The sequence below is a fragment of the Bradyrhizobium sp. in8p8 genome (genome assembly GCF_000426845.1).
Lineage (GTDB): Bacteria > Pseudomonadota > Alphaproteobacteria > Rhizobiales > Xanthobacteraceae > Bradyrhizobium > Bradyrhizobium japonicum_C.
In genome coordinates, this window is sequence record NZ_AUGD01000007.1 from 284720 (window position 1) to 342390 (window position 57671).

General features: G+C 63.9%; 53 protein-coding genes (1 of these 53 cut by a window edge). 34 read left to right on the forward strand and 19 right to left on the reverse strand.

The window, feature by feature from the left end; all coding sequences use genetic code 11:
* Positions 1-156 precede the first annotated feature (156 nt).
* The gene (locus K408_RS0119725; RefSeq protein WP_024340095.1) at positions 157-1125 is read right to left on the reverse strand and encodes an SMP-30/gluconolactonase/LRE family protein; all 969 of its coding nucleotides are present in this window, start codon (positions 1123-1125) and stop codon (positions 157-159) included.
* Between the two features lie 91 nt (positions 1126-1216).
* Here K408_RS0119725 and K408_RS0119730 point away from each other — a divergent pair, with 91 nt between their 5' ends.
* Positions 1217-2041, forward strand: a complete 825-nt coding sequence (locus K408_RS0119730) for an NAD-dependent epimerase/dehydratase family protein (protein ID WP_024340094.1) — start codon at positions 1217-1219, stop codon at positions 2039-2041.
* Between the two features lie 6 nt (positions 2042-2047).
* On the opposite strand, the gene K408_RS0119735 is transcribed toward K408_RS0119730, so the two are convergent.
* From K408_RS0119735 to K408_RS0119755, 5 genes are read right to left on the reverse strand one after another with little or no spacing between them, the layout of a single operon-like run.
* Positions 2048-2458: a cupin domain-containing protein gene (locus K408_RS0119735; RefSeq protein WP_024340093.1), complete on the reverse strand. Its 411-nt coding sequence runs from the start codon at positions 2456-2458 to the stop codon at positions 2048-2050.
* A 44-nt stretch (positions 2459-2502) separates the two neighbouring features.
* The gene (locus tag K408_RS0119740) at positions 2503-2955 is read right to left on the reverse strand and encodes a carboxymuconolactone decarboxylase family protein (protein ID WP_024340092.1); all 453 of its coding nucleotides are present in this window, start codon (positions 2953-2955) and stop codon (positions 2503-2505) included.
* Positions 2948-3394, reverse strand: coding sequence for a cupin domain-containing protein (locus K408_RS0119745; RefSeq protein ID WP_024340091.1), 447 nt, complete (start codon positions 3392-3394; stop codon positions 2948-2950). Before K408_RS0119745 ends, K408_RS0119740 begins: the two co-directional genes overlap by 8 nt.
* Positions 3395-3443: 49 nt before the next feature.
* The gene (locus K408_RS38270; protein WP_024340090.1) at positions 3444-3974 is read right to left on the reverse strand and encodes a YkgB family protein; all 531 of its coding nucleotides are present in this window, start codon (positions 3972-3974) and stop codon (positions 3444-3446) included.
* A gap of 30 nt (positions 3975-4004) precedes the next feature.
* Positions 4005-4817, reverse strand: a complete 813-nt coding sequence (locus tag K408_RS0119755) for an SDR family NAD(P)-dependent oxidoreductase (RefSeq protein WP_024340089.1) — start codon at positions 4815-4817, stop codon at positions 4005-4007.
* Between the two features lie 105 nt (positions 4818-4922).
* On the opposite strand from K408_RS0119755, the gene K408_RS38275 reads away from it, so the two are divergent.
* Positions 4923-5855 (forward strand): LysR family transcriptional regulator, encoded by a 933-nt coding sequence (locus K408_RS38275; RefSeq protein WP_024340088.1) that lies wholly within the window; start codon positions 4923-4925, stop codon positions 5853-5855.
* 18 nt (positions 5856-5873) lie between these two features.
* Here K408_RS38275 and K408_RS0119765 read toward each other — a convergent pair whose 3' ends face one another.
* Complete coding sequence (locus K408_RS0119765) at positions 5874-6809, reverse strand: DUF6662 family protein (protein ID WP_024340087.1); 936 nt, start codon at positions 6807-6809, stop codon at positions 5874-5876.
* A 488-nt stretch (positions 6810-7297) separates the two neighbouring features.
* Between K408_RS0119765 and K408_RS0119770 the strand changes: the two genes are divergently transcribed.
* Positions 7298-9016, forward strand: coding sequence for an IlvD/Edd family dehydratase (locus tag K408_RS0119770; RefSeq protein ID WP_024340086.1), 1719 nt, complete (start codon positions 7298-7300; stop codon positions 9014-9016).
* 12 nt (positions 9017-9028) lie between these two features.
* Here the strand turns inward: K408_RS0119770 and K408_RS0119775 are convergent, their stop codons facing one another.
* Entirely contained in the window at positions 9029-9823 is a 795-nt protein-coding gene (locus K408_RS0119775; RefSeq protein ID WP_024340085.1) for an enoyl-CoA hydratase/isomerase family protein, read from the reverse strand.
* Between the two features lie 228 nt (positions 9824-10051).
* Between K408_RS0119775 and K408_RS0119780 the strand changes: the two genes are divergently transcribed.
* Positions 10052-11272 carry an NAD(P)/FAD-dependent oxidoreductase gene (locus K408_RS0119780; RefSeq protein ID WP_024340084.1) on the forward strand — a complete coding sequence of 407 codons (1221 nt, stop codon included), beginning with the start codon at positions 10052-10054 and terminating at the stop codon, positions 11270-11272.
* 3 nt (positions 11273-11275) lie between these two features.
* Here the strand turns inward: K408_RS0119780 and rbsK are convergent, their stop codons facing one another.
* Together rbsK and K408_RS0119790 are read right to left on the reverse strand one after the other, a co-directional pair.
* Positions 11276-12184 (reverse strand): ribokinase, encoded by a 909-nt coding sequence (rbsK, locus tag K408_RS0119785; RefSeq protein ID WP_024340083.1) that lies wholly within the window; start codon positions 12182-12184, stop codon positions 11276-11278.
* 12 nt (positions 12185-12196) lie between these two features.
* Entirely contained in the window at positions 12197-13090 is an 894-nt protein-coding gene (locus K408_RS0119790; RefSeq protein WP_024340082.1) for a sugar kinase, read from the reverse strand.
* Positions 13091-13302: 212 nt separating this feature from the next.
* Here K408_RS0119790 and K408_RS0119795 point away from each other — a divergent pair, with 212 nt between their 5' ends.
* The 9 genes from K408_RS0119795 to K408_RS0119835 all read left to right on the forward strand — a co-directional run bounded on the left by K408_RS0119795 (position 13303) and on the right by K408_RS0119835 (position 22958).
* Positions 13303-14151, forward strand: a complete 849-nt coding sequence (locus K408_RS0119795; protein WP_024340081.1) for a VOC family protein — start codon at positions 13303-13305, stop codon at positions 14149-14151.
* A 160-nt stretch (positions 14152-14311) separates the two neighbouring features.
* Complete coding sequence (locus K408_RS0119800; protein ID WP_196232382.1) at positions 14312-15019, forward strand: TetR/AcrR family transcriptional regulator; 708 nt, start codon at positions 14312-14314, stop codon at positions 15017-15019.
* 315 nt (positions 15020-15334) lie between these two features.
* Complete coding sequence (locus K408_RS0119805) at positions 15335-16144, forward strand: ABC transporter permease (RefSeq protein ID WP_024340079.1); 810 nt, start codon at positions 15335-15337, stop codon at positions 16142-16144.
* 113 nt (positions 16145-16257) lie between these two features.
* Positions 16258-17250: an ABC transporter substrate-binding protein gene (locus K408_RS0119810; protein WP_024340078.1), complete on the forward strand. Its 993-nt coding sequence runs from the start codon at positions 16258-16260 to the stop codon at positions 17248-17250.
* The gene (locus K408_RS0119815) at positions 17247-18095 is read left to right on the forward strand and encodes an ABC transporter ATP-binding protein (RefSeq protein WP_024340077.1); all 849 of its coding nucleotides are present in this window, start codon (positions 17247-17249) and stop codon (positions 18093-18095) included. The genes K408_RS0119810 and K408_RS0119815 overlap by 4 nt, the downstream gene beginning before the upstream one ends.
* Positions 18096-18225: 130 nt before the next feature.
* A complete protein-coding gene (locus tag K408_RS0119820; RefSeq protein ID WP_024340076.1) occupies positions 18226-19623 on the forward strand; it encodes an enolase-like domain-containing protein in 1398 nt (465 codons plus the stop codon).
* Positions 19620-20771, forward strand: a complete 1152-nt coding sequence (locus K408_RS0119825; RefSeq protein ID WP_024340075.1) for a Gfo/Idh/MocA family protein — start codon at positions 19620-19622, stop codon at positions 20769-20771. The genes K408_RS0119820 and K408_RS0119825 overlap by 4 nt, the downstream gene beginning before the upstream one ends.
* Before the next feature lie 133 nt (positions 20772-20904).
* Entirely contained in the window at positions 20905-22095 is a 1191-nt protein-coding gene (locus tag K408_RS0119830; protein ID WP_024340074.1) for a dihydrodipicolinate synthase family protein, read from the forward strand.
* Positions 22095-22958: a sugar phosphate isomerase/epimerase family protein gene (locus K408_RS0119835; protein WP_024340073.1), complete on the forward strand. Its 864-nt coding sequence runs from the start codon at positions 22095-22097 to the stop codon at positions 22956-22958. The genes K408_RS0119830 and K408_RS0119835 overlap by 1 nt, the downstream gene beginning before the upstream one ends.
* A 122-nt stretch (positions 22959-23080) precedes the next feature.
* Here K408_RS0119835 and K408_RS0119840 read toward each other — a convergent pair whose 3' ends face one another.
* On the reverse strand, positions 23081-24313 hold the full coding sequence (locus tag K408_RS0119840; RefSeq protein WP_024340072.1) for a cytochrome P450: 1233 nt from the start codon (positions 24311-24313) through the stop codon (positions 23081-23083).
* Positions 24314-24418: 105 nt separating this feature from the next.
* Between K408_RS0119840 and K408_RS0119845 the strand changes: the two genes are divergently transcribed.
* From K408_RS0119845 to cnbZ, 9 genes are all read left to right on the forward strand, one after another.
* Complete coding sequence (locus K408_RS0119845) at positions 24419-24961, forward strand: phosphonopyruvate decarboxylase (RefSeq protein ID WP_024340071.1); 543 nt, start codon at positions 24419-24421, stop codon at positions 24959-24961.
* Entirely contained in the window at positions 24958-25548 is a 591-nt protein-coding gene (locus K408_RS0119850) for a thiamine pyrophosphate-dependent enzyme (protein WP_024340070.1), read from the forward strand. Before K408_RS0119845 ends, K408_RS0119850 begins: the two co-directional genes overlap by 4 nt.
* A 114-nt stretch (positions 25549-25662) precedes the next feature.
* The gene (locus K408_RS0119855; RefSeq protein ID WP_063828469.1) at positions 25663-26364 is read left to right on the forward strand and encodes a TetR/AcrR family transcriptional regulator; all 702 of its coding nucleotides are present in this window, start codon (positions 25663-25665) and stop codon (positions 26362-26364) included.
* A gap of 1 nt (position 26365) precedes the next feature.
* The gene (locus K408_RS0119860) at positions 26366-27559 is read left to right on the forward strand and encodes an efflux RND transporter periplasmic adaptor subunit (protein WP_024340068.1); all 1194 of its coding nucleotides are present in this window, start codon (positions 26366-26368) and stop codon (positions 27557-27559) included.
* 70 nt (positions 27560-27629) lie between these two features.
* Entirely contained in the window at positions 27630-30725 is a 3096-nt protein-coding gene (locus tag K408_RS0119865; protein ID WP_024340067.1) for a MexW/MexI family multidrug efflux RND transporter permease subunit, read from the forward strand.
* Positions 30726-30852: 127 nt separating this feature from the next.
* Positions 30853-32907 (forward strand): sensor histidine kinase, encoded by a 2055-nt coding sequence (locus K408_RS0119870; RefSeq protein WP_024340066.1) that lies wholly within the window; start codon positions 30853-30855, stop codon positions 32905-32907.
* Positions 32904-33293 (forward strand): response regulator, encoded by a 390-nt coding sequence (locus tag K408_RS0119875; RefSeq protein ID WP_024340065.1) that lies wholly within the window; start codon positions 32904-32906, stop codon positions 33291-33293. The genes K408_RS0119870 and K408_RS0119875 overlap by 4 nt, the downstream gene beginning before the upstream one ends.
* Positions 33290-34540 (forward strand): adenylate/guanylate cyclase domain-containing protein, encoded by a 1251-nt coding sequence (locus tag K408_RS0119880; protein WP_024340064.1) that lies wholly within the window; start codon positions 33290-33292, stop codon positions 34538-34540. Before K408_RS0119875 ends, K408_RS0119880 begins: the two co-directional genes overlap by 4 nt.
* A gap of 9 nt (positions 34541-34549) precedes the next feature.
* The gene (cnbZ, locus tag K408_RS0119885; RefSeq protein ID WP_024340063.1) at positions 34550-35296 is read left to right on the forward strand and encodes a 2-amino-5-chloromuconate deaminase CnbZ; all 747 of its coding nucleotides are present in this window, start codon (positions 34550-34552) and stop codon (positions 35294-35296) included.
* 52 nt (positions 35297-35348) lie between these two features.
* Here the strand turns inward: cnbZ and K408_RS0119890 are convergent, their stop codons facing one another.
* The 7 genes from K408_RS0119890 to K408_RS0119920 all read right to left on the reverse strand — a co-directional run bounded on the left by K408_RS0119890 (position 35349) and on the right by K408_RS0119920 (position 43613).
* Positions 35349-36059 (reverse strand): DUF1028 domain-containing protein, encoded by a 711-nt coding sequence (locus K408_RS0119890; RefSeq protein WP_024340062.1) that lies wholly within the window; start codon positions 36057-36059, stop codon positions 35349-35351.
* A gap of 10 nt (positions 36060-36069) precedes the next feature.
* Positions 36070-37875: a gamma-glutamyltransferase family protein gene (locus K408_RS0119895; RefSeq protein ID WP_024340061.1), complete on the reverse strand. Its 1806-nt coding sequence runs from the start codon at positions 37873-37875 to the stop codon at positions 36070-36072.
* A gap of 86 nt (positions 37876-37961) precedes the next feature.
* Positions 37962-38951: an ABC transporter ATP-binding protein gene (locus tag K408_RS0119900; RefSeq protein WP_024340060.1), complete on the reverse strand. Its 990-nt coding sequence runs from the start codon at positions 38949-38951 to the stop codon at positions 37962-37964.
* Positions 38948-39934, reverse strand: coding sequence for an ABC transporter ATP-binding protein (locus tag K408_RS0119905; protein WP_024340059.1), 987 nt, complete (start codon positions 39932-39934; stop codon positions 38948-38950). The genes K408_RS0119900 and K408_RS0119905 overlap by 4 nt, the downstream gene beginning before the upstream one ends.
* A gap of 13 nt (positions 39935-39947) precedes the next feature.
* Positions 39948-40916, reverse strand: coding sequence for an ABC transporter permease (locus K408_RS0119910; RefSeq protein WP_024340058.1), 969 nt, complete (start codon positions 40914-40916; stop codon positions 39948-39950).
* 11 nt (positions 40917-40927) lie between these two features.
* Positions 40928-41908, reverse strand: a complete 981-nt coding sequence (locus K408_RS0119915) for an ABC transporter permease (protein ID WP_024340057.1) — start codon at positions 41906-41908, stop codon at positions 40928-40930.
* Between the two features lie 106 nt (positions 41909-42014).
* Entirely contained in the window at positions 42015-43613 is a 1599-nt protein-coding gene (locus K408_RS0119920; protein WP_024340056.1) for an ABC transporter substrate-binding protein, read from the reverse strand.
* 302 nt (positions 43614-43915) lie between these two features.
* Between K408_RS0119920 and K408_RS0119925 the strand changes: the two genes are divergently transcribed.
* The 6 genes from K408_RS0119925 (at position 43916) to K408_RS0119950 (ending at position 51735) form a co-directional block, all read left to right on the forward strand.
* Positions 43916-44173, forward strand: coding sequence for a DUF6489 family protein (locus tag K408_RS0119925; protein ID WP_024340055.1), 258 nt, complete (start codon positions 43916-43918; stop codon positions 44171-44173).
* The gene (locus K408_RS0119930) at positions 44173-44973 is read left to right on the forward strand and encodes an esterase/lipase family protein (protein WP_024340054.1); all 801 of its coding nucleotides are present in this window, start codon (positions 44173-44175) and stop codon (positions 44971-44973) included. Before K408_RS0119925 ends, K408_RS0119930 begins: the two co-directional genes overlap by 1 nt.
* A 48-nt stretch (positions 44974-45021) precedes the next feature.
* Positions 45022-46572: a WS/DGAT/MGAT family O-acyltransferase gene (locus K408_RS0119935; RefSeq protein WP_024340053.1), complete on the forward strand. Its 1551-nt coding sequence runs from the start codon at positions 45022-45024 to the stop codon at positions 46570-46572.
* Between the two features lie 10 nt (positions 46573-46582).
* On the forward strand, positions 46583-47578 hold the full coding sequence (locus K408_RS0119940; RefSeq protein WP_024340052.1) for an alpha/beta fold hydrolase: 996 nt from the start codon (positions 46583-46585) through the stop codon (positions 47576-47578).
* A 120-nt stretch (positions 47579-47698) separates the two neighbouring features.
* The gene (locus K408_RS0119945; RefSeq protein ID WP_024340051.1) at positions 47699-50935 is read left to right on the forward strand and encodes a bifunctional cytochrome P450/NADPH--P450 reductase; all 3237 of its coding nucleotides are present in this window, start codon (positions 47699-47701) and stop codon (positions 50933-50935) included.
* 125 nt (positions 50936-51060) lie between these two features.
* Positions 51061-51735 carry a spermine/spermidine synthase domain-containing protein gene (locus K408_RS0119950; protein ID WP_024340050.1) on the forward strand — a complete coding sequence of 225 codons (675 nt, stop codon included), beginning with the start codon at positions 51061-51063 and terminating at the stop codon, positions 51733-51735.
* Here the strand turns inward: K408_RS0119950 and K408_RS0119955 are convergent.
* The gene (locus K408_RS0119955; RefSeq protein WP_024340049.1) at positions 51732-52646 is read right to left on the reverse strand and encodes an alpha/beta fold hydrolase; all 915 of its coding nucleotides are present in this window, start codon (positions 52644-52646) and stop codon (positions 51732-51734) included. The genes K408_RS0119950 and K408_RS0119955 overlap by 4 nt on opposite strands.
* 160 nt (positions 52647-52806) lie before the next feature.
* On the opposite strand from K408_RS0119955, the gene K408_RS0119960 reads away from it, so the two are divergent.
* The 6 genes from K408_RS0119960 to K408_RS0119985 all read left to right on the forward strand — a co-directional run.
* On the forward strand, positions 52807-53187 hold the full coding sequence (locus K408_RS0119960) for a hypothetical protein (RefSeq protein ID WP_024340048.1): 381 nt from the start codon (positions 52807-52809) through the stop codon (positions 53185-53187).
* Entirely contained in the window at positions 53184-54266 is a 1083-nt protein-coding gene (locus K408_RS0119965) for a PHA/PHB synthase family protein (protein WP_024340047.1), read from the forward strand. Before K408_RS0119960 ends, K408_RS0119965 begins: the two co-directional genes overlap by 4 nt.
* A complete protein-coding gene (locus tag K408_RS0119970) occupies positions 54263-54856 on the forward strand; it encodes a GNAT family N-acetyltransferase (protein WP_024340046.1) in 594 nt (197 codons plus the stop codon). The genes K408_RS0119965 and K408_RS0119970 overlap by 4 nt, the downstream gene beginning before the upstream one ends.
* A gap of 239 nt (positions 54857-55095) precedes the next feature.
* A complete protein-coding gene (locus tag K408_RS0119975) occupies positions 55096-55551 on the forward strand; it encodes a phasin (RefSeq protein ID WP_024340045.1) in 456 nt (151 codons plus the stop codon).
* A 164-nt stretch (positions 55552-55715) separates the two neighbouring features.
* On the forward strand, positions 55716-57002 hold the full coding sequence (locus tag K408_RS0119980) for a DUF445 domain-containing protein (protein ID WP_024340044.1): 1287 nt from the start codon (positions 55716-55718) through the stop codon (positions 57000-57002).
* A gap of 200 nt (positions 57003-57202) precedes the next feature.
* On the forward strand, positions 57203-57671 hold the 5' portion of the coding sequence (locus K408_RS0119985; RefSeq protein ID WP_024340043.1) for an esterase/lipase family protein. It continues 302 nt past the right edge of the window; 469 of the gene's 771 nt are visible here — the first part of the coding sequence; its start codon is at positions 57203-57205; its stop codon lies off the right edge, out of view.

Here is a 57671-nt window from a genome sequence, read left to right on the forward strand (position 1 = left end):
CCGCTCCGGCGTTTCGTCATTGCGAGCCATCGGGTCCGGACGAAGCCCGGCCCGATGACAGGCTCCGCGAAGCAATCCAGAATCTCTCAGCGGAGGCAGTCCGGAATGCTTTGTCGCAAGTGCTCCTCGCAATGACGGAGAAGAGCGCCGCGGCGCCTATCCCCCCAGCGCGCCCTGCGTGTTCACATAGAGCGCGTAGATCGACTGGCTTGCCGCCATGAACAGGCGGTTGCGCTTGAGCCCGCCGAAGCAGACGTTGGCGCAGCGCTCGGGCAGTGCGATGCGGCCGATCATGACGCCGTCGGGCGCGAACACCACGACACCGTCGAGCTCGGGATCGCCCATGCCCCAGCCGCACCAGAGATTGCCGTCGATGTCGCAGCGCATTCCGTCGGGCGTGCCTGGACCTGCGTCGATGTGAACGCGCTTGTTCGAGATCGCAGTGCCGTCGGCCGAGACGTCATAGGCGAGGATCTTGCGGTTCGGCACCCCGCGCGATTCCACGACGTACAGGATCTTCTCGTCCGGCGAGAAGCACAGGCCGTTCGGGCCGAGCACGCCCTCGGCGACGATGGTCGCCTTGCCACTTACGGGATCGAGCCGGTAGACATTCGCGTCGATCTCCGACTCCGCCTTGTAACCCTCGTAATTGCCGAGCAGGCCGAAGGTCGGATCGGTGAACCAGATCGAGCCGTCGGACTTCACCACGACATCGTTCGGCGAGTTCAGCCGCTTGCCGTCGAACGAGTCCATCAGCACGGTGATGCTGCCATCATATTCGGTGCGAACAACGCGTCGCCCGCCATGTTCGCAGGTGATGAGCCGTCCCTGGCGGTCGCGGGTGTTGCCATTGGCGAAATTCGAGGGCTTGCGGAACACGCTGACGGCGCCGGTCTCTTCCTCCCATTTGAGGATGCGCTGGTTCGGAATGTCGCTGCAGAGCAGATAACGCCCGTCGCCGAACCACACCGGACCTTCGGCCCAGCGCAGGCCGGTCGTCAGCCGCTCCACCGCAGAAAGCTTCAGCCAGTACTTTTCGAAGCGAGGATCGAGCGCTTCGATCGCAGGGTCAGGGTAATGGGTCGCCGGCCGCCAGCCCTCGTGATGGGACGATGCATCCTTCATGTGCGGTTCTCGTTGTTGCGTTCCCTCTGTCCAAGTCTGCTAGCATCAGATATCCATGGCCGCAAATCGGTTGCCACGGACGAGGTCAGACATGCCGCGCATCTTGATGACGGGAGCTTCGGGCGGAATCGGAACGCGACTGCGGCAGCTCTTGCCGCCGATCTATCCGGACCTGCTGCTCTCCGACATCACGCCGCCGGCGGATCTCGGCGCGAATGAGAGATTCAAGATGGCGGACCTTGCCGATCTCGCCCAGTGCGAGGCAATGTGCGAGGGCGTCGACGGCATTCTCCATTTCGGCGGCTATTCGGTCGAAGGCACCTGGGACCAGATTCACCAGGCCAACATCGTCGGTTGCTACAATCTGTTCGAGGCCGCCTATCGCAAGGGCGTCAAACGCGTCGTGTTCGCCTCGTCCAATCATGCCGTCGGCTTCTATCCGCGCCACCACAAGATCGGCACCGACGTCACCGCGCGGCCCGACAGTCGCTACGGCGTCAGCAAGGTGTTCGGCGAAGCCGTCGGCGCGCTCTACGCCGACAAGCATGGCCTGAAGGTCACTTGCCTGCGCATCGGCAATTTCGGCGACATGCCGCTCGACCAGCGTCGCCTCTCGATCTGGCTCAAGCCCGACGACCTCGTGCAGCTCTGCCGCATCGGGCTTGAGCATCCCGACATTCATTTCGAGGTCTTCTACGGCGCGTCCTTCAACGAGCGCGCCTGGTGGGACAATCACCGGGCCTACGAATTCGGCTATCGCCCGACCGGCCGCGCCGAAGATTTCTGCGAACACGCGATGGCCGAGCAGGCCAAGTTGAAGCCGGATCCCGTCGGCGATTATTTTCAGGGCGGCACGTTCTGCAGCATGGAGTTCGATGCCGACCCGAGTCGCGTGATCGACTGGAATAAGCGGTAGGATTGTTCACCGGCCGAGCGTCAACAGCGGCTTGCCGGTCTCGACAATGTAGGTCGCAAGCTCCGCGGCGTTGCCGCTGCCGACATTCTTCACCGCGTGATGCACTCCGTGAGGAATGAGCAGCACGTCTCCGGCCTTCAGGATCATCGGAGGCCTGCCGTCGAGCTGATATTCCAGCTCGCCTTCGATGAGATAGACGAGCTCTTCGCCCGGATGACTGTGCCGGACGGCGGCGACACCCGGAGGAAAATCGACGCGCACCTGGATGACCTCGCGCCCGGGTGCGCTCAGAGCTTCCTTCATGAGATGTGTGCGCTTGATGTCTCCCAGTCGTGGCTCCTCGGATCGTGCCGAGAGCGAAGCCAGGCTGGTTGCGGCGATCAGCGCCGCCGCAACCATGATCCTACGTTTCGTCATGTGAATGTCCTTCTTGAATTGTGAGGGGGTTGGTGGGGAGCGCATCAGCCGGCGGCAGCCGCCGGCGTTGCGCGAAAGCTGATGGCCATGCGGTTGTAGGCATTCATCAGGCTGATCGCGATCGTGAGGTCCACGAGCTCACGCTCTTCGAACGCGGCGCGTGCGGCCTGGTATGCCTCGTCGGGCACGCCGGTCTCGGCAACCCGTGTCACCGTCTCCGCCCAGGCCAGGGCAGCCCGTTCGCGTTCGTCGAAGAGATTGCCGGCCTCGCGCCATGCCTGCAGCAACGCGATCTTCTCGACCTTTTCTCCCTTCTTGAGCAGGTCGCGCGTGTGCATGTCGAGGCAGTAGGCGCAATTGTTGATCTGAGAGATCCGCAGATAGACCAGCTCGATCAGCGTGGCGGAAAGGCGGCTCTGCAGGAGGTAGCCGTAGACGCCACCGAGCGCCTTGATGCCTGCCGGCGCGATCTGGTTGTAGTCGAGACGCTTACTCATGTTTCTCTCCCTGATGCTGATTCTGCCGGACGGTACTGGTCAGATCCTTCTCGCTGCTGTCGACGACGAACACTGCGAGCAGGCTTGCGGGCTTGGACCGGCTCGCATTGCGGCTGACGGGATGACGGGAGCCCGGCGGCTCATAGAAGCTCTCGCCGGCGCGGTAGACCCGTCTGGGTCCGTCGTTCACCTGAGACTCGATTGCGCCTGACAGCACGTAGCCGAAGATGAAAGCCGACTTGGCATGGACGTGCGAAGGCGACGCTCCACCAGGTGCGTAGTTCACAACCAGGGCCACGACTGACTTGCCCGGGATATTGGGGATCGATTGCTCGAAATGCGGCGTGACCGTTTCGCCGATGCCATGGGCGGCGCTGGGCGTCGCACCCGCAATGGCAATGGCAGCGAAAGCCGCCCCGAAGATGAATGGCACTTTCATGGAGGTCTCCTGTTTCGGATTCGTGTCTGTTACGCTGCGGAGTGAGTTCTCACCTGCGGATGACGGCCTTCAGCGAGTCCGTGAACACCCAGAAGGAAGCGGCGAGCAGGCCGACGTCCTTGAGCAGGAACTGTCCCGGAGCGACCGTGATCGCGGGTGCCCCGAGCTCCGGCACGACGACGCCGGGCGTCGAGACCATGAAGCTCAGCGTCGTCACGAACAGTCCGGCCGACAGAAGGCCGCCGGCTGCGGAATAGGTCGGGCTCGACAGCCGGAGCGCGATCAGGAGCCCGATGCTCAGTTCGACGAAACCGAGAAAGGTCGAGAAGCCGCGGACCGAAAACAGCGTGTAGAACCATCGCAGCAGCGGGCTGTTCTCGACCAGGGGCACCAGCCCCTGCGCTTCGTAATCGGTGAATTTCATGCCGCCGAACCAGGCGTAGATGAGTGCGAGCGACGCGTAGAGACCGATCCGGCTGATGGGTTCGGCGTAGGCGAGCAGGCGTTCAGACTGTTCGCGCCAGCTGATCGTGCGCAGGGCGATGGATGAGGTGGACGAATGGCTGATGATGCGTGACATGGTGATCTCCGTTTGATGCTGGTTGTTCGCTCACGCATTCACGTGCGTGTGCAGGTTGTAGCGAGGGGCGGGAATGGCGCTCGAGAGCCTGTTCGTCATGGCAAGCCGCGCGCTCTCGTGGCGATCCCACTCCGACTTGTCGGCCAACGCCGGGATTGTCACGACTTCGCCTAGGTCGAGACCTGCGAGCGCGGCGTCGACCAGATCGTCGGCCGACATGACGATCTCTGCCGGGAGCTGGTGAACCGGCGTGCCCGCGACGTCCCAGAACTCCGTCGCAGTGGCGCCCGGCAGCACGGCTTGCACGCGGATGCCCTTGCCGGCGAGCTCGTGAACGAGTGACTGGGTGAATGCGAGCACGAAGGCTTTCGAGCCGCCGTAGACGCCGTTGAGCAGCTCCGGCGCGATCGCGACGATGGAAGCGATGTTGATGATCGTGCCATGGCGGCGCGCAACAAATCCGGGCACCGCTGCGTAGGTCAGGCGCGTCAGTGCACTGACGTTGAGACGGATCATGTCCTCCATCTTGTCGATGTCGGATTCGATCAGCGGGGCCGAGGCGCCGACGCCGGCGTTGTTGACCAGCACCGAGATGTCGCCGTTGGTTCCGACGAGTTGCTCGACGCGGCGCAGGCCGGCAGGGGATGTGAGATCGGCTTCCACCGTCTCCACCTTGCGGCCGCTTTCGTTGCTCAGCCTGCGCGCGAGCGATGCAAGCCGCTGCCTGTTGCGTGCAACGAGGATGAGGTCGTGGCCGCGCTTCGCCAGTCGGTCGGCGTAGATCGCGCCGATCCCGGTCGAAGCACCGGTGATGAGGGCAGTGCCTTTTCGGGGCTGGGTCATTTTCGTCTCTCCTTCGGTTTCGGTGCTGAGAGGAATAGGCACTTCCGGAAATGATGGGTATCTGGCAAAATCGGGATCTATCCTTCCAGAATATGGAAGTGTCCGATGGATCGTCTCGAAAGCATGTCGGTGGTCTTGGCGGTGGCGGAGGCGGGCAGCCTATCGGCCGCCGCGCGCCGTCAGAAAATGCCGTTGGCAACGGTGAGCCGGAAGGTGTCGGAGCTCGAGGAGCATCTCCAGACCAAGCTGTTTCATCGATCGAGCCGCGTGCTCGTCCCAACGGACGCCGGGCGCTCCTACATCGCTGCAGCCAAGCGAATTCTCGCCGATCTCACCGAAGCCGAGCGCGTTGCCGCCGGCGAATACACCACGCCGCGTGGTGATCTGAGTATCACGACGCTGGTCGCGCTCGGTCGCCTTTGCTTGCAGCCGATCCTGGCCGAGTTCCTCGCGGCGTTTCCGGAAGTGGACGTTCAGCTGATCTTGCAGGACCGGACGCTCAATCTCCTGGACGAGCACATCGACGTCGCGCTTCGCGTCGGCGACCTCGCCGACAGTGGCCTTATCGCCGTCCGCGTCGGGGAAATTCACCGCGTCGCCTGCGCCAGCCCGGCCTATCTGAAGTTGCGGGGAATGCCGAAGTCTCCGGATGATCTCTGCGCCCACGACTGCATCAGCTATCCTCCGCTTCAATCGCCGAGCACGTGGAGATTCAAGCGAGGGCAGACCGAGTATGCAGTGCCCGTGCGGTCGCGCTTCATTGCGAGCAACCTGGAATCGGCCGTCGATGCCGCACGCGCCGGCATCGGGATCACCGTCGCGTTCTCTTACCTGGCGTCGGATGCGCTCAAATCTGGAGCGCTCGTTGCGCTCCTGCAGGACTTTCAACCGCCCCCGCAACCGGTCAGCTTCGTCTATTCGCCCAGCCGGTTCATGCCCGCGAAGCTGCGAGCGTTCCTCGATTTCGCCGTGCCGCGCCTGAAGACGCGCCTGGCCGACATGCCCGGAAACGTTGCGCTGCGGAGGCCGCGGACGTAACTGCGTCGGGCGCGCACATCAGAAATGCAGGTTGAGACGCAATAGCGCCTGGTGCCGCTCGAACTGCTCCAGGTTGAGGCTTCGGTTGTCTCCGACTGCCCCGCCTGCAACCTGCATCTGCCAGGTGCCGGAGATGCCGACTTCCTTCGAGATGGTGTAGGAGAAGGTCGGGCCGGCGAAGACCGCGTCGCCTATGAAGCGGTTGAGTGCGCCGCCGTCGTAGGCCCGCGCGTAGCGAATGCCGAGGCCGAGCAGCAGTTCGGGCTGCACTGCGTATGAGATTGCTGTCTGGAGCTGCATCTCGGAATCGTGCCGCCAGAGATTGGTTGAGATCTCTCGCGTTCCGCCGGTCCCGTACCAGACGTTGAATGCCGCAAACAACCTGTCCTTGATCAGTTCGCGATCGAACAGCGCGGCAAACTCTGCGCCATACTGCGCGATATGCACGCCGCTGGCGTCGTCGATCCGGCTCCAGCCGGGCTGTGCATGAAGCGTCAGTCCGAAGGGCGCGACGGCACGATCGACGAGCTTGTAGCGCAGTTCGAGCGCTGCGCCGCTGAAGGCAAGGTCGCGATGATCGGTAAGCCCGGGAACGCCATTGATGTGCTGTCCGCTCAGTGCAAATCCGGGTGCGATCCGGAAATTGTCCGAGACCGTGTACTTGACCTGATTGAGATTGGCCCAGGCTGCGTAAGTGCCGGAGCGCTTGCCGAACGCGCCGACATTCTCGAACTCGACCTCGATTTCGCCGGGCTTGCCGATATCGGACCCCATGCTGAAGCCGAAGATGTGCTCGGTGTCGATCTCCGCATGGGCCGACGGCAATCCTCCCGTCAGCTTGTCGACGCCGGCGGCGAGCGAGGGGGGGGCATTTGCGAGGCCGCGTGCGCCCTCGTCAGCTGAGGCGGAGACGCAACTCGCCAGATGACCGGCGACGATCGTTGCCGCCGACATGGCGCCCCTGAAGCTCGATTTTCTCAGCACGACATCCACCAACCCGCGCGAACCAAGGGCACTGATCGACGCAGGGAGCTCGGGTTCACGCGCAGCCTCCCTGCGATTGCAAGTCATTCGCAACAAAGATTCCACAGAATGGTCGGGCATGCAACTACTTGCTAATCATTCTTAGTAGCGTTCGACGAAATTTCTGGTCAGGGACAGGCGGCCTTGATGTGGCGCACCTGCCCTTGTGAGAATTGGAGTGGCGCCGGGTTCCACCAATTTACGCCGGACACTGCAACCGGAGCACGCCGCGCGCATTTGGGAGCCGGAGACGGGCGAACCCGATGCGGGATCATCTTCGGGAGGTGACCCTGCGACGCGCAGCGCCGTGAGATGCTCGCTTGAGTGGTCCCGCTACAAAGCGTCAGGCCTGCAGCCCGGCTTGTTGACAATCAGGGGACTGGCCTTACCACCACGACAAAGCTGAAGGGAGCGATCTGATGACGAGTGGCTTGCGCAAGGGTTTGACCAGCTATGGCGATGCCGGCTTCTCGTTGTTCCTGCGCAAGGCGTTCATCAAGGCCATGGGCTATTCCGATGATGCATTGGAGCGCCCGATCGTCGGCATCACCAATACCTATAGCGACTACAATCCCTGCCACGGCAACGTCCCGCAGATCATCGAAGCCGCCAAGCGCGGCGTGATGCTCTCCGGCGCGATGCCGTTCGTGTTCCCGACCATTTCGATCGCGGAGAGCTTTGCGCATCCGACCTCGATGTACCTGCGCAATCTGATGGCGATGGACACCGAGGAGATGATCCGCGCCCAGCCGATGGATGCGGCGATCGTGATCGGCGGCTGCGACAAGACGCTGCCGGCGCAGGTGATGGCAGCGATCAGCGCCGATCTGCCGACGGTGGTCATTCCCGTTGGTCCCATGGTGGTCGGCCATCACAAGGGCGAGGTGCTGGGGGCCTGCACCGATTGCCGCCGTCTCTGGGCGAAATATCGCGCCGGCGAAATGGACGATGCCGAGATCGAGGCGGTGAACGGGCGTCTGGCGCCGTCGGTCGGCACCTGCATGGTGATGGGCACGGCCTCGACCATGGCCTGCATGATCGAGGCCATGGGCCTGTCGCTGCCGATGAGCGCGACCATTCCGGCGCCGCATGCCGAGCGCTTCCGTCTCGCCGAGGCCAGCGGCAAGGTTGCCGCCGCCATGGCCAAGGCCAAGGGACCGAAGCCGAGCGAATTGCTGACGCCCTCGTCATTCAAGAACGCGCAAGTCGTGCTCCAGGCCATCGGCGGCTCGACCAACGGCCTGATCCATCTCACGGCTATGGCCCATCGCTCGCCGCACCGGATCGATCTCGAAGTGTTCGACCAGATCGGCCGCGAGGTGCCGGTGCTGGTCGACCTCAAGCCCTCCGGCGAGCATTACATGGAGCATTTCCATCACGCCGGCGGCGTGCCGAAATTGCTGGCGCAGCTCGGCGATCTCGTTGATCTCGATGCCAAGACGATCACCGGCCAGACGCTGCGCGACGTCGCGGCGAATGCGGAGGACGTGCCCGGTCAGGACGCGATCCGCCCGCGCGACAACCCGATCAAGAAGGAAGGCGGCCTCGCCGTCCTGCACGGCAATCTCGCCCCGCGCGGCGCCGTCATCAAGCAATCGGCCGCCACCCCGAAGCTGTTGCAGCATACGGGGCGTGCCGTCGTGTTCGAATCCGTCGAGGACATGACCTTGCGGGTTGACGATCCCGATCTCGACGTCACTGCCGACGACGTGCTGGTGCTGCGCAATGCCGGCCCGAAAGGCGCGCCGGGCATGCCGGAAGCCGGCTATCTGCCGATCCCGAAGAAGCTGGCGCGGAACGGTACCAAGGACATGGTGCGCATCTCGGACGCGCGCATGAGCGGCACCGCGTTCGGCACGATCGTGCTGCACATCACGCCGGAATCCGCCGTCGGCGGCCCGCTGGCGCTGGTTGAGAACGGCGACATGATCCGCCTCGATGTCGCAAGGCGCAGCATCGAGCTGCTGGTTGATGCCGTCGAGTTGGAACGCCGTCGCGCCGCCTTGATGCCGGCCGCCGCACCCGAGGAGGCGCGGCGCGGCTACGCCTGGCTGTTCAACGAGACCATCCTGCAGGCCGACGAGGGCTGCGATTTCGATTTCATGCAGAGGGCCGGGCCCGGCGCCGCGAAGCGCTGAGCGAGCGCGGCGCTATTTGCCCTTGCTGGTGAACTTCTTCACGGCGGCGCGAAACGGGTCCGTGTTCATCGCCATGATGATCTTGTGCTCCTCGGCATCGAGCTGCTGCTTCACCGGCGTGGTCGCGGCCTGGTAGACCAGCTGCTTGGTGCCGGCGATCGCCGCGGGCGGGTTCTGCGCCAGCCGCTCGGCGAATTGCCGCGTTGCCGCTTTCAGATCGGCGGCCGGAACGGTCTTGGCGACGAGGCCCCATTCGTAGGCCTGCTGCGCGGTGAAATTGTCCTCGGCCAGGAAGATCTGCAGCGCCCGGCGAGAGCCGACCGTGCCGACGATCCCGACCGTCGAGCCGCCGTCCGGCGACACCCCGATCTTGGCATAGGCCGGCGTGAACTTGGCGTCATCGGCGGCGATGCAGAGATCGGTGACGAAGGCGAGCCCCATGCCGGCGCCGGCGGCCGAGCCGTGCACGCTCGACAGCGACAGCTTCGGCATGCGCCTGACGATCTCGATGAAGGCGTGATAGTGCTTCAAGAGCTCGCCGACGACGGGCGTCACCGTGCCGGCCTCGGCGGCGGCCCCGATCGTCTGCAGATCGCCGCCGGCCGAGAAGGCGCGGCCTTCGCCTTCGAGCACCACGACGCGGATGCTGTCGTCGCCCTCGATATAGGCCGCGAGCTGCTCGAGCTTCTGCGCGATGGCGAGGTTGATCGCGTTGTACGCGGCAGGGCGGTTGAGCGTGATGGTCGCGATCGGGCCGTCGATCCGCAGCAGGGCGGGATCGTCGGGCTTCGAGACGGGAGCTGGCATATCGAAATCCCCGGCATGAGATGATTGCTGCAACTAAATCGCAGAAGGCGAGCGGAGACAATCCCCGGCCGCCGCTCTTGCGCCCGGCGGAGCGATAGGCTCAAATAGGTGCGCCTTTGCCAAGGAACGGACACGAGCGCCGGCTCCTCCTGAGGTCAGCAAACCAAAATCAGCGTGAGAGGGAGACGACATGGGTCACGCTCGTGTCTCCGGAAGTGGGCTGCTCCAATGACGGGCGGTCCGGTGATCATCGTCGGCGCCGGCCACGGCGGCTACCAGGTCGCGGCATCGCTGCGCCAGGCAGGCTTCTCCGCGCGCATCTGCCTCATCAACGACGAGTCGCATCTGCCCTATCAGCGGCCGCCGCTGTCGAAGGCCTACATCAAGGGCTCGGCCGGGCCGGAGAGCCTGATGTTCCGGCCGGAGAAATTTTACCAGGACCAGAACATCGAGCTGATCGCGGGCCGCGCGGTGTCGATCGACCGGGCCGGGCGCAGGGTGCATCTCGCATCCGGCGACACGCTGCCATACGGGCACCTCGTCCTGGCAACCGGCGCGCGCAATCGCCTGCTCGACCTGCCCAATGCCAACCTGCCCGACGTGAAATATCTGCGCATCCTCGACGACAGCGAGGCACTGCGACAGATCATGCCCACGAAGAAGCGCGCCGTGATCATCGGCGCCGGCTTCATCGGTCTTGAATTCGCCTCCACTGCGAGAATCAAAGGGCTCGAGGTCGACGTGCTCGAGCTCGCCCCGCGCGTCATGGCGCGCGCGGTCACGGCTGAGGTCTCGGAGTATTTCCAGGAGCGCCATCGCGAGGCCGGCATCCGCATCCATCTCGGCGTGCAGGCCACCGCGATCGAGGCCGAGGGCGGCAAGGTCACCGGCGTTTCCTTGAGCGACGGACGGCATCTGCCCGCCGACCTCGTCTTGGTCGGCGTCGGCGTGCTGCCGAACATCGAGCTTGCCGCGGAGGCGGGGCTCCCCGTCGCCGCCGGCATCATCGTCGACGAATATCTCTCCACCGCCGATCCCGATATCTCCGCGATCGGCGATTGCGCGCTGTTCGCAAGCCCGCGCTTCGGCGGCTCGCTACGGCTGGAATCGGTGCAGAACGCCACCGATCACGCCCGCTGCCTCGCGGCGCGGCTGACCGGCGACAGGAAGCCGTACGACAGCCATCCCTGGTTCTGGAGCGACCAGGGCGACGACAAGCTCCAGATCGCCGGGCTGACCACCGGCTATGATCGCGTCGTGCTGCGCGGCAACCCCGCCAACAAGGCGTTCTCCGCGTTCTGCTACAAGGGCGACAAGCTGCTCGGCATCGAATCGATCAATCGCGCCGGCGATCACATGTTCGGCCGCCGCCTGCAGGCCATGGACCGCTCCATCACGCCGGAGCAGGCCGCGGACGAGAGCTTCGACCTGAAGAGCGCGCTGGCATAGGGGCTACAAGACGGCTGCTACTTCCTCCGCCGTCGGCATCGACGGCCCTGCGCCCATCCGCTGCACGCTGATCGAAGCGGCCGCGTTGGCGAACGTGAGGGCGGCGCGCAGGGGCACGTCGTCGGCCAGTTGCGCGGCCAGGGCACCGACGAAGCAATCGCCGGCGCCCGTGGTGTCGAGCGCCTTCACCGCGCGGCCGGGCACGGCAATCTCCTCGCGCCCGGCGAGGGCGAGCACGCCGCGCTTGCCGAGCGTGACGCAGATGGTCTGGTCCTTGCGCGCCTGAAGTTTCCGCGCGACCTCGATGATCCGCGCCGCCGCGTCGCTCTCGGAGAGCTCGCTGCCTGCGAGGACGCCGAGCTCGGTCTCGTTCAGCACGAGGATGTCGACCAGCGCGAGCAGCTCGCGGGGCATTGCCTGCGCCGGTGCCGGGTTGAGCAGCGTCGTGGCCCCGGCTCCGCGCGCGCGTTGGAAAAAGGCGGCGATCGCGGGGAGCGGAATCTCGAACTGGCTGACGGCGACATCGCCCTTCAGCAGCGGCACGACGTTGACGTCGTCGGCGGCAACCAGCCCGTTCGCCCCGGGGATGACGACGATTGTGTTGTCGGCCTCTGCCACCGTAATGATGGCCGTGCCGGTGTGGGCCTCCGCCGTCTCCACCACATAGCCGAGATCGATGCCCTGTTCGTCGAGGAAGGCTTTCAGCTCGGCCCCGAATGAATCCTTTCCCAGCCGTCCGATCAGCGTGGTCCGCGCACCGAGCCGGGATGCCGCGACCGCCTGGTTGGCGCCCTTGCCGCCCGGGAAATACAGCACCTGCTGACCCGCGACGGTCTCGCCAACCTTGGGGTGGCGATCCGCCGTCACCACCACGTCCATGTTGATGCTGCCGGCGACGAAGACGCGCCCCATGGGAAACCCAGGCTAGACCCTGACCTCGAACTCGTGCCTGACCTTGGCGATGTCGACCAGCGTCGGCAAGCCGGCCTCGTTGCCGAGGCGCTGGATCTTGAAGGTCGAGGCGGCGCGCGCGAAATCGAAATGCTCGCGCCAGCTTTTGCCGGGATGGGCGAGGTAGGAATAGACATAGGCGCCGTGGAAGACGTCGCCGGCGCCGTTGGTGTCGATCACGCGCTCGCGCGGGATCGGCATCGCCGGCATCACCTGCACCGTCCCTGTTTCGTCGTACCAGAGCAGGCCCTTCTCGCCCATGGTGACGCCGCCGATCTTGCAGCCGCGGCCCTTGAGATAGTCGAGCATCTTCTCGGGCGTCAGGTCCATCTGCTCGCAAAGGCGTTCGGCGACGATCGCGACGTCGATGAATTCGAGCAGCTCATGGGTGTTGGTGCGCAGGCCGCCGCCGTCGAGCGAGGTCAGGATGCCAGCCTCGCGGCAGACCTTGGCGTAATGGATCGCGGCATCGGGCTGATGGCCGTCCACGTGCAGGGCGCGGCAGCCGCCGAGATTGAGGATGGGGAAGGGGTGGATGTGCTCGTCGTCGCGGCAGCGGACGATGGCGCGCTTGCCGTCCTTGGGCATGATGAAGGAGAGCGAGGACTGGTTGACCTTGCGCCCATGCAGCGAGATGCCGTACTTGGCGCACATGTCCTGGAACATGCGCCCCAGCCAGTCATTGGCCGCAGTGGCGATGAGATCCGGCACGATGCCGAGCTTGGCGCAGCAGAACGCCGCGGTCACCGCATTGCCGCCGAAGGAGACCGCGTAATCCGAAGCCACGTGCTTCTCGTCCCCGGTCGGCATGTGGTCGGTGATGAAGACGACGTCGATATAGGTCTGTCCGATGAAGAGAGCCTGCATTGCTTGTCCGTGATGCGCTTGTGGTCCCCGCCGGCCGGATTACTCTAGCACCGGTTCCGCTCTGGAGGGACGCTGAAATTATTCGCAAATCTGCTGCCCGAAGCGCTTGAGATCAGCATGGTGCCGGAATACGACCATGTCAGGCCAATGCCAAGCCCGGACAAACGCCGTCTTTCGGTCCGCGGGTTCCAAGTCGATCAAATGGGTGCAGGATGATCACCGGCCTCGATCACATCGTCGTTCTGGTGAGTGATATCGGTGCCGCAAAGGCAGCCTATCAGACGCTGCTCGCCCGCGCACCGGCCTGGCAGAACTCGGGCGAGGGCGCGGACAGGGTGCTGTTCACCCTGGACAACATGACCATCGAATTGATGGCGCCGAGCGGCTTCAGCGTCACCGCCGACCGCATGCGCGCGCTGCTCGACGACCAGGAAGGCATTATCGCCAGCCTTTGCTTTCGCGTCGCAGACGTCGGCAAGATGCACCGCCGGCTGGAGCGTGTGGCCTTGCAGCCGGACCCGGTCACGGAGGTCGAGAGCAGCGATGCCGGATCGGGCGCCGTACTGCACTGGAAGCGTACGCGTGCCGCCACCGAGCTCACGCGGGGCGTGCGCATGTTCTTCCTCGAACTGGCCGAGGAGCGCCCGAAGTCGGTCGCGACCGATATCGCGCCGATCGACGCGCTCGACCACGTCGTCGTTACCACTGAGGATTCCGATCGCGCCGCCGCGCTCTACGGTGCGCGGCTCGGACTCGATCTGGCGCTCGATCGCTCTCACCAGGATTGGGGCCAGCTGATGTTCTTCCGCTGCGGCGACCTCATCGTCGAGGTGGTCCGCCGCCCCGTGGCCGGCGGCGATGCCGCGCATGACCGCCTCTGGGGTGTGAGCTGGCGCGTCGCCGACATCGACGCTACGCGCGCCCGCCTGATCGCCGCCGGGCTCGACGTCTCCGAGGTCCGCAACGGCCGCAAGCCGGGCACGCGGATCATGACGGTGCGCAGCGGCACCTGCGGCATCCAGACCGTGCTCCTGGAGCGCTCCCCGAAGCCGGTGAAGTGATTCTGTCATTCCGGGGCGCCCGAAGGGCGAACCCGGAATCTCGAGATTCCGGGTCTGGTCCTTCGGACCATCCCGGAATGACGGAGCCAACATCCTTGCGTTCTCAAACGCTCGCCTGCGTGTTACATGGCACACCAAGACTCCTCAGCGAGCAACCGGTTTGACGAAGCCAAAGCGAACTCAGAAATGGCAGCGCGATCCCGAGGGGATGCGGCTGCGCATTCTCGAAGCCGCCAAGCAGGAATTTTCCGCTCATGGCCTGGCGGGCGCGCGCGTCGACCGGATCGCGGCGAAGGCCGGCGCCAACAAGCGCATGCTCTACTATCACGTGGGCAACAAGGACGAGCTTTATCTCGCGGTGCTCGAAGGCGCCTATGACAAGATCCGCAGCGAGGAGCGGGGGCTCGATCTCGAACACCTCGATCCGCCCGAGGCCATCCGCCGGCTGATCGAGTTCACCTGGAATTACTTCCTGCGCAATCCCGAATTCCTGTCGCTGCTGCAGACCGAGAACCTTGCACGCGCCAAGCATCTGAAGAAATCGACCAAGGTCAAGTCGATGCACTCGCCCTTCGTCGAGATGATCCGGACTGTGGTGCGGCGCGGCGTCGACAGCGGCGACTTCCAGGTCGCGGTCGATCCGGTGCAGCTCTACATCTCGATCGCGGCGCTGAGCTTCTTCTACCTGTCGAACTCTGCGACGCTCAGCGTGATCTTCGGGCGTGATCTCCTCGACAAGAAGGCCAAGGACGAGAGGCTGGCCCATATGGTCGGCCTCGTCCTGGCTGCGCTGACCGGGCGGTCGGCCGTGCTGTTCGAGATCGCGAAGGCCCCGAAGTCCCGCAGCGCGGTGGCGCAGACGGTTTAGCTTTTGGTCTGTAGCCTGGATGGAGCGACGCTCCGTCATTGCGAGCGCAGCCAAGCAATCCAGAATCTTTCCGTCGAGACAGTCTGGACTGCTTCGCTGCGCTCGCAATGACGATGCGGATGGTGGTCTCGTGCCCCGGACGCGGCGCAGCAGCACAAGGGCGCTGCGGCGCGTCCGGGACAAGGAAGCGCCGGTCCCGGCATCCGCCAACCCGCAGGAACCCCGCCGCAAAACGTCACAGGGAATCCGCTGGACAGTATTTATCCAACGGGTTAATTTCTCGCCCGAACCTAGAAGAACGACCGGGAGGAATACGTGGCTGAATTGAAGCCGCAAAACGCCGTTTCCAAGCTGCTGAATGCAGCCTGGGTTCGGCCGTTCTTGTTCCTCGTCTTCATCGTCGTCGCCTGGGATCTCGCGATCCGCCTGTTCAGGATTCCTGCCTACCAGATCCCGTCGCCGCTCGACGTCGTCGCCGTGCTGCGCACCGAATGGCCGGAGCTGCTGCGCCAGGCCTGGCCGACGACCTACGCGACCGTTTGCGGCTTCCTGCTCTCGGCGCTGTTCGGCATTCCCGTGGCGATGCTGATCGCGGGCTCGAAGACGGTGGAGAGCTACGTCTACCCGCTGCTGGTGTTCTCGCAGTCGGTGCCGAAGATCGCGATCGCGCCGCTCTTCGTGGTCTGGTTCGGCTTCGGCATCATTCCAAAGGTGATCTCGGCCTTCCTGCTCGGCTTCTTCCCCGTGGTGGTGTCTGCGGTGCAGGGCTTCAAATCGGTCGACCCTGATATGGTCGATCTCGCCCGCGCCATGCAGGGCAGCCGCTTTCAGGTGTTTCGCGCGGTGAACCTGCCGCATGCGCTGCCGGCGATCTTTTCCGGCCTCAAGGTGTCGGTGACGCTGGCGGTCGTCGGTGCCGTCGTCGGCGAGTTCGTCGGCTCAAATTCCGGCATCGGCTACGTCATGCAGCGCTCGATCGGCACGTTCGACCTGCCGACGATGTTCGCGGCCCTCGTCATTCTCGCGCTGCTCGGCGTGGTCCTGTTCTGGATCGTCGACCGCATCGAGAAGCTGGTCATTCCCTGGCATGTCAGCCAGCGCGAGGACGTGATCTTTGCGTCTTAACAGCATGATCCGGAAAAGTGTGCAGCGGTTTTCCGATCAGATCATGCTCGAACCAAAACTAGCAGCGAACGGCCGCGAACGGCCGGCACAACGAGCGGCAAGGGAGAGAAGCGATGAAGCGGTTGATTGGGGCTGTCTCAGCGGCGCTGATGGCATTTACGGCCATGCCGGCGCACGCGGCCGACAAGGTCGTGCTGATGCTGAACTGGTACGTCTATGGCGAGCATGCGCCGTTCTATTATGGGAAGGCCAAGGGCATCTACGCGGCCGAGGGCATTGATATCGAGATCCAGGAAGGCCGCGGCTCGGCGGCGACCACGCAGGCTGTCGCCGCCAAGACGGCCGATTTCGGCTATGTCGACGTCCCCACCATGATGCGCGCCGCGATCAAGGGGGCGCCGGTGGTTGCGACCGGTGTCCTGCTCCAGACCTCGCCGATGTCCGCCATGGGCTTCGCCGACAAGAACATCAGGAAGCCCGAGGACATCAAGGGCAAGACGGTGGCGATCACGCCCGCCGATTCCATGACACAGATCTGGCCGCTGTTCCTGAAGAAGACCGGCTTGAAGGAAAGCGATTTCAAGACCGTCGCCGGCGACGGCCAGACCAAGCTCAACGCCGTCATCAACGGCCAGGCCGATCTGCTGCTCGGCTACGTCATGGACCAGTCGATGAAGATCAAGGACGCCACCGGCAAGGACGTCTATCCGATCAAGTTCGCCGACTACGGCATCAACATGGTCTCGTCCGGCATCATCGCCAACGCCGATTATGTGAAGGCCAATGCCGATCTCGTCCGCCGCTTCATGTCGGCGACGACGAAAGCGGTCGAAGCCGCCGAAAAGGAGCCGAAGGCGGCGGCGCAGGCGATCCTTGACGCCAACCCGAAGGGCGGCAAGATCGATACGCTCACGCAGGGTTTTGAGCTCACGATTCCGCTCTACCGGACCGCGGAGACCAAGAGCAAGCGGCCGTTCCAGGTCAGCGACCAGAACATGACTGATACGGTCAATCTGATGGTCGAATATGGCGGCCTCGATGCCAAGGCCAAGGAGAACCCGAAGGCCTTCTACACCAACGACTATCTGCCGAAGAGCGGCTCGTGAAACCTGCGACTGTTATAAGCGAAACCGCGCAGCCGGCTGCACATCTGAGACTGGTGAGCGGCCGGGCTGCCGGCGATGCGTCGGGCATCAAGCTGTCGGGCGTATCCAAGACCTACCGGACACGCGACGGCGACGTGCCGTCGCTACGGCCGCTCGACTTCCACATCAACGACGGCGAGTTCTTCGTCGTGGTCGGCCCTTCCGGCTGCGGCAAGTCCACGTTGCTCAAGCTGATCTCGGGCCTGCTGCCGCCGACCACGGGCGAGATCCTCGTCGAGGGCGAGAAGGTGACGACGCCGCACGGCAATGTCGGCATCGTCTTTCAGAACGCTCTGCTCTTGCCCTGGCGCAACATCCTCAAGAACGTGATGCTGCCGATCGACATGAAGCGGCTGCCGCGGGACAAGTATCTTCCCCGTGCCAAGGAGCTGTTGAAGCTGGTCGGCCTCGAAGGCTTCGAAAAGAAGCTACCGTGGCAACTCTCCGGCGGCATGCAGCAGCGTGCCTCGATCTGCCGCGCGCTGGTGCACGATCCCAGGATCATGCTGATGGACGAGCCGTTCGGCGCGCTCGATGCGTTGACGCGCGAGCGAATGAATGTCGAATTGATGCGGATCCAGCGCGAGACCGGGAAGACGGTGTTGCTGATCACGCATTCGATTCCCGAGGCCGTGTTCCTCGCCGACCGCGTGCTTGTGATGACCGAGCGCCCCGGCGCGATCGCCGCGATCTACGACGTGCCACTGCCGCGTCCGCGCTCGCTCGACGCGATGGCCGATCCTGTCTTCACCGAGCTCGTGCAGCGCATCCGCAAGCACTTCTTCTCGCAAGGGGCATTGGATTGAGAGTGATGGGAGTAGCTCTAGCTTTCAAGGCGTCATGGCCGGGCTTGACCCGGCCATCCACGTCTTGCTCCGTGCGACAAAGAACGTGGATGCCCGGGACAAGCCCGGCTATGACGAGCTTCATAGGACCATGTCGGTGCGCCTGAAGCTGCGAGACATCGCCTTCTTCGAACGTCCCGTGCCATTCGCGCGGCCGTTCCGCTTCGGCGCGATCACCATCAGCGCCACGCCGCAGCTGTTCGTGCGGGTCGAGCTCGAGGTTGAGGGCAGGGGGACCGCTGTCGGCGCCAGCGCCGAGCTGCTGGTGCCGAAGTGGTTCGACAAGCGGCCGGAGCTTTCGCCGGCACAGACGGTAGAGGGGCTGAGAGAATCGCTGGAGATCGCGCGCGGGCTCTATCTGGCGAGCGCCGGATATCAGACCGCGTTCGATCTGCATGCCTCGTGCATCGGGGACCAGGTCGCGACCTGTGCGAACAAGAACATTCCGCCGCTCGCCGCGGCTTATGGCCCGGCGGAGATCGACAAGGCGATCCTCGATGCGCTGCTGCGCGCCGCCGAAACCAACTTCTTCGAGGGGATGGCCGGCAATATCGCGGGCATCGATGCGCGGCTGTCGCCTGACCTCGCAAAATTGGACATCGCCAGGTTTCTCTCGGGTCGGGTGCCGCTGCAGCGTGTTGCCATCAGGCACACCGTCGGCCTGGATGACGCCATAGAGGGCGAGGGCGGCGTCGCCGATCCGCGCGAGAACGCCGGCGCGCGCTACTTCAAGCTCAAACTGTCGGGCGATCCCGCCGCCGATACGGCGCGGCTCGCGCGGATCGGCAAGGAGCTCGACACGCTCGGGCGCGACTACAGGGTGACGCTCGACGCCAACGAGCAATATGCGGACTTCGCCGCATTGCAGGCGCTGATGGACCGGCTTGATCATGACGCCGCGCTGCGTCCGATCGCCACGCGTCTGCTCTATATCGAACAACCGATGCCGCGCGACATCACGCGGCAATCGCCGCTCGGCGCATTGGCTGCGCGTGGTTTCATCATCGACGAGGCCGACGATTCCTATGATGCCTTCCCGACGGCGCGGGCACTCGGCTATCGCGGCATCTCCTCGAAATCCTGCAAGGGAATTTACAAGTCGATCGTCAACGCCACGCGTGCAGCGAAATGGAGCGCGGAGAGCGAGACTTTCTACGTCACCGGCGAAGACCTCACCTGCCAGGCCGGCCTCGCCGTGCAGCAGGATCTCGCGCTCGGTGCCTTCCTCGGCGTCACCCATGCCGAACGCAACGGCCATCACTATGTCGACGGCTTCGGCGAAACGCCTGCGGCGGAGGCAGCGGCCTTCGCGGCCGCGCATCCCGATCTCTATGCCGATGCCGGGCAGGGCATCCGCCTCAAGATTCACGACGGCGATCTCCTGACGGGATCGCTTCACGCAACGGGTTTCGCGACGTCGGTCCATCCGGACTGGCCGGCGCTGTGCCCGCTCGAACAGCCAGGATCATCTCAGGAGCATTTGGCATGACCACCCAACGCCTCGGCCTCATCATGAACGGCGTCACCGGCCGCATGGGGCTCAACCAGCATCTGATCCGCTCCATCGTCGCGATCCGCGACCAGGGCGGCGTCCGCCTGAAGAACGGCGACCGCGTCATGCCCGATCCGATCCTGGTCGGCCGCAGCGCCGACAAGGTCGAGGCGCTCGCCAGGCGCTACAACATCACGCGCTGGACCACCGATCTCGATGCGGCACTCGCCGACAAGAACGACACCATGTTCTTCGACGCCGCGACCACCCAGGCGCGTCCGGGCTTGCTGACCCAGGCGATCAATGCCGGCAAGCACGTCTATTGCGAGAAGCCGATCGCGACCAATTTCGAGGAGGCGCTCGAGGTCGTGAAGCTTGCCAATGCCAAGGGCATCAAGCATGGCACGGTGCAGGACAAGCTGTTCCTGCCGGGCCTGAAGAAGATCGCCTTCCTGCGCGATAGCGGCTTTTTCGGCCGCATCCTCTCGGTGCGCGGCGAGTTCGGCTATTGGGTGTTCGAAGGCGGCTGGCAGGAGGCGCAGCGGCCGTCCTGGAACTACCGCAGCGAGGACGGCGGCGGCATCATCCTCGACATGGTCTGCCACTGGCGCTACGTGCTCGACAACCTCTTCGGCAACGTTCAGAGCGTGAGCTGCATCGGCAACACCGACATCCCCGAGCGCTATGACGAGCAGGGCAAGAAGTACAAGGCGACCGCGGATGATTCCGCGTACGCGACATTCCAGCTCGAAGGCGGCGTCATCGCGCACATCAACATGTCATGGGTGACGCGCGTCTATCGCGACGACCTCGTTACGTTCCAGGTCGACGGCACACACGGCTCGGCGGTCGCGGGGCTCACCGACTGCATGATCCAGGCGCGGCAGGCGACCCCGAGGCCGGTCTGGAATCCCGACGAGAAGCGGCTGCACGATTTCTACGGCGACTGGCAGAAGCTGCCCGACAACGTCACCTACGACAACGGCTTCAGGGAGCAGTGGGAGATGTTCATCCGGCACGTCTACGAGGATGCGCCCTACAAGTTCACGCTGCTCGAAGGCGCCAAGGGCGTGCAGCTGGCCGAATGCGCGCTGAAGAGCTGGAAGGAGCGGCGCTGGATCGACGTCGCCCCGATCAAGGCGTGAGGTCCGTCGAGTAAACTCGGATGTCCACCAAGCCGTCATTGCGAGCGAAGCGAAGCAATCCAGTGTCCATCCGCGGCAACAGTCTGGATTGCTTCGTCGCTTCGCTCGCAATGACGGGAAGAGGTCTGAAATCATGAACAAGCCCGTTCAACCCATGTCGTCATTGTCGCTGAAGCTGCCCAAGGCCGATCGCTCGATCGAGACCTATCGGCTCGCGGCCTCGCGCACGTTTCCCGCAAAGCTGGAAGGACCGCTCAATCGCATCGCCTTCTCCGCCGTGCACACCGTCGCCGATCCCTTCGCCGACAACGATCCCTGGCTGTCGGTGGCCGTCGACTGGGACAAGACCGTCGCCTTCCGCGAGCACGTCTGGGACCTCGGCCTCGGCGTTGCCGAAGCCATGGACACCGCGCAGCGCGGCATGGGCCTGGACTGGCCGACCTCGCTGGAGCTGATCACGCGCTCGGTCGGTGCCGCAAAGCGCCGCAACGCGCTGGTGTTCTCGGGTGCCGGCACGGACCATCTCGCGGTGGAAGATGCCAAGACCATCGACGACGTGATCCGCGCCTATGAGGAGCAGGTCTCGGCGGTGGAGAAGGTTGGCGGCCGCATCATCCTGATGGCGTCGCGCGCGCTGGCCAAGCTCGGCCGCAACGCCGACGATTACGCCAAGGTTTATGACCGCGTGCTGTCGCAGGTTCGCGAGCCCGTCATCATCCATTGGCTCGGCGACATGTTCGATCCCGCGCTGACCGGCTATTGGGGCACCAAAGACCTCGACAAGGCGATGGACGCGGCTGTGGCCATCATCAACGGCAATGCCGCCAAGGTCGACGGGGTCAAGGTCTCGCTGCTGGACAAGCAGCGCGAGATCGACATGCGCCGCCGCCTCGACAAGCGCATCAGGATGTATACCGGCGACGACTTCAACTACGCAGAGCTGATCGCCGGCGACGAGCAGGGCTTTTCGCACGCGCTGCTCGGCATCTTCGATGCCATCGCGCCGGCGGCATCCTATGCGCTGTCGCGGCTGGCGGCCGGCGACGAGGCCGGCTTCCACGATGTGCTGGGGCCGACGGTGCCGCTCTCGCGTCACATCTTCAAGGCGCCGACGCGTTTCTACAAGACCGGCGTGGTGTTCATGGCCTATCTCAACGGCCATCAGGATCATTTCACCATGGTCGGCGGCCAGGAGAGCACGCGCTCCACGCTGCATCTGGCCGAGTTGTTCCGTCTGGCTGACAAGGCCGGCCTGCTCGCCAACCCTGAACTCGCGACGCAGCGGATGAAGACCGTGCTCGCCACCCACGGTATCGAATCCTGATGCGCGACTTCTCGTCCGACCATCGCTGGCTATCGCTGAACACGGCAACCGTCCGCAAGCAGGGTGATATCCTCGCGATCATAGACGCTTGTGCGAAGCACGGCATCCGCGCCATCGACCCCTGGCGCGATCAGGTCGCAGCTGTCGGGCTCGAACGCGCTACGCGCGCCGTCCGCGATGCCGGACTTGAGCTGTCAGGCTATTGCCGCGGCGGCATGTTCACGTCGGACGCCTCGCGCTGCGGCGAGGTACGGGACGACAACAGGCGCTGCGTCGACGAAGCCGAGGCGCTGGGCGCGCCCTGCATCGTCCTCGTCGTCGGCGGTCTGCCGCAATATTCACGGCCGGGCAGCGAGGCCTCGAAGGATCTCGTGGCGGCGCGCGGGCAGGTCGAAGAAGCACTTGCCGAGATGCTCGACTACGCCAGACAGGCAAAGCTGCCGCTGGCGATCGAGCCGCTGCACCCGGCCTATGCAGCCGACCGCGCCTGCGTGAACACCACAAAGCAGGCGCTGGACATCTGCGACCGGCTCGATCCCGGCCGAACTGGCATGCTCGGCGTCGCGCTCGACGTCTATCACATCTGGTGGGACCCTGAGCTGATGGGGCAGATCGCGCGGGCCGGGAAAGATCGCCTGCTTGCTTTCCACGTCTGCGACTGGCTGGTGCCGACAAAAGATATTCTCAACGACCGCGGCATGATGGGCGACGGCGTCATCGATATCAAATCGGTGCGTCAGGCGGTCGAAGCGCAGGGCTTTGCCGGCTATTCCGAGATCGAGATCTTCTCCAACGAGTGGTGGGCCAAGCCGATGGACGAGGTGCTGCGAACCTGCATCGCGCGCCACAGGACCGCGGTGTAGGTATTTAGTCACCGGTAGTCTACTGCCGAGGGATCTCAGAGGCTTAGCCGAAATCCTCGGCGCCTTGCACGGACGCCGGGCTACTGTGCATGGGGTTGTTTTCGCGGTTTGTTGCCGGTCCCTCAGCCGATCGAGCAGGGCACACTCAGAAAGCCGCGGAAACGGACCCGTCCCCCCCGCACTGGCGGCCCGCTCACGGCATAGTTCGGGAAGCGCGCCAGGAAGCGCGAGATCGCGATCGCGCCTTCCAGCCGCGCCAGCGCCATGCCCGCGCATTGATGCGCGCCGGTGGCGAAGGCAAGGTGCCGGTTCGGCGTGCGCGCGATGTCGAAGCTTTCAGGGTCCGGAAACTGCGTGGGATCGCGGTTGGCCGCACCGATGCACAGTGTCACCGACGTCCCTGCCTCGAGCATGACGCCGCCGAGTTCGACGCGCTCGGTGGTCATGCGGTTGCCAAGCTGGTTCGAGCTCTCGTAGCGCAGCATCTCCTCGACCGCGGTCTTGATCATGTCGGGGTTGTCGATCAGGCGCTGCTTCTGGTCGGGATGCCGGTCGAGCGCGACAAGGCCGTTGCCGATCAGATTGGTGGTGGTCTCGTGGCCGGCATTGAGCAGGAAGATGCAATTGTGCAGCAGCTCCTTCTCGGTCAGCCGCTCGCCGTTCTCCTCGCCGCTGCCTTCTCCGTGGATCAGCCGCGTCAGCACGTCGCGCTCGGGATTGCCTGGCTTCTGGCGCCGGCGCGCAACCAGCGTTTCGAGATAGGCGAGGAAATCCGTCACCGCCTTGTTGCCTCGCGCGGCCGCTTCGGGCGACACCACGGGTTCGAGGGCGCCAAGGATCGCCAGGGACCAGTCGCGCAGCGGCCCGCGTTCGTCGTGAGGGACGTCGAGCAGATTGCCGATCACCTCGATCGGGATCGAAGCAGCGAAGTCCTCGATCAGCTCACAACTGCCCTTGGCGGCGATTGCGTCGAGCAGGCGGTCGACGAGCTTGATCAGGTCGGCCTCCATGCTCGCGATCGCGCGCGGCGACAGCGCGCCCATGATCAGGCGCCGCACGCGGGTATGCGACGGAGGATCGTTGAAGACGAGGCTCGTGGTGTGGTGCTCATAGAGCGGCGTGTCACCGTATTTCGGCGCGAACTCCCGCTTCTTGTCCGAGCTGAACGCTTTCGTGTTCTTGTAGGTGGTGACGAGATCGTCGTAGCGGGTCAGGAACACGGTGCCGTTGCGCAGGCGCTTGACGGGCTCGTTCTCCCGCAGTGCACGATAGGTCGGGTAGGGGTTATCGTAGAACTCAGGCGTCAGCTTCTCGAGGTCGAAGCTTGCGGCCAGCGCCTTCGCATCTGCGTTCATCCCGTTATACTCGCCGGTTAAAGCCGATATGCCGTTTTTGTTGTTCTGGTTGGCGCGTGCATGCGTCTACAGTCTTTGCACCTTGCTAGCCGACCGGACAGGAAAATGCACGCACGCACTGACGCTGCCGACACGACGCCGAGTTGGCCTGACGATATTTTCGCGACGTTGCAGCGCTTCGACGTCCGGCAGGTGCCGTACGTGCCCGATGCCGGTCATTCCAAGCTGATCCAGCGCGTGCTGGACTCCTCCACGATGCGCGGCATTCCCTTGACGACGGAGGAGGAGGGCGTGGCGCTGCTCGCCGGCGCGTGGACCGGAGGACAGCGCGGCGTGCTGCTGATGCAGTCGAGCGGCGTCGGCAATTGTATCAACATGCTGTCGCTGATCCCGATCCTGCGTTTTCCGTTCCTCACGCTCGTGACCATGCGCGGCGAGTGGGGCGAGTTCAATCCGTGGCAGGTGCCGATGGGATCGACCACGCAAGGCGTGTTCGAGCTCTCCGGCGTCAAGGTGCTGCGCGCCTCGAACGCGGCCGAGGTGCCGGCCGTGCTCGAGGCCGCCGCGGCGCAGGCCTACAACGCGCTGACGCCCACTGCCGTCCTTCTGTCGCAGCGCCTGATCGGCGCCAAGGTTTTCACCAAATGAGCAAGGCCAATCTCCTCGACCGCCGCCAGGTGGTGTCCACACTGCTCGCGGACCGCAGGGACGTCGTCGCGATCGGCGGCCTGGGCGCCTCCACGAACGACATGTGCGCGGTCGGCGACCACGCGCGCAATTTCTATCTCTGGGGCGGCATGGGCGGCGCCGCGATGATTGGCCTTGGCCTCGCCCTGGCGCAGCCGAAGCTGCCGGTGTTGGTCATCACGGGCGACGGCGAGATGCTGATGGGCATGGGCAGCCTTGCCACCATCGGCCTGCAGAAGCCGTGCAACCTCTCCATCGTCGTGCTCGACAACGAGGCTTATGGCGAGACCGGCGGCCAGACCAGCCACACGTCCGCGGCCGCCGACCTCGTCGGCATCGCCAGAGCCTGCGGCATTGCGGACAGCCGGGCCGTCACGACCATGGCCGAGGTCGAGGCCTTCGCCAAAGCCGTCCACGACGTCTCCGCCGGGCCGCGCTTTGCCAATGTGAAGATCGACAGCGCCAACCTGGAGCGCATCCTGCCCAGCCGTGACGGAACCTACATCGTCAACCGGATCCGCGGCGACCTGGGATTCCAGCCGATCTAGGACCGGAGCGACTTGCGGGCCGCCTGACGAATTTCCCCTGAGTTTGCAACGCATTCAGGTTGCGATGCAACATAGTGCTTGACTTCTGCGTGGGTGAGTGCTTACTCACCCAGCATGAGCTCATTGCGTATGACGAGCGACCTGAGGCGTCAATTGATCCTCGGTGCCGCAAAGCGCTGCTTTGCCCGACATGGTTATACCGGCACCACGACGAAGAGCGTGGCGGCCGCCGCTGCCATTTCCGAGGCGCTGCTGTTCAAGCATTTCCCCTCGAAGGCGGCGCTCTACGCCGAAATCCTGAGCGACGAGTGCGAGGCGGACCCGGCCTTCATGGAGCTGCTCGAACGGGAGCCCTCGACGGCCACTCTGGTCGAACTGATCCGCGGCATGGTCGAACACTTCCTCCAGATCGCGGATGGTCCCGATCAGGAAGAGGCGCAGCGTCTGCGGCTGATGGCCACGAGTCATTTGGAAGATGGCGAATTCGCCCGTCTGCTATATGCCAAGATCGAGACGCTGATCGGGGCTGTCTTCGTCGCCTCGCTCGAACGCGCGATTGCGAGCGGCGATGCGCGGCCATGCGACGGCGATCCGCTCAACCTGTTCTGGTTCGCGCATCATTCGGTGATGACTGCGGCGCTGACCAGGCTGCCGGCCAAGCCATGTCTCGCTTACGGCAAGGCCAACGATCTGGAGCGGCAGCTCTGTGAGTTTCTCCTGAGGGGTATCGGACTTAACGACGCCGCAATTGCTTCGCATCTGGGCCGCGATCAGGCCTCAGATGCCGGCGAGGCGGCGATTGCAGAAAGTGCATGACATGAACGTCGTAGCCGAACACAAGATTTCGGGCGAACCGATCGATAGCAAGGCTCCCAAGCGTCCGGTCCGGCCGGTGCTGTGGTTCATCATCGTCGGCACGCTGCTGGCCGCGCTCGTCGGCGGCCTCGTCTGGTTCAATTATTTCCGCGGCCAGATGATCAAGCAGTTCTTCGCCAGCAACAAGCCGCCGCCGACCGCCGTCAGCGCCGCGGAGGCGAAGTCCGAGGTGGTGCCGAACCTGCTCACCGCGGTGGGCAGCCTCGTCGCCGTGCATCAGGTCGACGTCAGCGCCGACGTCAACGGCCGCGTCACCGAGATCAAGTTCCAACCTGGTACGCGTGTGGAAGCCGGCACGCCGCTGGTGCAGCTGTTCGACGCGCCGGAGCAGGGCGACCTCGCCAATTACAAGGCACAGGCGACCGTCGCGCAGCTGTCGCTCGATCGCGCCAAGCAGCTGGCGGCACGCCAGTTCGGTCCCCAGGCAACCGTCGATACCGCCCAGGCTGCCTACGACCAGGCGCTGGCCGGCATTGCCAAGACCGAGGCGTTGATCTCGCAGAAGCTGGTGCGCGCCCCGTTCTCTGGCGATCTCGGCGTGCGCAAGGTCGAGGTCGGCCAATATCTCACCGCCGGCACCGCTATCGTGTCGCTGACCGATCTGTCGCAGCTGTGGGCCAACTTCACCGTGACGGAAAAGGATTCCGGCAGCCTCAAAGTCGGACAGGCCGTCAGGCTCAAGGTCGACGCCTATCCGGGCCGAACCTTCGAAGGCAAGATCACCACGATCGAGCCGCAAATCTCCACCGACACCCGCAACATCCGCGTGCAGGCGACCATCGCCAATCCGGAGAAGATCCTGAAGCCCGGCATGTTTGTCACCACGACAGTGGTGCTGCCGGAGAAGCCCGCCGTGATCACTGTGCCTGAAACGGCGGTCGATTACACGCTCTACGGCGACTCCGTGTTCGTGATCACCGAGAAGAAGGAAGACGACGGCAAGACCAGCCTTTCGGCGGTGCGCACCTTCGTGCAGACCGGCAGCCGGGTCGAGGGCCGCGTCGAAATCGTCAAGGGCCTGAAGGCGGGCGACAAGGTCGTCGCTGTGGGCCAGCTCAAGCTGCAATCGGGTGCGCCGGTGTCGATCTCCACCGACCCGGCCCCGCCGATCCCGGCGCAGCCGCCGCGCTACTGACAAATACACTCAGGTGATCCGGCTCCGCCGGATCACTTTATCTTGAGCCTAAGAAATCGAGATCGCCGCGATGGCCTTTACCGATATTTTCATCAAGCGCCCGGTTCTGTCGGTCGTCGTCAGCCTGCTGATCCTGCTGATCGGCTTGCGTGCGGCGATGGTGCTGCCGATCCGGCAATATCCGAAGCTGTCGAATACGGTCATCAACATCACGACCGTCTATCCCGGCGCGTCTGCCGACCTGATCCAGGGCTTCATCACCACGCCGATCGAGCAGGCCGTCGCCTCCGCCGAGGGCGTCGACTACATCACTTCCTCTTCGGTGCTCGGCACCTCGACCATTCAGGTCTACATCAAGCTGAACTTCGATCCGAACCAGGCGCTCACCGAGGTGCTGGCCAAGACGAACTCGGTGAAATACCTGATCCCGAAGGAATCCAACGACCCGATCGTCACCAAGACCACGGGCCAGACTACGGCCGTTATGTATCTCGGCTTCTCGTCCGAAGAACTGTCGGGCTCGGCGATCTCCGATTATCTGACGCGCGTGGTCCAGCCGGTGCTATCGACCGTCGACGGCGTGGCTTCGGCCGACATCTTGGGCGGCCAGACCTTCGCGATGCGGCTGTGGCTTGACCCCGTGAAGATGGCCGGCCGCAATGTCTCGCCGACCGATGTTGCGGCGGCGATCCAGGCCAACAACTTCCAGTCCGCGGCAGGCCAGACCAAGGGCTATCTGATCGTTTCGAACGTCTCGACCAATACCGGCCTGACCAATGTCGATCAGTTCAAGAAGATGATCGTCAAGGCCAAGGACGGCGGCTTCGTGCGGATGGAGGATATCGCCACCGTCGAACTTGCCGCTCAAAGCACGGATGCCAGCGTCGCCTTCAACGGCGAGCACGCGATCTTCATCGGCGTGCAGGCAACGCCGCAGGGCAACCCGCTGACGCTGGTGAAGGGCGTGCGCGCGCTGTTCCCCGAGCTCGAGCGGAACTTGCCGCCGTCGATGAAGATGAAAGTCGCCTACGACTCGACCAAGTTCATCCAGTCCTCGATCGACGAGGTGGAGAAGACGCTGGGCGAAGCCGTGATCATCGTGATCGTGGTCATCTTCCTGTTCCTGGCCTCGCTACGCTCGGTCATCATCCCCGTCGTCACCATTCCGCTGTCGATGATCGGCGTCTGCACCCTGATGCTGGCGCTGGGCTTCAGCTTCAACCTCTTGACTCTGCTTGCGATGGTGCTGGCGATCGGCCTCGTCGTCGACGACGCCATCGTCGTGGTGGAGAACATCCATCGCCACCTTGAGGAGGGCAAGACACCGGTCCAGGCCTCGCTGCAAGGTGCGCGCGAGATCGTGGGTCCTGTCATCTCCATGACGATCACGCTCGCGGCGGTCTACGCGCCGATCGGCTTCCTCGGCGGCCTCACCGGCTCGCTGTTCCGCGAATTCGCCTTCACGCTCGCGGGCTCGGTGATCGTGTCGGGCGTAATCGCGCTGACGCTCTCGCCGATGATGTGCTCGGTGTTGCTGAAGAACACCGAGGAGGGCCGCTTCGCCAAGCTCGTGAACCGGGTGTTCGGTGCGATGACGCGCTGGTATGGGCGCAAGCTCGATCGTTCGCTTGACTACAAGGCGATTACCGGCCTCTTCGCGGTCACGATCCTCGGTCTCGTCGGCTTCCTCTATATGCACACTTCGAAGGAGCTTGCGCCAGAGGAAGACCAGGGCATCGTGTTCGCCGTCACAAAGGCTCCGAAATACGCCAACATCGATTATCTCGATTTCTACGGCGAGAAGCTCGACAAGGAATTCGCGAAATTCCCCGAGACCGATCTGCGCTTCGTGCTGAATGGCATCAACGGTCCGCAGGGCGGCATCGCCGGCATGCTGCTCAAGCCATGGGACGAGCGCAAGCGCTCGGCGATCCAGCTGAAGCCGCTGGTGCAGGCCGAACTCTCCAAAATCGAGGGGGTGCAAGCCTTTGCGTTCAACCTGCCGCCGCTGCCGGGCGGCCCGGGCGGCTTGCCGATCCAGATGGTGATCAACTCCACCGCCGGGTTCCAGACGGTCTATGAGCAGATGGAGAAGCTGAAGGAGGCCGCGCGCAACAGCGGCATGTTCATCGTTTCCGACAGCGATCTCGCCTACAACCAGCCGAACGTGAAGGTGACGATCGACCGCACCAAGGCGCAGGATCTCGGCGTCAACATGCAGAACCTCGGCGCTACGCTGGCGGTGCTGCTCGGCGGCAACTACATCAACCGCTTCAATCTCGAGGGTCGTTCGTACCAGGTGATCCCGCAGGTGCCGCGTGCCAAGCGGCTGTCCCCGGAATCGCTCGGCGGCTATTATGTGACGACCAATACCGGGCAGCAGCTTCCGCTGTCGACGTTGGTGTCGATTGAGACCAAGACCGACCCGAATTCGTTGACTCACTTCAACCAGCTCAATTCGGCGACGTTCTCGGCAGTGCCGATGCCGGGCGTGACCGTCGGTGCTGCGGTGGACTTCCTCGAAGGTGAGGCCAAGAAGTTGCCGCAGGGCTTCAGCCACGACTATCTGGCCGATTCCCGGCAATATGTGCAGGAAGGCAATCAGCTCGCGATCACCTTCGGCTTCGCGCTGATCATCATCTTCCTGGTGCTGGCGGCGCAGTTCGAGAGCCTGCGCGACCCGTTGGTCATCATGATCTCGGTGCCGATGGCTATCGTCGGCGCGCTGATCCCGCTGTTCTTCGGCGCGGCGACGATGAACATCTACACCCAGGTCGGTCTGCTCACCCTGGTCGGCCTGATCACCAAGCACGGCATCCTGATGGTGGAGTTCGCCAACGAGCTCCAGATCAACGAGCGGCTCGACCGCCGCTCGGCGATCGAGATGTCGGCTCGCATCCGGCTGCGGCCGATCCTGATGACCACGGCCGCGATGGTGACCGGCCTGATTCCGCTCCTGACCGCGACCGGGGCGGGTGCGGCCAGCCGCTTCTCGATCGGTCTGGTCGTCGTGGCCGGCATGTCGATCGGTACGCTGTTCACGCTGTTCGTGTTGCCGGCGGTCTATGTGGTGCTGGCGACCGATCATCGCGCGGCGGCCGATTCGGAGCGGAACAAGCAGATCAACGACCTCGACCTCGGATCAAAAGCGCTGCGGCCGACCTGAACCGCAGACAAGGCTGGTGCCAAGGGCGGCAGCGGTCATCCGCTGCCGCCTTTTTCGTTGAGCTTGTTGCAAGCCCTGTGCGCGCCCGCGAGAGACAAGAATCGGTCTTCTTGCTAGGTTTCGCGGGATGAGCCTTTCCCTCCACCCCGACTCACCTCAAGCTGGAACGCTAGCCAGTGCGGCACCAAGCCAGGCAGGGCAGGGCGAAACGGGCCGCGGCATCAGGATCCGGCTGTTCACCAAGTATGTCGCCCTGTTCGTGGCCGTCGTGGCCATCGCGCTGCTGGTCAACGGCCTGTTCGAGGTCTTCTTCTACTACCGCGAGCACAAGGCTGCGCTGATCCGGGTTCAGCACGAGCAGGCCGAGTCGGCCGCGGCCAAGATCGGTCATTTCGTCAAGGAGATCGAAAGCCAGCTCGGCTGGACCACCCAGCTGCCCTGGTCCGGAGGCTCGATCGAACAGCGCCGATTCGATGCGCTACGCCTCCTGCGCCAAGTGCCCGCGATTACCGAGCTTGCCCAGGTGGATTCGACCGGCAAGGAGCGGTTGCGGGTCTCGCGGCTGGCGATGGATGCGCTCGACAGCGGGATCGACCTGTCGAGCGATCCGAAGTTCACTGAGGCGGTCGTGCACAAGGTCTATTACGGCCCCGTTTATTTTCGCCGGGAATCCGAGCCCTACATGACGCTGGCGCTGGCTGGGGCGCGCAAGGATGCCGGCGTCAGCATCGCGGAGGTGAATCTCAAGCTGATCTGGGACGTGGTCTCCCAAATCAAGGTCGGCGCGCGCGGGCACGCCTATGTGGTCGGCCCGGAGGGGCGTCTGATCGCGCATCCCGACATCAGCCTCGTGCTGCGCAATAGCGACATGTCCGGCCTCCCGCAGGTGCGTTCGGCGCTGGCTGCCGGCGGCAGGATGCCGGATGAACTGGAGGAGGGGCGCAACATTCAGGGCCAGAAGGTCTTGACCGCCTCCGCCCCCATCCAGCCTCTGCATTGGACCATGTTCGTCGAGCTGCCGGTCGAGGAGGCCTATGCCTCTCTTTATGCCTCTCTGCAGCGGCTCGCGATCGTGTTGCTTGCGGCGTCGATCTTCGCGGTGCTTGCGGGGATCTTCCTGGCGCGCCGCTTGGTCGGTCCTATCCAGGCGTTGCGCAGCGGCGCCGAAAGGATCGGCGGCGGCGACTTCTCGCAGCGCATCTCGATCCGGACCGGAGACGAGCTCGAAGGTCTCGCCGACCAGTTCAACGACATGGGGGCGCGCTTGCAGGAATCCTATGCCGATCTCGAGAACAAGGTCGAGCAGCGCACCGCGGAACTGCGTCGATCCCTCGACGATTTGCGCACTGCGCAGAACCGCCTGATCCAGTCCGAAAAGCTCGCGTCCCTGGGCCAGCTCACCGCCGGCATTGCGCACGAGATCAAGAACCCGCTCAACTTCGTCAACAATTTCTCCGCAATTTCGACGGAGCTGATCGATGAGCTCAATGAGACCCTGCGATCCGCCCCGCTCGACGGCAAGGCGAAAGAGGAAGTCGAGGAGCTGACCGGCATGCTCAAGGGCAATCTCGAGAAGGTGGTGCAGCACGGCAAGCGCGCCGACTCCATCGTCCGGAACATGCTGCTGCATTCGCGCGAAGGCTCTGGTGAACATCGCGCCGCCGACATCAATGCCATCGTGGAGGAAAGCATCAATCTCGCCTATCACGGAGCGCGCGCAGAGAAACCGGATTTCAACGTCACGATCCAGCGGGCGTTCGATCCCGCTGCCGGCATGATCGACGTCTATCCGCAGGAGATCACGCGCGTTCTCCTCAATCTGATCGCGAACGGCTTCTATGCCACCGCCAAGCGCAAGGAGAGCGCCGGTGACGGTTTCGAGCCCACCCTGAGCGCGACGACGAAGAATTGCGGCAACGCCGTCGAGATCCGGATCCGTGACAACGGCACCGGGATTCCGCCCGAAGTCAAGGAGAAGATGTTCAACCCCTTCTTCACCACCAAGCCGGCCGGCGAGGGGACGGGGCTCGGTTTGTCCATGAGCCACGATATCATCGTGAAGCAGCACGGGGGTACGATCGACGTGAACACCGAGCCTGGTGTATTCACCGAGTTCATCATTACGCTGCCGCGAGCCATCGCAACCGGCCCCACGACTGGCACACCTGGAGGCAAGTCTTGAACGTATACATCCTGGTCGTCGACGACGAGCCGGACGTCGAGGCGCTGTTTCGGCAGCAGTTCAGGCGCGACCTGCGCGCCGGCCGGTTCCAGATGGAGTTCGCGCTCTCTGCGCCCGAGGCGCTCAAGCGTGCCGCCGAGGTCCGCGATCCCTCGCTGATCCTAATCCTGTCCGACATCAACATGCCCGGCATGAGCGGGCTAGACATGCTGCCCAAGGTCCGCGCTGCGCATCCGGACGTCCCCGTCATCATGATCACGGCCTATGGCGATGCCGAAACGCGCCGCAAGGCGATCGAACGCGGCGCCGTCGGGCTTCTCACCAAGCCGATCGACTTCGCGCTGCTGCGGCAGGAGATCGACACGAGGCTCGAGCAAGCCGCATGACTGCGACCATCCTCTTCGTCGACGACGAGCCCGACCTCGAGGCGCTGGTCCTGCAGAAATTCCGCAAGCAGGTCCGCGACGGGCAGCTCGCTCTCATCTTCGCGCGCGACGGCCTGGAGGCGCTGGAGTCGCTCGAGCGGAACCCGCATGTCGACATGGTGGTTTCCGACATCAACATGCCGCGGATGGACGGGTTGTCGCTGCTGGCGAAGCTCCAGGAGGCCGAGGACAAGAAGTCGACCATCATCGTCTCGGCCTATGGTGACATGAGCAATATCCGCATCGCCATGAACCGGGGAGCGTTCGACTTCCTGACCAAGCCGATCGACTTCGCCGATCTGGAGACAACGATCGAGAAGACCATTCGGCATGTTGAAATGCTGCGCGAAGTCCGGCGGCGTCAGATGGAAGCCGAGCGTGCCCATGCTGCGCTGTCGCGTCATTTCTCGCCACAGCTCGCCAAACGGCTGGCGGCAAGCGGCGAAGGCGAAGGGGTTGAAGTACAGTGGCGCGACATCGCGACCATCTTCACCGATATCACCGGCTTCACCTCGCTGGTTGAAAGTGCGCCGCCCGAGACGCTGGGCGAACTGCTCAACGAATATGTCGGCGGGATGACCGAGATCGTCTTCACGCACGAAGGGACGGTCGCCAAAATCATCGGCGACGCGATCCAGGTTCTGTTCAATGCGCCCGGAGATCAGCCGGACTATGCGACGCGTGCCGTTGCCTGCGCGCATGATCTTGATGCCTGGGCGCAGAGCTTTTGCGTGCGCCAGAAAGCCAGGGGTGTGAATTTTGGCACGACCCGTATCGGCATTCACGCCGGACCGGCGCTGGTCGGAAATTTCGGCGGAAACCGCTTTTTCGACTACACGGCCTACGGCGACACCATCAACACGGCGGCGCGGCTGGAGGCCGCGAACAAGCATCTGGGAACGCGCATCTGCGTCAGTGCCAGCGTAGCGAACGGGGCAGCGAATTTCCATGGTCGTCCGGTGGGCGACCTGATGCTGCGCGGACGCAGCGAGCCGCTGCGCGCATTCGAACCGCTCCGCCAGACCGAATTCGAAGCTCCGGCGACGGCGCAATATTCCGAAGCTTTCGGCAAGATGGAGGCTGGTGATGCCGCGGCCATGCCGGCCTTTGCCGCGCTGGTCGGCATGCATGCCGACGACCCTCTGGCCAGTTTTCACCTGAAGCGCCTGCTCAACGGCGCCAAGGGCATTCGCATGCAATTGGAATAGGAGCCCATCATGACCCGTGAATTCTCAGCCGGCAACTACCGTTTCATTCCATCCGTGTTCCAGTACTCCGCAGGCGCCGCCGCGGACGAAGGCTATGAGATCCAGCGCGTCCGGTTCGATCGCCTGGTGCCGCTCGCAGAAGGCTTTGCGCTGGCGGCAAAGTTTATCCAGGAGGCGGGACGTCCGTTGACGGCATTCTGTGCTTGCGAGCTGCGGTCGCCGGCGGCCTTCAGCGAGGAAGGCTTTCGCGCGTTCAATCTGCATTATGTGAAGACCCTGTCCGAATGGGGCATCTTCGACGGCACCACCAATCCGGTGGCGCGCAGCAATGTTTGTCCCGAGATCGATCCGCCATCGGAGCCCTCGTTCTATGCGTTCTCCTTCACGCGCCCGACACGGTCAAACGCGCCGAGCTTCGTCATCGCCGGCGGCGCCGAGGCACGTGAGGGCAGCGGCACCTATGTCGAGCGCACGGTGCGTTACCGCGATCTCAGCCCGGAAGGGCTTCGGGAAAAGGTGCGCTTCACGACGACGTCGCAGATGGAGAACCGGATGGCGGCCTTCGGCTTCGGTTGGAAGGATACTACCGGCGTGCAGGCATATTCCGTGCACGACTTCCATCATGCGCTGGTCGACGAGCTGGTCCGCCGTGGCGCGCTGCGCTCCGGCCTGACCTGGCATTTTGCCCGGCCGCCTGTCGTCGATCTCGAATACGAGATGGATTGCCGCCGGGTGATGCGGGAAGTGGTGATTTAGTCTGACGCTGATGGTCGCTCTTCAGCTCGTCCACTGGGAAAGCCAGATCGCATCATGACTGTCTTATGCGCGCCGCAGCAATGCTGGCCTCGATGACGCTGCGATCGGTGTTGCCCGCCGGGTTCTGCCGCGTTGGCATGGAGGCGCGAAAGTGCACCCAGAGCTCGTGGCTGACGCGCTCGAGCCGTTCGAGCTCGCCCAGCGGATCGGGATGATCGTCGGCCCGAATGTCGAGCGCTGGCCATTCTTCCTCGCCGTGGATCAGCAGCGCGGCGGACTGCTTGCCGCGCTTGTCGCCGCCTGCGGCTTCGCCTGCGCGCATCGCGGCGAGCAGGCGGCGCGGAAAGGGCAAGCTGTCATTGGCGATGTAGGTCTTTGCGGTCTCGTCGAGCACGTCGGCTCCTGCCAGCATGTTGCCGGCGATCGAGAAGCCGCTGCCGGCGATGTGACCGCACCAGCCGACGCAGTCGTGCCCTGTGTGAGCCGCGATTTCGCCGCTCGCATCCATGATGTGGACTTGCCGGCTCTCGCGGCCGTCGTCGGTTGCGAGCAGAGAGCCCAGCACGTCGTGGGCATTGAGGCCTTCCCGCAGCAGCCTGACGCCGTCGATGCCGTAATAGGGATTGACGAAGGCCTGCGTTGCGATGGCGCCGACGCCGGCAGCAATGTACGGGACCCGCGCGCCGACGGCGAAGAAGCGGGTGGCCACCGCAATCCCGAACTGACCGGTGGCAGGGTCGCGCGCGATGATCGACCAAGTCATGTGCAGCCTTCTACCGTCCCGCAGCGTAGCCCTGCATGCCGCGCGGATTGGCGGCAGCGCGGCGGCGTGGACCGACCCGCGAGGCGGCGGTGAGACGGCCTTCCGACCAGTCGGGACCGATCTCGACGATATGTCCGCGCTCGCGCAAGTTCTCGATCGTTGCCTTAGGCACGCGGTTCTCGACCACGAGCACGCCCGGGCGCGCGGTGCGCGGCCAGAACGAGATCGGGAAGTGCTCGGAGTGCCAGGCCGGCGCGTCGATTGCCTCCTGGAGATTGAGGTTGCAATGGACGTGGCGCAGGAAGAACTGCGTGATCCACTGGTCCTGCTGGTCGCCGCCGGGCGAGCCCCAGGCAAGGTACGGCTCGCCGTCGCGCAATGCCATGGTCGGCGACAGCGTCGTGCGCGGCCGCTTGCCCGGCGCGAGCGCGGCGGGGTGGCCTTCCTCGAGCCAGAACATCTGGGCGCGGCTGCCGAGGCAGAAGCCGAGCTCCGGAATGATGGGCGAGGATTGCAACCAGCCGCCCGAGGGGGTCGAGGACACCATGTTGCCGTCCTTGTCGATGATGTCGAAATGCACGGTGTCGCCGCGCACCTCGCCGAAGCGTCCCACCGTCGGCTCGCCGGCACCGAGCGCACCGACCGCTTCGCGCTGGCCCTCGGCGCGGCGCAGCTTGACCATTCCGCCAAAACCCTCCACCGAGCCGGGGATGAAATCGAGCGAGGCCTTGTCGGTGACGAGCTTGCGACGCTCATCATTGTAGATATCCGACAGCAGCGTCGAGATCGGGATCTCGGTGAACTTAGGATCGCCGTAGAACTTTTCGCGGTCGGCGAAGGCGAGCTTTGCGCATTCGATCTGCAGATGGATGAACTCCGGTCCCGTCGGATCGAGTCCGTCGAGGTCGAAGCCCTTGAGCAGCGCAAGCTGCTGGAGCGTGACGGGGCCCTGGCTCCAGACGCCAGCCTTGCAGACGGTATAGCGGCCATATTCGTAGGTGAGCGGTGCCTCGACTGTCGGCTGCCAACGGGCCATGTCGTCGGCGGACAGGACGCCGCGATGCGGGGAGCCGCTGACGTCCATCACCTCCTGTGTCCGGCAAAACTTGTCGATGGCCTCCGCAACGAAGCCTTGCGACCAGGCCTTGCGCGCGCGCTCGATCTCGGCGTCGCGGCCTGCACCGCCGCTCTCGGCTTCGCGGAGAATGCGGTCGTAGGTCGCGGCCAACGTCTTGTTGGTGAAGAGCGTGCCGGGTTTCGGCACCTCGCCGTTCGGCAGGTACACTGCGGCGGAGGTCGGCCAGTGCTTCCGGAACAACTGCTCGACCATCTGGATCGTGGCGCAGGCACGCTCGACCAATGGATAGCCGTCGCGGGCGTATGCGATCGCAGGCTCCAGGACGTCGCGCACGCGCATCGTGCCGTAATCGCGCAGCAGCATCATCCAGGACTCGAACGTGCCGGGAACGCAGGCCGCGAGCAGGCCCGTGCCGGGCACCATGTCGAGACCTTCGCTCCTGTAATGCGCGATGGTGGCGCGCGCGGGCGCCGGGCCCTGACCGCAGATCACCTCGGTGCGGCCGCGTTTGACGTCGTGAACGATGATGGGGACATCACCGCCGGGACCGTTCAGATGCGGCTCGACCACCTGGAGAGTGAAGGCGGCGGCGACGCCGGCATCGAAGGCGTTACCGCCTTTCTCCAAAATGCCCATGCCGACCGCGGTCGCAATCCAGTGCGTGGTGGCAACGACCCCGAAGGTGCCCTCAATCTCGGGTCTCGTCGTGAACGGATCGGGATTGATATTGCTGCCCATCGGATTTCACCACCTTACTTCGACGCGCGCAATTGATCACAGAGCCACGTCGCCGCCAAATGCGAAGGCTGCATGGCACGCGCGCGTCACGCCGGGACCGGCGCAGTGTTGACCGCGTGGCAGGCGGCGCCGTCGATCAGTTCGGGCGTCTCCCTGCGGCAGAGATCGAACGCGAGCGGACAGCGTGGATTGAAGGCGCAGCCGGGCGGCGGGTTGATCGGGTTTGGGATCTCGCCCTTGACGGGAACCCGCTGACGGCCGCTCATGGCGAGATCGGGCACCGCGCCGAGCAGCATCTTGGTGTAAGGCATGCGTGGACGGGCGAAAAGCTCGCGCCCTTCCGCGATCTCGACAATGCGGCCGAGATACATCACGCCGACGCGGCTCGCCATGTGACGGACCACGGCGAGGTTGTGGCTGATGAACATGTAGGTCAGGCCGAACTTGTCCTGGAGGTCGCGCATCAGGTTCAGGATCTGCGCCTGCACGGAAACGTCGAGGGCCGAGGTCGGCTCGTCGCAGACGATGAACTCGGCGTCAGACGCGAGCGCTCGCGCGATCGCGATGCGCTGGCGCTGACCGCCGGAGAATTCGTGCGGATATTTCAGACGGTCGTCGGGATGCAGGCCGACGAGGTTGAGCAGCTCGCCGACACGAGCCTGGATGTCGCGCTCGCCCAGGATCAAGCCGAAGGCGCGGATCGGCTCGGAGATGATCGCATCCACGCGGAAGCGCGGGTTCAGGCTTGCATAGGGGTCCTGGAAGATCATCTGGATGCGGCGGCGCAGCTTCCGGCGCGCGGGCGCCTGCCGCGGATCGGTCATGGAGACGCCGTCGATCAGCACGTCGCCGGAGCTCGGCGGCAGCAGCCCCACGACCATGCGCGCGACTGTGGTCTTGCCGGAGCCGGATTCACCGACCAGCGCGAACGTCTCGCCTTTTCTGATGTCGAAGGTGACGTGATCGACTGCTTTGAGATATTCGAGATGCCCGCCTTCGAGCACGCGATTTAGCCAGGGCTTTGAGACGTCGAAGACGCGGCGCAGGTCTGTAGCCTGAACGAACGGGGCGCTCATGCCACGCTCTCCGCCGCCGCATCGTCATAGAGATGGCAGGCGACCGATTGCGCTCCGCGCGGGAGCGGGTCCGGCCGGTCCACGCGGCAGCGATCGAAGGCGAAGGCGCAGCGCGGGTTGAACGAACAGCCGGGCGGGATGGCGGACAGCCGCGGCATGGAGCCGGGAATCTGCACGAGTCGCTTGTCCTCGCCCGCAAGCGTCGGAATGGCGCCCATCAAGCCCTTGGCGTAGGGATGCAGGGGATTCTTCACGACGTCCTGGACCGGGCCGATCTCGGCGATCCGGCCGGCATACATCACCGCGACGCGGTCGGATGTTTCCGCAATCACGCCCATGTCGTGGGTCACCAGCATCACGGCGGTGCCGTGATCGCGTCCCAGCCGCTTGATCAGCGAGATGATCTGCGCCTGAACGGAGACGTCGAGCGCGGTGGTCGGCTCGTCGGCGATGATCAGCTCCGGTTCGGCGCAGATCGCGAGCGCAATCACGACGCGCTGGCGCATGCCGCCAGAGAATTCGTGAGGATAGCCGTCGATACGTTTTTCGGGCGCGGGAATGCCGACTTCGGCCAAGAGGTCGATGGCGCGGCGGCGCGCGGCCGTCCCGGACAGATTGAGATGGGTCCGGATCGTCTCCACAATCTGGTCGCCGACGCGGTAGAGCGGATTGAGCGATGTGAGAGGATCCTGGAAGATCATCCCGATGCGCTTGCCCCGGACGCGGCGCAACTCCTCCGGCGGCAGATTGTCAATGCGCAGGCCCGCGAGACGGATCTCGCCGCCGGCGATCCGTCCGGGCGGATCGATCAGGCCGATCACGGAGAGGCCGGTGACGGACTTGCCGGCGCCGGATTCGCCGACGACGCCGAGCACCTCGCCCTTGGCGATATCGAAGGAGACACCGTCGATGGCGCGCAACGTCCCGCGGCGCGAGGCGAACTCGACCTTGAGATTTCGCACGGAGAGGACGGGTTCGGTCATGGACGAGGCGTACTCATCGAAGCTTCGGGTTGAGCGCGTCGCGCAACCAGTCGCCGAGCAGGTTGATTGACAGGATCAGCGCGGCCAGGGCGAGCCCGGGGAAGGCGACGATCCACCATTCGCCCGCGAACAGGTAGTTGTTGCCGATCCGGATCAGCGTGCCGAGCGAAGGCATGGTGTCGGGCAGGCCGACGCCAAGGAAGGACAGCGTCGCCTCGGTGATGATGGCAAGTGCGAGATTGATCGTGGCGATGACCAGGATTGGCCCCATCGTGTTCGGCAGCACATGCCGAAGCATGATCTTGGGCGCTGGCAGGCCGATCAGCTGCGCGGCAGCCACATAGTCCTTGTTCTTCTCGACCATGACGGAACTGCGCACCGTTCGGGCATACCCAACCCAGAAGCTGAGGCCGATCGAGATGACCAGCACCGTCAGCATGCTGGTGGCGTCCAGCCGGTTGCCGAGAATCGACTTGGCGATGCCGTTGACCAGCAGCGCGATCAGGATGGCCGGAAAGGTAAGCTGCACGTCGGCGATCCGCATGATCACGCCGTCGACCGCGCCGCCGAAATATCCGGCGATCAGGCCAAGCGCGATGCCGAGCACACCGGCAAAGATCACGCCGGCTACGCCGACTGCGAGCGAGATGCGCATGCCGTAGAGAATGGCGGAGAACACGTCGCGGCCCTGTTCGTCGGTGCCGAGCAGGAAGGGGCTCTGGCCGTCGGCAGTCCAGAGCGGGGAAATCCGCGAATTCATCAATTGCAGCTGCGCCGGGTCGAACGGGTTCTGCACCGCGAGCGCGGATGCAAAGATCGCAAGCAGGAAGAACAGAACCGTGATGGCTGCTGCCACCATCGTGAGCTTGGAGCGGCGGAACGAATAGAAGAGGTCGCTGTCGAGCGCGCGACCGAACCAGCCGTGGGTGCGCGCGGGCTGCGTGCCCTGCCTGTCGGACTTGGAGACGACTGCGTCGGACATGGAGCGATGCCCTATGCGGCGCGACCGACGGTCGAGCGCAGACGTGGATCGACCACGGTGTAGAGGATATCGACCACCAGATTGATGGTGACGAAAATCAGCGAAACCATCAGCAGGTAGGCGGCCATGATCGGAATATCGACGTTCTGCACGGCCTGCACGAAGAGAAGTCCCATGCCCGGCCACTGGAACACGGTTTCGGTGATGATGGAAAATGCAATAACCGAGCCAAACTGGAGTCCTGCGACCGTGATCACCGGAATCAGCGTGTTCTTCAGCGCATGGCCGAAATGGATGGCACGGGTGGTCAGCCCCCTCGCGCGAGCGAAGCGGATGTAGTCAGTTCGCAGCACTTCGAGCATCTCCGCGCGCACCAGCCGCATGATCAGGGTCATCTGGAACAAGCCGAGCGTGATCGAAGGCATGATCAGCGCCTTCAGCCCCGACAGCGTGAGCAGGCCCGTCGTCCACCAGCCGAGCCTGACCACCTCACCGCGGCCGAACGAGGGCAACCAGCCCAACGTCACGGCGAACAGGTAGATCAGGAGAATGCCGATAAGGAAGGTCGGCAGCGAGATGCCGATCAGTGACACCGCCTGGAATAGCTTGGCCAGGAAGGTATCGCGCCTGAGCGCGGAATAGACGCCCATGAGAATGCCGAGGACCATCGCAAAGACGGTCGCGCAGATCGCAAGTTCCAGCGTCGCGGGCATGCGCTCCATCAGCAGCGCCGAGACCGGTTGGCGGAACTGGTAGGAGACGCCGAACTTGAACTGCGCGGCATCGGCAAAATAGCGAACGAACTGCACCGGCACGGGGTCGTCGAGGCCGAGCGACTTGCGCACGGCTTCGCGCTCGGCCGCAGGCGTGTCGATGGACACGATCTGGTTGACGGGATCGCCGGCGAAGCGGAACATCGAGAACGCGATGATGCCAACGGCGAACATGACGCCGATGGCCTGAATGGCGCGGCGCAGAGTGAAAGCGAGCATTCCTTCCACTGTCCTTGAGAGTGTGTCGAGGCTGACGTCTTTGTCAGCCGGAAACGGAAAGTCTCCGGAAGCCTGACGCTGCCGGGACCTTCCGTGCAGTTGGCCGCTATTCCTGCTTGGTTGCCCAGTAGAGCAGGACCTGATTGTCTGCGCGCTGCGGCAGCTTCACCTTCTTCGATACACCCCAGGCCAGCGCCTGCTGGTGCAGCGGGATGTAGGACCAGTCCTTGTTGCCGATCTCGTAGGCCTGCTTGATGAGCTGATTGCGCTTGGCCGTGTCCGGTTCGACCAGCACCTTGTCGGTGATCGCATCGAAATCCTTGTTGCAGTAGCCGCCTAGGTTGGCCTCGCCTCGTGAGGACTTCGCATCGTCCCGGCAGCCCATGATGTCATAGAGCACGTTGTGTGAATCCATGGTGCTGGGCGTCCAGCCCAAGAGGTAGAACGAGGTCTGGTAGTTGCCTTGCTTCAGGACCTTGGCGAAATACTGTGCCTTCGGCTGCGCCAGAAGACTGATCTTGACGCCGATGCGGGCAAGCATGCCGACCACGGCCTGGCAGATCGCGGCGTCGTTGACGTAGCGATCGTTCGGGCAGTCCATCGTGACCTCGAAGCCGTCGGGATAACCGGCCTCGGTCAGGAGCTTCTTGGCGCCGTCGGGATCGAACTTCGGACGCGTGAACTCCTTGGACAGCGCGAACAATTCCGGCGCGATCATCAGGGCGGACGGCGTCGACAGTCCGCGCATCACGCGCGTCTTGATCAGCTCGATATCGATCGCCTTGTAGAAGGCCTCGCGGACGCGGACGTCCTTGAACGGGTTCTTGCCCTTGATATTGGAATAGAGCAGTTCGTCGCGGGTCTGGTCGAACCCGATGAAGATGGTGCGCAGCTCCGGCCCCTTCAGGACCTGGGCATTCGGACTGCTGTCGATCCGGGCGATGTCCTGGACCGGTACCGGCTCGATGACGTCGACTTCGCCCGAGAGCAGCGCGGCGACGCGGGTTGCGTCCGAAGCGATCGGGGTGAAGATGATCTCCTTCAAGTTTCCTTCGACCTTGCCCCAATAGTTGGGATTGGCCTTGAAGACGGTCTTCACGCCGGGCTGATGGCTTTCGACGATGAACGGACCGGTGCCATTCTCGTGGAGCGAGGCGTAGCTTGGGGTAGTCGCCGCAACCGGCGTCGGATCGACGACGTTGTTTTCCTCGGCCCATTTCTTGTTCATGATGTACCAGACATCCCACGAGCTATGCAGGATGGGATTGGGCGAGGGGAGGACGAAATCGACCGTGTAGTCGTCGACCTTGACGACCTTGACGTCGGCCGCAAGGCGGGTCTGCATATTGGAGCCCTTCTTGCGGACGCGGTCGGCGGAGAACAGCACGTCGTCTGCAGTGAAGGGATTGCCGTTGTGGAATTTCACACCCTTGCGCAAATAGAAGCGCCAGCGGGTTGGTTCCGGTGTTTCCCAGCGCTCCGCCAGCGCCGGAATGATCTTGAGGTCCTTGTCGCGCGCAGTAAGGCCTTGGTAGACGTGACCGAGATGGGCGTGGGTGGTGCTTTCGTTAAGGGTATAGGGATCGAGCGACTTCAGGTCGCCCTGGTTGGCATAGCGCAGCGTCTGGCTCAACGCAGGCGCGGCCGACAAAAACGCAAGCGCTCCGGCGAACGTCGCCGCATACAGAGTTCGACCTACCGACATTCTTGACCCTCTCCACACTGCCGTGCCGGTGATTTTTGGTTTGTTCGGCCGGCTTTTCAATGCATGTTGCCCAGAGTTCTCGACACGTGCAAGCGCCATTCCAGCAAGGAACGCGCCAAAGTTGCGCCGCTGTGCAGCAATGTTCACCGCGTGGCCTGGCATTGGGCGGCATCTTCCGACTTTGGTTGACCATACTGGCTGATTGCCGGGCGGAGGATATCTCGCCGGCATCAGGTCGCTTGCGTTGCACTATAAGTCGCGGCGATACTGCGGTGGGCGGCTCGAATCTCATTGGAGGGGACATGAAGGTAAATATCGAAATCGACTGCACCCCCCTCGAAGCTCGCCAGTTCTTCGGCTTGCCTGACGTGGCGCCGATGCAGACGGCGGTGATGGACAAGCTGCAGCAGCAGGTTCTGACTAACATCGAGAAGGTCTCGCCGGAGTCGCTGCTCCAGAGCTGGTTCACCTTCGATCCGAAAATGACCGAGAGATTTCAGGACATGTTCGCCGCGATGGCCGGCCTCGGCGGCACACGCAGCGCCGACAAGAAAAAATAGTGTCTTCCGGACGGAACGGGGCGCCGGAGTCTGGCCGGCTTCGTGCGCCGGGCCTCGGCCTGCTGCTGGCCGAAGCCCGTGGACTGTTCGAGCTGAACGCGAGCCTCTTGCTTTCGCCGCTCCTGATGCGAGCCCCCCGAGGGGACGGCCATCCTGTGCTGGCGCTGCCGGGCTTCCTCGCCAGCGATCTCTCGATGGCGCCGATGCGACGTTATCTCCGAGAGCTCGGCTATGAGGCACATGCCTGGCGGATGGGCCGCAACCTCGGTGGTTTGGCGCGGATGCGGGATTCGCTGCGCGCGCTTCTCACCCAGACCCATGCCGCGAGCGGGCGCAAGGTCAGCCTGGTCGGGTGGAGCCTCGGCGGCGTCTTTGCCCGCGACCTCGCGCTTTGGGCCCCCGACATGGTCCGCTACGTCATTACACTTGGCAGCCCCTTTGCCAACGACGTGAGGGCAACGAACGCCACCTGGCTCTACGAGCTACTGTCCGGCGAGCGCGTAGAGGATTTTGCGGAAGCGCGCGAAGCGATCGCGGGCGATCTGCCGGTGCCCACAACGTCGATCTATTCGCGCGCCGACGGTGTCGTGAACTGGCGGACCTGCCTGCTTCGTGCCTCCGAGCGTGCGGAGAACATCGAGGTGCACTGGGCGAGCCATATCGGGCTCGGTGTGAACCCCGCAGCGCTCTGGGCCGTCGCGGACCGGCTGGCGCAGCCGGAAGGGCAATTCCGGCCATTCGACCGGGCGGGGCCGTTTGCCATTGCATATGCCCCGCCGGAACAGGCAGTATTGGCCTGACGAGAAGCGCTGCCAAGGCGCCCGTCAAGTGTTTGCGGGGAGGGTATCATGGCTGACGGGAAGAAGCTGTCGTCGCTGGACGCGTCGTTTCTCTATCTGGAAACCCCTGAGATGCCGATGCATGTCGGCAGCATGGCGATCTTTCGTCTGCCAGACGACTACAAAGGTGACTTCTTCGAAGATTTCAAGGCGATGATCGTCTCACGCCTGCATATCGCGCCGATCCTCAAGGCGCGGCTGGAGAAGGCGCCGCTCGACATCGATCATCCCTCCTGGGTCGAGGACGATCAGTTCGACATCGACCGTCACATCTTCCGCGCCAGCCTGCCGCAGCCGCGCGACCGCGCCACGCTGGAGCGCATCGTCGGCTGGATGCATGCCAAGCTGTTGAACCGCGCCCGCCCGCTCTGGGAGTTCTACGTGTTCGAGGGCATGAAGGACAACGAGGTCGGGCTCTATTCCAAGATGCACCATGCCGCCATCGACGGCGGCGCCGGCGCGGCGCTGACCAACATGATCTACGATATCTCGCCGATCCCGCGCAAGGTCGCTCCGCCGTCGGCCGGCAGCAAGCCGGGACAGGAGCCGCGCGACATCGCCGCGAACCTCCTGGATTCATATCAGCAGCTGTTCAGCCAGCCGCTCGATGCCTCGCAAGCGGCGAAGAACCTGCAGCTGCCGCGAACCGGCAAGAGCGACATCGGCTCGATCCTGTTCGACAACGCGATGTACCAGATCGAGAGCGCGGTGCGCTTCGCCGGCAACATCCCGACCGTGCTCAAGAGCATGTCCGACGTGCTGGGCAAGGTCGCCGATCCCAAGTCGCGCGAGAGTCTCGCCAGCATGGTGTCGCCCCCGACCATGCTCAACAAGACCATCTCGTCGGAACGAAGCTTCGCCGGTGTGTCGATCTCGCTATCTCGCTCCAAGGCGCTGGCGAAGCTCGCGGGCGGCAAGCTCAATGACGTCGTGCTGGCGCTCGCCTCCGGCGTCGTCCGCCGCTACCTCCTGCAACACGGCACGCTGCCGGCGAAATCGCTGACGGCAGCGGTCCCGATCTCGCTGCGTGAGGAGGGCAACACCGAGGCCAACAACCAGGTGTTCGGCATGATCTGCTCGATTGCGACCAACATCGAGGATCCCAAGGCGCGGTTGGAGGCGATCATCGCGCAATCGACGAAGTCCAAGGAGATGTCGCATCCCTTGCGTGCGCTGATGCCGCAGGTCTCCAACATCTCGATGCTGGGCGCGCCGATCATGGTGCAGATCCTGGCCTTGCTCTACAGCCGCTCGAATCTGTCGGACGTGCTGCCGCCGGCCGCCAACATCACCGTATCCAACGTGCCGGGGCCGCGGCAGACGCTCTATGCCGCGGGCGCCGAGCTGCTGCACATCTTCCCGGTGTCGATCTCGACGCACGGGCAGGCGCTCAACATCACCGTGCAGAGCTATCGCGACCAACTTGACTTCGGCTTCATCGTCGGGGCCAACATCATTCCGCATGTACAAGTGATGTGCGATATGCTGCCGGAAGAGTTCGCCGCCCTGGAGACGGCCTACGCGCCACCGGCGGCGGAGATCAAGGGCGCCGCCGAATAGGGAATCTATGATGATTGAAATGCCGCCGCTCAAGTTCGCGCAGACGAACGGAATCCGCATGGGCTATTACGAGGCAGGGCCAGCCGACGACAAGCCGCCGATCGTGCTGTGCCATGGTTGGCCTGAGCTCGCCTTTTCCTGGCGTCACCAGATCAAGGCACTGAGTGAGGCAGGCCTCCGTGTGATCGCACCGGACCAGCGCGGCTATGGCGCCACCGACCGCCCCGAGCCGGTCGAAGCCTATGACATGGAGCATCTGACCGGCGATCTCGTCGGGCTGCTCGATCATCTCGAAATCGAAAAGGCGATCTTCGTCGGCCACGACTGGGGCGGCTTTGTCGTCTGGCAGATGCCGCTGCGGCATCCCACGCGGGTGGCCGGCGTTGTCGGCGTCAATACCCCGCACTGGGATCGCGCGCCGATGGACCCCATCGCGCTGTTTCGCCAGCGCTTCGGTGACCAGATGTACATCGTCCAGTTCCAGGACCCGGCGCGCGAGCCGGACAGGATCTTCGGCAGCCGGGTCGAGCAGACCTTCGACGCGTTCATGCGCAAGCCGCTGCCGCGACCGGCGGCCAAGCCGGACGAGCCGCCGGTCGCCGGGGTCGGAGCTTCGTCGAAGACCAACCTGGCGTTTCCCCAGATGATCGCCGCCTACGATGCCAAGGTTGATCCGCGCACGCCGATCCTGTCGGCGGAGGAGAAGAAGGTGTTCGTCGACACCTTCACGAAGACCGGCTTCACCGGCGGCATCAACTGGTATCGCAATTTCACCCGCAACTGGGAGCGGTCGAAGGGGCTGGACCATCACATCCACGTGCCCTCACTGATGATCATGGCCGAAAACGATGCGGTGCTGCCGCCCTCTGCGGCCGACGGCATGGAGAATCTGATCGGCGATCTCGAAAAGTATCTGGTGAAGGACAGCGGCCATTGGACGCAGCAGGAGAAGCCGGAGGAGGTCAGCGCCAAGTTGATCGAATGGCGTAGAAGGCGATTTGGCTAGTTCCGTCATCGCGAGGAGCGGAGCGGCGAGGCAATCCAGATATGCAACCGCGGATACATTCTGGATCGCTTCGCTCGCAATGACGCGGTGAATGATCGAGGCAGGGGGAAGCGCAGTCAAATGTCATCCACGAACCGTCTGGACCCTATTCCGCATCCGCCGACCAAGCCGGTGGTCGGCAACATGCTGTCGCTGGATTCGGCTGCTCCCGTGCAGCACCTGACGCGGCTCGCCAAGGAGCTCGGCCCGATCTTCTGGCTCGACATGATGGGCTCGCCGATCGTGGTCGTCTCCGGCCACGACCTCGTCGATGAGCTCTCCGACGAAAAGCGCTTCGACAAGACAGTGCGCGGCGCGTTGCGGCGCGTGCGCGCGGTCGGGGGCGACGGCCTGTTCACGGCCGATACCAAGGAGCCGAACTGGAGCAAGGCGCACAACATCCTGCTCCAGCCCTTCGGCAACCGCGCCATGCAGTCCTACCACGGAAGCATGGTCGACATTGCCGAGCAGCTCGTCAACAAGTGGGCACGGCTCAACGCCGACGACGAGATCGACGTGGTCCACGACATGACGGCGCTGACGCTTGATACGATCGGCCTGTGCGGCTTCGACTACCGTTTCAACTCGTTCTATCGGCGCGACTACCATCCCTTCGTCGAATCGTTGGTGCGCTCGCTCGAAACCATCATGATGACGCGCGGCCTGCCGTTCGAGCAGCTCTGGATGCAGAAGCGCCGCAAGACGCTCGCCGAAGACGTCGCCTTCATGAACAAGATGGTCGACGAGATCATCGCCGAGCGCCGCAAGAGCTCGGACGGGATCGACGACAAGAAGGACATGCTGGCTGCGATGATGACCGGCGTCGACCGTGCGACCGGCGAGCAGCTCGACGACGTCAACATCCGCTACCAGATCAATACGTTCCTGATCGCGGGGCACGAGACCACCAGCGGCCTGCTGTCCTACACGCTCTATGCACTGCTCAAGCATCCGGACATTCTCAAGAAGGCCTATGACGAGGTCGATCGCGTCTTTGGCCCGGATGTCAATGCGAAGCCCTCCTACCAGCAGGTAACGCAGCTCACCTACATCACGCAGATCCTGAAAGAGGCGCTGCGGCTGTGGCCCCCGGCGCCGGCCTACGGCATCTCGCCGCTCCAGGACGAGACTATCGGCGGCGGCAAGTACAAGCTCAGGAAAGGCACGTTCACCACCATTCTGGTGACTGCGCTGCACCGCGATCCCCCGGTATGGGGACCGAACCCGGATGCGTTCGATCCCGAAAACTTCAGCCGCGAGGCGGAAGCCAAGCGGCCGATCAATGCCTGGAAGCCGTTCGGCAACGGCCAGCGCGCCTGCATTGGGCGTGGCTTTGCTATGCATGAAGCTGCACTCGCACTCGGCATGATCCTTCAGCGCTTCAAGCTGATTGATCATCAGCGCTACCAGATGCACCTGAAAGAGACGCTGACGATCAAGCCGGAAGGCTTCAAGATCAAGGTGCGTCCGCGCGCCGATCGCGAGCGCGGCGCCTATGGGGGGCCCGCCGCGGTTGCGTCGTCGACGCCAAAAGCGCAGCGCCAAGCCACCACGCGGCCTGGCCACAACACGCCGATGCTGGTGCTCTACGGCTCCAATCTCGGCACTGCCGAGGAACTCGCGACGCGCATGGCAGACCTCGCCGAGATCAACGGCTTTGCCGTGCATCTCGGGCCTCTCGATGATTACGTCGGCAAGCTGCCGCAAGAGGGCGGCGTGCTGATCATCTGCGCCTCCTATAACGGCGCGCCGCCCGATAATGCGACACAATTCGTCAAGTGGCTTGGCAGCGACTTGTCGAAGGATGCCTTTGCTGGCGTGCGCTACGCCGTCTTCGGTTGCGGCAACAGCGACTGGGCTGCCACCTATCAGTCGGTACCGCGCTTCATCGATGGGCAATTGTCGGCCCATGGTGCGCGCGCGGTGTATCCGCGCGGCGAGGGCGACGCACGCAGCGATCTCGACGGGCAGTTCCAGAAATGGTTTCCGGCGGCGGCCGAGGTCGCAACCAAGGAATTCGGCATCGACTGGAATTTCACCCGCACCGCCGAGGACGATCCGCTCTACGCGATCGAGCCCGTTGCAGTGACCGCCGTCAACACCATCGTCGCTCAGGGCGGCGCGGTGGCGATGAAGGTGCTGGTCAACGACGAGCTTCAGAACAAGAGCGGGCCCAATCCGTCGGAACGCTCGACGCGCCACATCGAGGTGGAATTGCCATCCACTGTCACCTACCGCGTCGGAGACCATCTGAGCGTCGTTCCGCGCAACGATCCGACCTTGGTGGACTCGATTGCCCGCCGCTTCGGCTTCCTGCCGGCGGACCAGATCAGGTTGCATGTCGCGGAAGGCCGCCGTGCGCAACTGCCGGTCGGCGAGGCCGTGTCGGTCGGTCGTCTGCTCAGCGAGTTCGTCGAGCTACAGCAGGTCGCGACGCGCAAGCAGATCCAGATCATGGCGGAGCACACCCGATGCCCCGTCACCAAGCCGAAGCTGTTGGCCTTTGTTGGCGAGGAAGCCGAGCCGCTGGAGCGCTACCGCAGCGAAGTTCTGGCCAGGCGCAAATCGGTGTTCGACCTCCTGCTCGAATATCCAGCCTGCGAATTGCCGTTTCACGTCTATCTGGAAATGCTCTCGCTGCTGGCGCCGCGGTACTACTCCATCTCCTCCTCGCCGTCGGTCGATCCCGCGCGTTGCAGCGTCACGGTCGGTGTGGTCGAAGGGCCGGCCGCGTCGGGGCGCGGTATCTACAAGGGCATCTGCTCGAATTATCTCGCCAACCGCCGTGCGGGCGATGTGATCTACGCGACCGTACGCGAGACCAAGGCGGGCTTCCGGCTGCCGGACGATTCGTCCGTGCCGATCATCATGATCGGACCGGGCACTGGCCTTGCGCCGTTCCGCGGCTTCCTACAGGAGCGCGCCGCGCGCAAGGCAAGGGGGGATGTCCTCGGGCCGGCCATGCTGTTCTTCGGCTGCCGCCATCCCGATCAGGATTTTCTCTACGCCGAGGAGCTGAAGGCGCTCGCGGCGGCCGGCATCACCGAGCTGTTCACGGCGTTCTCGCGCGCGGACGGACCGAAGAGCTATGTGCAGCATGTGCTCGCTACGCAGAAGGAGAAGGTCTGGTCGCTGATCCAGCAAGGTGCGATCATCTATGTCTGTGGCGACGGCGGCAAGATGGAGCCCGGCGTGAAGGCGGCGCTGGTCGCCATCCATCGCGAGAAAAGCGGCAGCGACGCCGCTGCCGGTGCACGCTGGATCGACGAGATGGGCGCGAAGAACCGGTATGTGCTCGACGTCTGGGCAGGAGGGTAGCCGCGGCCCCAGTGCCGTAGCCTGGACGGAACGTAGCGAAATCCGGGTGTCTTTCCGAGATGAGCGTTCCCCGGATTGCGCTTCGATCCATCCGAGCGACGAACTAATCGTGCTAAAGCACTCCCATGATTCCCTGGGAAAAGATCGATACCGCCAAAATCCCCGGCTCGGACGAAGAGCTCCGCCTGATGCGGCGGGGCAAGGAATTTTCGATCAAGCTCGGCACCAACGAGCTGATGAACAATCGCCTTTCGGGCTCCGAAGCTGCGCTTGCGACGCTTGCGGCGAAGCAGATAGAGCACACAGCGAAGCCTGTCGTTCTCATCGGGGGCCTCGGCATGGGCTTTACGCTGCGCGCGGCGCTTGCCGTGCTCGGATCAAAGGCCAGGATCGTGGTCTCCGAGCTCGTGCCGGCGGTGGTGAGCTGGGCGCGAGGCCCGATGGCGGAAGTCTTCGGCGACAGCCTCGATGATCCCAGGGTGACCATCCGCGAGATCGACGTGGCCGAGATCATCCGGGCGAAGCGGTCTGCCTTCGATGCCATTCTCCTCGACGTCGACAACGGGCCGGAAGGGTTGACCCGGAAGGGTAACGACGCGCTCTACAGTGCGAGCGGGTTGGGGACGGCAAAGAATGCGTTGCGGCCGGGCGGTGTGCTCGCTGTCTGGTCTTCGGGACCCAACCCGGCGTTCACCAGGCGTCTTCGGACTGCCGGCTTTGCGGTGAACGAGGTCAATGTCCGCGCCACCGGACGAGGCGGCGGTGCGCGCCACGTGATCTGGATCGCAAAGAAGAGCTAGGCAGCCTGGGCCGCAGCGCTATGCGCGTGCTCGTCGATGGCGTCGATGATCTGAGGCCAGAACCGCATCGGCAAGGCATGGCCCATGCCTTCGATCATCAGCAGCTTCGCGTTCGGGATTGACGCTGCGGTGTCCTTGCCGCCTTCGGGGCGGACCAGTGGATCGACGGTGCCGTGAATGACCAATGTCGGTGCCTTCACCGCGTGCAGCCGCTCCTTCCGGCTCCCGGACGCCAGCACGGCGCGGAGCTGGCGGCCGACGCCGGCCGGATTGAGTCCACGCGCGAACACGCGCTCGGCGCGGCCCGGGTCTAGCGCTTCCTCTTCCGGAAAATGCCCGGCGCGCAGCACTTTCCAGGTCTGGCCGAAGCGGACAATGAACTCCTCCTTGCTGCGCGGCGGCGGCGCCATCAGCATCGCGGCGGCCTCGCGTGTCGGCGGCGGCACGCGCGGATTACCCGTGGTCGACATGATCGAGGTCAGCGAGCGTACGCGGTGCGGAAACGACAGTGTCACCTCCTGCGCGATCATGCCGCCCATGGAGGCCCCGACGAGGTGCGCCGACTTGATGCCGAGCGCGTCCATCAATCCGATTGTGTCCTTCGCCATGTCGATCAGCTTGTATGTCGCGGCCACGGGTATCCTGAAGAGGCGCAGCTTCAGCAGTTCGAGCGGCGTCAGCCGTTTGCCGCCCGTGAGATGGCTCGACTTGCCGATGTCGCGATTGTCGAAGCGGATCACGCGGAAGCCGCGCGCGGCAAGCTGCTCGCAGAACGCATCGTCCCAGTGGATCATCTGCGCCCCGAGCCCCATGATCAGCAGCAATGGCTCGGCATTGTCGTTGCCGAAAATCTCGTAGCAGATGTCGATTCCGTTGGCGCGGACGGTCTGGGGCGGCTGATGAGCGGTCACGGGTCCCTCCTGCTGATCGATGCTGTATCGCACGGTTTCGTCCCGCGAAGAAGCGGCCTCGCGACGCTGCGCCACTGCTTGCCGGTTGACCGGCCCCGCGCAACGGTGTGGTATGGTGAGATAAGAAGGGTGCAAAGCCCTCCACATCGGGAGGATGCTGATGACCGACAAGATCACCGATCCAGTCGCCTTGTGGCAGAAGATGGTTGGCGAGATGGAGAAGGGTTTCAACTCCTTCGCCACCAAGGCGATGGAGACGCCAGAATTCTCGCAAACCGTGAACCGCGCCGGCGGGGTTGCTGCAGGTGCTCAGAAGCAGTTCGGCGATCTCATGGAGAAGTACCTGCTCTCCATGAACCTGCCGAGCCGCGAGCAGATGACCGGCATCGCGGAGCGGCTCCAGTCGATCGAAGGCCAACTCGGCGAGATCAAGTCGATGATAAGCCAGATGTCGGCCAATTCGGGCGCGCAGCAACCAGGCGCCGCGCCACGGCCGCCGCGCACCAAACGTCCGCCGTCCGAAGGCGGAGGGCGGGAATGAATGCGACAGCAGGACTTGATTTCGCCGCGATACCCGAGCGCATCCAGTCTGAAGTGCAGCGCGCAATCATGCGCAGTATCAAAGGCGTCGAATACTTCTCGACGTCCGGCCCTACGCTCGGCTCGACGCCAAAGGACGTGCTGCATTCGCGCGGCACAATGAGCCTGTATCACTACCGGCCGATGTCGGACGAAATTTACCGCGTGCCGGTCCTGATTGTGATGGCCACCACCAATCGAGGTTACATTCTCGACCTCGTGCCAGGGCAAAGCTTCATCGAGTTCCTGCTCAGGCGCGGCTACGACGTCTACATGCTGGACTGGAGCGCCCCGCGGCCGGAGGAGAAGAGCCTGCGCATGGACGACTATGTCCTCGACTTCATCCCGGATTGCGTCCGCCGCGTGCAGGCCGATTCCGGCGAGCAGGACGTCTCCGTCATCGGCTATTGCTTCGGCGGCGTACTGTCGCTGCTCTACGGCTCGATCCACAAGGGCGGGCCGATGAAGAACCTCATCTGCTTCACCACGCCGATCGACTTCCGCGAGATGAAGCTGTTCTCGAACTTCTCCGACCGCCGCTATTTCGACGTCGACCGTCTCGTTGACAGCGTCGGCAACGTGCCGCCGGAAATGATCCTGTCCTCGTTCGAGATGCTGCGCCCGGCGTCGCGCACCGCGAGTCAGATTCAGCTGTGGGAGAACATCTGGAACGACGAGTTCGTCAAGTCGTACCGTATGTTCGACCGCTGGGCGACCGACACGCTGCCGCTCGCCGGGGAGTATTTCCGCGCGATCACCAAGGACCTGATGTGGGACAACAAGCTGTTCAACGACACCATGTCGGTCGGCGGCCGCGCGGCGAAGCTGGAGGACATCAAGGTGCCGATCCTGCACGCGGTCGCGGAGCACGATCACATCGTGCCGTATGAAGCCGCAAAGCACCTGATCGCCAAGATCGGCTCGACGGACAAGGAAGAGGTGATCCTGAAGGGCGGTCACGTCTCTCTGGTGGCGGGCGCCAACGCAGTGAAGCGGCTGTGGCCGAAACTGGATTCCTGGCTGGGGAAGAGATCGACATGAGTGAACAGCGTTCCTATCCGCGTCACGTCAAGACCGATGCCGGCGATGTCGAGATCCGCCTGATGTCGCCTGCAGACGAGGCCGCGGTGCTCGCTTTCGGCAAGAGCCTGCCGACCCACGATTTGCTGTTCCTGCCGCGCAACATCAGCGAGCCCAAGGTGCTGTCGGCCTGGGTCAAGGAGATCGAGCGCGGCGCGATTCAAAGCCTGCTCGCGGTGAGAGAGGGCAGGGTCGTCGGTTGCGGCACACTGGTGCGCGATCCCCACTCCTGGTCGCCCCACGTCGGTGAGATCCGCATGGTGGTTTCGCCCGAGGTCCGCGGGAAAGGGGTGGGGAAGGCGCTATCGCAGGAGACATTTGCGCTCGCTTTTGGGGCTGGCCTGGAAAAGTTGTCGGTCCAGATGACGGTCGACCAACAGGCGGCGATCGCTCTCTTCGAAAGTCTCGGCTTCAAGGCCGAGGCGTTGCTGCGCGATCATGTCCGAGATGTCGGCGGCAAGACCCACGACATCGTCGTGCTGGGCCACAACATCGCACAGGTCCAGGCTCAACTGGAGGCCTACGGGCTGCCAGGCGCTGTCCAGCAATAGCGAGGCGCGGTTGCGCACGGAAAGTGTCTGCCGCCGGGCGCGCCTTCCCGCCGCCGGCGAGCCGACATTGGCGCCGGAGGCATCGCGCTGCCTTTCATTAAGGCTTCTCACACTTTCGTGATACCGCGGTGCAGCATTAATGTTGCATCGCACAATTAACTATGCCATATAGGGCATGCCCCGGGCCAATCCGGACGGGGTGAGCCATAGCTCAGACGATTGAGGATGGAGAGAACCCCATGACCACCGAAACCAACGCCGCTTTCGACAGCTTCAAGGACGCTTTCAAGAACATCCAGAACCTGGAAGTTCCCGAGGCCGCCCGCGAGTTCGTCAAGAAGACCGCCAACACTGCGAAGGACCGTGCCGCCGAGGTGTTCGCAGGCTCCGAGCGCGTGACCGCTGCCGTCGAGAACGCGGTAACCGAGTCCGTCACTGAAGCCGGCAAGATCAGCCGCAACATCCAGCAGGCGATCTACGAGGACGCAGAGGCATTCTTCTCGGGCATCGACAAGCTCGCGTCTGCCAAGTCGTTCAGCGAGGCCGTCGAGATCCAGTCGGGTCTGCTCCGCGCCCGCGGCGAAGCGTTCGTCTCGCGCGCCAAGGCGACCGCCGACTATTTCGGCCAGCTCGCTGCCAACGGTGCGAAGTCCGCTCAGGACAATTTCGCCAAGGTCTACAACAAGACCGCCTGATCCGGCGCTGACGATAAACTGAGGTTGAGGCCCGCTTCGGCGGGCCTTTTGTTTGCGCCGCAGCCGTCAGCGCGAGGAACCTTGCGCCGAGGCAATCCAGAGTGTCAGGGAAAGATTCTGGATTGCTTCGCTTCGCTCGCAATGATGAGTAGGGTGGTGCGATCATGATACAACCTGCCACCTCTTCCTTCGTCACTCCCGGCGATGCCGAACGTGCAGCCGAGCTTCGCCGTGTGAAAGCGCTGGCGACGCTGGTGCTGGTCTCGACGTTGGCATTGTTCGTGGTCGCAAAGTGGCTGCTGCCCGTGCATCCCGTGTTCGGCTTCATCGCAGCCTTCGCGGAAGCCGCGACCATCGGCGGCCTCGCCGACTGGTATGCCGTGGTCGCGCTGTTCAAGCGACCGCTCGGACTGCCTATCCCCCACACTGCGATCATTCAGAGTAATCAGGCCCGTATCGCCGACAAGCTCGGCGAATTCATCGAGGTGCATTTCCTGGAAGCCGGACCGGTTGAAGCCAAACTGAAAGAAATCGATTTCGGCTCCTTCGTCGCGGACTGGCTACGCGACCGCAAGCGCAGCGATGATCTGGCGCGTTTCGCGTTGCGCCTACTGCCGGAGGCCTTCTCCGCGACCGAAAGCTCCGGCCTGATGACATTCATCATCCGCCGCATGTCATCGCAGCTGCAGGCCATCGATCTTGCGCCGCTCGCCGCCGGCACGCTACGCGGCTTCGTCGCAGAGAGACGACATCAGATCCTGTTCGATGATCTCCTGCGCGTGATGCACGAGACGCTGAATCAGAAAGACACGATGGCGATGATCCGCGAGAAAGTGCGCGCGGAACTGCCGACCTTGCTGCGGCTGTATCGCGCCGACAAGTTTCTGGTGAACAAGATCGTGGCGTCCGCGACGGCGTTCTTCAATGAGGTGCGCAGCGATCCCGAGCATCCGTTTCGCGGTGAGTTTGATCGCATGGTGCTAGGCTTCGTCGACCGGCTCGGTACCGATCAGGCCTATATCGACCGCATCGACGGCTTAAAGCGCGATCTGCTCGCACGTCCCGAGCTTGCCGATCTCGCCCGCACCATCTGGGCCAACACGCGTTCGTTCATCGAGCGTAGCGCAAGCGGCGAGACGCAGGTGCTGCAACATCATCTCGCCGGCATGTTCGTCGCGGCGGGTGAGGCGCTCGCCGGCGACGCCGAACTGCGCGGCGAGATCAACAAGGGCCTGGTGACGGTGCTGCGCAGCTTTGTCGCCGACCAGAAGAGGGGTGTCTCCAGCTTCATCTCCGATCAGGTCAAGGCTTGGAACATGAAGCAGCTGATTTCGCTGATCGAAATCAATATCGGCCGCGATCTGCAGTACATCCGCTTCAACGGTTCGCTGATCGGCGGCCTCGCAGGGCTTGCGCTGTACTCCGTAGAATCCCTGCTTCGATGGTTGTGACTTTTGCGTCACGGCCGTTAGCATTGACGCGCGGAGCTATTGTCGCCCCGCGTCTCTCCGGCTTGAATGCCGGAACCGGCCGCCTAGCTGATTCATGTTGCGCTGCGGAACGATCAAGAAGCCGGGGAGTTGGAATTCATTCGCCTTTTCCGGTTTTTCCACCCGGTGATCCTTCCAGCAATTCTTTCAAGGGACCATTGATGACCGCTTCCGCCCAGCCGCTGCGTCCGCCGTCCCGTACCCTGATGTTTCTGGAAGGGCGCGCGATCCACGAGTTCGGTGCCTTCCTCAGCGCGCTGCCGCTGCTGAGTCTTGCGCCGAGCGGCGATGGGCACCCCGTGCTGGTGCTGCCGGGCCTCGTCGCCTCCGATGGGTCCACGCGCGCGCTGCGCACGTTTCTGACCAGCAAGGGATACGCGGTGAGCGGTTGGGGACAGGGCCGCAACTACGGCCTCCGTCCGGGCGTTCAGGACGCGATGGTCGATCTGGTGCACGAGCTCAGCGACACGCATGGCCGCAAGATCAGCCTGGTCGGCTGGAGCCTCGGCGGCCTCTATGCTCGCCAGCTCGCGAAGATGGCGCCCGATCGCGTGCGCCAGGTCATCACGCTCGGGAGCCCCTTTGCCGGTCATCCGCGCTCGACAAATGCCTGGCGCGTCTACGAATGGG

Coding starts and splice junctions, on each gene's coding strand:
- K408_RS0119770 (WP_024340086.1), top strand. CDS start 7,298: ATGACGAGTGGCTTGCGCAAGGGTTTGACCAGCTATGGCGATGCCGGC.
- K408_RS0119935 (WP_024340053.1), top strand. CDS start 45,022: ATGGCTGACGGGAAGAAGCTGTCGTCGCTGGACGCGTCGTTTCTCTAT.
- K408_RS0119940 (WP_024340052.1), top strand. CDS start 46,583: ATGATTGAAATGCCGCCGCTCAAGTTCGCGCAGACGAACGGAATCCGC.
- K408_RS0119895 (WP_024340061.1), bottom strand. CDS start 37,875: ATGGGCAGCAATATCAATCCCGATCCGTTCACGACGAGACCCGAGATT.
- K408_RS0119755 (WP_024340089.1), bottom strand. CDS start 4,817: ATGACCCAGCCCCGAAAAGGCACTGCCCTCATCACCGGTGCTTCGACC.
- cnbZ (WP_024340063.1), top strand. CDS start 34,550: ATGACCCGTGAATTCTCAGCCGGCAACTACCGTTTCATTCCATCCGTG.
- K408_RS0119780 (WP_024340084.1), top strand. CDS start 10,052: ATGACGGGCGGTCCGGTGATCATCGTCGGCGCCGGCCACGGCGGCTAC.
- K408_RS0119765 (WP_024340087.1), bottom strand. CDS start 6,809: ATGTCGGCGGCAACGATCGTCGCCGGTCATCTGGCGAGTTGCGTCTCC.
- K408_RS0119870 (WP_024340066.1), top strand. CDS start 30,853: ATGAGCCTTTCCCTCCACCCCGACTCACCTCAAGCTGGAACGCTAGCC.
- K408_RS38270 (WP_024340090.1), bottom strand. CDS start 3,974: ATGTCACGCATCATCAGCCATTCGTCCACCTCATCCATCGCCCTGCGC.
- K408_RS0119900 (WP_024340060.1), bottom strand. CDS start 38,951: ATGAGCGCCCCGTTCGTTCAGGCTACAGACCTGCGCCGCGTCTTCGAC.
- K408_RS0119920 (WP_024340056.1), bottom strand. CDS start 43,613: ATGTCGGTAGGTCGAACTCTGTATGCGGCGACGTTCGCCGGAGCGCTT.
- K408_RS0119735 (WP_024340093.1), bottom strand. CDS start 2,458: ATGACGAAACGTAGGATCATGGTTGCGGCGGCGCTGATCGCCGCAACC.
- K408_RS0119790 (WP_024340082.1), bottom strand. CDS start 13,090: ATGCAGGCTCTCTTCATCGGACAGACCTATATCGACGTCGTCTTCATC.
- K408_RS0119730 (WP_024340094.1), top strand. CDS start 1,217: ATGCCGCGCATCTTGATGACGGGAGCTTCGGGCGGAATCGGAACGCGA.
- K408_RS0119860 (WP_024340068.1), top strand. CDS start 26,366: ATGAACGTCGTAGCCGAACACAAGATTTCGGGCGAACCGATCGATAGC.
- K408_RS0119915 (WP_024340057.1), bottom strand. CDS start 41,908: ATGCTCGCTTTCACTCTGCGCCGCGCCATTCAGGCCATCGGCGTCATG.
- K408_RS0119975 (WP_024340045.1), top strand. CDS start 55,096: ATGACCACCGAAACCAACGCCGCTTTCGACAGCTTCAAGGACGCTTTC.
- K408_RS0119845 (WP_024340071.1), top strand. CDS start 24,419: ATGCACGCACGCACTGACGCTGCCGACACGACGCCGAGTTGGCCTGAC.
- K408_RS0119950 (WP_024340050.1), top strand. CDS start 51,061: ATGATTCCCTGGGAAAAGATCGATACCGCCAAAATCCCCGGCTCGGAC.
- K408_RS0119945 (WP_024340051.1), top strand. CDS start 47,699: ATGTCATCCACGAACCGTCTGGACCCTATTCCGCATCCGCCGACCAAG.
- K408_RS0119840 (WP_024340072.1), bottom strand. CDS start 24,313: ATGAACGCAGATGCGAAGGCGCTGGCCGCAAGCTTCGACCTCGAGAAG.
- K408_RS0119850 (WP_024340070.1), top strand. CDS start 24,958: ATGAGCAAGGCCAATCTCCTCGACCGCCGCCAGGTGGTGTCCACACTG.
- K408_RS0119745 (WP_024340091.1), bottom strand. CDS start 3,394: ATGAAAGTGCCATTCATCTTCGGGGCGGCTTTCGCTGCCATTGCCATT.
- K408_RS0119960 (WP_024340048.1), top strand. CDS start 52,807: ATGACCGACAAGATCACCGATCCAGTCGCCTTGTGGCAGAAGATGGTT.
- K408_RS0119835 (WP_024340073.1), top strand. CDS start 22,095: ATGCGCGACTTCTCGTCCGACCATCGCTGGCTATCGCTGAACACGGCA.
- rbsK (WP_024340083.1), bottom strand. CDS start 12,184: ATGGGGCGCGTCTTCGTCGCCGGCAGCATCAACATGGACGTGGTGGTG.
- K408_RS0119795 (WP_024340081.1), top strand. CDS start 13,303: ATGATCACCGGCCTCGATCACATCGTCGTTCTGGTGAGTGATATCGGT.
- K408_RS0119855 (WP_063828469.1), top strand. CDS start 25,663: ATGAGCTCATTGCGTATGACGAGCGACCTGAGGCGTCAATTGATCCTC.
- K408_RS0119725 (WP_024340095.1), bottom strand. CDS start 1,125: ATGAAGGATGCATCGTCCCATCACGAGGGCTGGCGGCCGGCGACCCAT.
- K408_RS0119740 (WP_024340092.1), bottom strand. CDS start 2,955: ATGAGTAAGCGTCTCGACTACAACCAGATCGCGCCGGCAGGCATCAAG.
- K408_RS0119890 (WP_024340062.1), bottom strand. CDS start 36,059: ATGACTTGGTCGATCATCGCGCGCGACCCTGCCACCGGTCAGTTCGGG.
- K408_RS0119820 (WP_024340076.1), top strand. CDS start 18,226: ATGTCGGTGCGCCTGAAGCTGCGAGACATCGCCTTCTTCGAACGTCCC.
- K408_RS0119925 (WP_024340055.1), top strand. CDS start 43,916: ATGAAGGTAAATATCGAAATCGACTGCACCCCCCTCGAAGCTCGCCAG.
- K408_RS0119810 (WP_024340078.1), top strand. CDS start 16,258: ATGAAGCGGTTGATTGGGGCTGTCTCAGCGGCGCTGATGGCATTTACG.
- K408_RS38275 (WP_024340088.1), top strand. CDS start 4,923: ATGGATCGTCTCGAAAGCATGTCGGTGGTCTTGGCGGTGGCGGAGGCG.
- K408_RS0119880 (WP_024340064.1), top strand. CDS start 33,290: ATGACTGCGACCATCCTCTTCGTCGACGACGAGCCCGACCTCGAGGCG.
- K408_RS0119965 (WP_024340047.1), top strand. CDS start 53,184: ATGAATGCGACAGCAGGACTTGATTTCGCCGCGATACCCGAGCGCATC.
- K408_RS0119865 (WP_024340067.1), top strand. CDS start 27,630: ATGGCCTTTACCGATATTTTCATCAAGCGCCCGGTTCTGTCGGTCGTC.
- K408_RS0119775 (WP_024340085.1), bottom strand. CDS start 9,823: ATGCCAGCTCCCGTCTCGAAGCCCGACGATCCCGCCCTGCTGCGGATC.
- K408_RS0119980 (WP_024340044.1), top strand. CDS start 55,716: ATGATACAACCTGCCACCTCTTCCTTCGTCACTCCCGGCGATGCCGAA.
- K408_RS0119905 (WP_024340059.1), bottom strand. CDS start 39,934: ATGACCGAACCCGTCCTCTCCGTGCGAAATCTCAAGGTCGAGTTCGCC.
- K408_RS0119830 (WP_024340074.1), top strand. CDS start 20,905: ATGAACAAGCCCGTTCAACCCATGTCGTCATTGTCGCTGAAGCTGCCC.
- K408_RS0119970 (WP_024340046.1), top strand. CDS start 54,263: ATGAGTGAACAGCGTTCCTATCCGCGTCACGTCAAGACCGATGCCGGC.
- K408_RS0119825 (WP_024340075.1), top strand. CDS start 19,620: ATGACCACCCAACGCCTCGGCCTCATCATGAACGGCGTCACCGGCCGC.
- K408_RS0119910 (WP_024340058.1), bottom strand. CDS start 40,916: ATGTCCGACGCAGTCGTCTCCAAGTCCGACAGGCAGGGCACGCAGCCC.